Genomic DNA, 55481 nt, shown 5'->3' on the forward strand with positions numbered 1-55481 from the left:
GGTGCCACGCGAGCCACGGCAGCAGGTCGGACCGGATCGCGTCCGGATTCATCAGCGTCGCGAGCGGCGTCGGCACGTCGTCGATACGCGCGTTCGTCGCGGCGAGCCGGCGTTCGAGCCGCGTCGCGTTCGGCGGGAGGACGTCAGTCATTGCTGTACACCCCGCCGTCGATCAGCTCGATCCCGGTGCAGTAGGGCGCCTGCTGCTTGGTCGCCGGCAGGCCGGCGAGCGGACTCTCAAGGATCACCTTCTGCACGCCGGCCGCGCGGGCGGCCGCGTAGATCCCGTCGAGCGTGACTTCCATCCCGAGGCGGTGCATGGATTCGGTGTATTTCTTCATCGCGCGGTTGGCTTCCGCGAGCGCCACCGCGCGATCCGGGCCGGCAAAGAACACGAGCCGCGCGCGCACCTGGTAGCGCAGGATTTCCGCGCCGCGCACCGTGACCTGGTCGGTCAGTGGCCGCACGTCGTCGGCCTGCAGCGCGGCCGCCACCGCGGCGATCAGCGCCGGGTCCGCCGTGCCGTCACCATCGCGCGCCAGCACCGAGACGAGGACTTCGCACGGGGCCGGGCTGACCGCCGACGCGTCAAGCACACGGCCGTCCGCGTTGCGTGCGTGCGAAACGTACGCGCCTTCGGGGCCGGCGACGGACAGGCTCTGCGGCGCGAGCTGCGTGCGGGCACGCAGGTCGGTATCGCTTTCCATGACCGCCGCGATGTTGTGTTCCGGATCGGCGGGCGTGATCGTCAGGCGCCGGATGCCGAACAGCGCGGCGAGATGGTCGAGATCCGTGCCGACCGCGTAGGCGAGCATCACGGCGCGCGCGGCGTCGTTCACGCGCTGCCGCAGTACGATCTCGCGATACGCGCTTTCCTGCAGCAGCTTCACGACTGGCTCCGATTCGAGCGCGAGCGTCGCGGCGATCTCGGCCTGTTCGCCGGCCGGGTAGAGCGACACGAACCGTGCCTTGCGCGCGGCAAGCAGGGCTTCGTAGTCGATCGTTTCGACGATGTCGGGCGACGGCAGCTGCGAGAGGTCGATCGGCGTCACGCTCATGCGGGGCTCCCGTTCGTCATCGGCACGCGGGTCGACACGGCCGTGCCGTTCTCGCCGGTCCAGCCCTCTATGTCGAGATAGACCGACCCGGCTGCCGCATTCGCGTCGTCCGCCGCGAGCACGACGCGGGTGAGCGTCAGGCGCGGCTCCCAGCGCATGAGCGCCGTCGCGACGGCCGCGTACAGCCGTGTGCGCACGGTGCCGTTGCCGGGTGCGTCGATCAGGTCGGGCAGCTCGGAGCCGAACGTGCGGCGTTTCACGCACGTCGCGAGCGGCGTCGTCACGATCCTGCCGATCGACTGGTAGAAGTGGTCCAGGCCCGAGATCGAGCGGCCGGTGTTCGCGTTCATGCCTTTCATTGCGGTGCGCTCACGAGTTGTCCATCGCCTTGTTCGCGATGCGTGTGATGCGGGAGGCTGATGCCCTGGGATTTCACTTCGCGGGTGAAGGTGGCCGCGCCGTCGATCTGCATCGTGGCGCCGCCGCCGGCACCGCCGCTGCCGGTCATGCCGGATTCGAAGGCGAACGGACCCTTGACCGTCATCGCGCCGGTGCAGGTCGTCTGCGGCGCGTCGAACGTGATGCGCCCGGCCTTCACGGTGGCGTCGCGGGTTTGCACGACGACCGATCCCGGCGCGACGACGCGCACGGTCGCGCCGGCGGGCAGCTCGGCCGTGAGCGCATGCGCGGCGTGGTCGTACGTGATGCTCGCGCCGTCGGGGTAGACGCGTGCGTGGGTGTCCGGGCTCGACGCCGGGGCCGGCGCGGCATTCGAATAGACGCCGCGCAGCGCGATGCCCTGCGCCGGATCGCCCATCGGGCAGAGCAGCACGACCTGTTCGCCCGGCGTCGGCGGCAGCCAGTCGCGCGTGCCGCCGGCGGTACCGGCGACCCACGGAATCCAGTTGGTCTGCAGGCCGCTGCCGTCGGAGTCGGCGTCGCCGACCGAGACGCGGCACAACGCGGCTGCATGGTCGACCGCGAGGATCGTTCCCTTGCGCACCGCGTTGCGTGCCTGCCGTTGAATTTCATTTGCGTCCATGCAGCCATGGTGACGGCCGGGCAGCCAGGGCGCGAGCGATGGCCTGTGTCGTCGCAGCGAGGACAGCGCGCGCCGGATGCCGGCGCGAAGGCGCGCGTCGAGAATCGCAACACCGGTCGGCGCGAGGATGGCGTCGTGCGCCTGGGCGATGTTGTCGCGAGGCTGGAATGCGTGAGCGGATCGACGCCGGAAGGGACGGCGACAGGGGCGGAGTGCAGCGGATCGCGTGGCGGTGAAAGGCAGACGGGTGTGTGGCGGCGGGAAGCCGCATGGACAGAGCACCGGTGCAGCGGCGCACGGAGGTGCCGCCACGGACGACGCCGTCGACGCTGGCTGATTCGACGGCAATGCGCGAGCGGGCGATTAGCGTTGCGATCGCGGCATGCGGATTCGCCACGGCGGGCGAAACGAGGTGGGTGAAACGAGGTGGCCGGCTACGACGCGCAGCCGTTGCAGGGACGATTGAATGCTGCAGAAAACCGCGCACGCGCGGCGCATGGCGATCGCTCGACCGCACGCGGCTCCGATGCCGTGTGCGGGAAGGCGGGCTTACCTCATCTGCGGCAGCGCGACCCAGGTCAGCGTGTTGGCCGGATCGACCTGCGTGTCGTCGACATGGGAGATCACGTGCCGGCCATCGGGCCCGGTCGTGACGGCGACGCTTTCCGTCAGCGCCAGCCGGATCGAAAGGTCGACTGCCGCCTGTTCGCGAATGCCGACCTCGAAGGTGATGCCGCTCGCGCGCGCGGCAGGGTTCGTCACGAGATCCGGCTGGTTCGCGCGCGCCCATTCGACCAGCGCGACGAACACGGGATCCGTGTCGCCGGAGAAATTCGTCGCGAGCACGTGGGCCGTGTACCGGTATTCGAACGACGGCGTCAGCGAGCCGGTCGTCGCAATCGACCCTTGCTCGACGAGCACGGTCAGCGCGCCCGGTTCGGTCCCGAGCGACGGGATCGCGGCGACGAGCGCCCGCCGCAGGCTGTCCGGCTTAATCATGTGGATGCGCTTCGTGGTTGGTTGCGGGCGAGCCGGCCTGGCACGCCGCGATCATGTCGACTTGCGCTGCGCAGGTCGCCCAGGCAGCCTTCGCGAGCGTGAGCGCGGCATCGAGCTCACCGTTGGTGCGGGGCGCGAGCATCGGCAGCGTGCACGGGCTCACCGTCTGGCACGTATTTGACGTAAGCGTCGGCGCCGGTGAGAGCGGGATTGGCTTGCAGGCGGACAACGTCGTCAGGCAGACGAGTGCCAGCCCAGGCGCGAAGCGTGGCGTTTTCATCGGTCAATCTCCGGTTTTCAAGTCGAGTGGCGTCGAGCTTCGATGCGATCGCGACCTGCGAACGGTCGAGCCGGGCCTGCTGTCGTGCGCGTTCGGCGGCGTCCTGCCGCATGCGCGAAATGATGTCGTCGCGCCCGGCAAGCGCTTGTCGTGTATCGACGAGTTGCTGCCGCGTGGAGCCGAGGTCGGCGCGCAGCGCATGCAGGTACAGCGCCGCGGCGGCGCACGCGGCAAGCGCGGCGACGCAGACGGCGAATTTCGCGGCGAGCCCGTTCATGCGGCGTTCGTGGCGCCGGGCGTTGCGGATCCGCTCGGCGTCGACGCGGCCGGTTGCGACGCATAGCGGTCGTAGGCGCGCGCGAGCTTGACGTCGTAGAGGTTTGCCGCGTAGTCGGGGCCGTTGTACGCGCGTGCGAATGCGGCCCACTGGCGGGCGCCGAGCGCGCGGCGCAGCGCGTTGTCGGCCGCGATATAACGGACGAATGCGTCGAGGTGCTGGGCTTCGCCGCTTTCCATGCACGCGACGAATTCGTCGATGCCGGCATAGCCGAGGCGTTCCCAGTGATAGCCCATCACCTGGAACGCGCCCCAGCTCGCGGATTCCCATGCGGCCCCTGCATCGATCGACTCGGCCATCGCGAGGCGCGTGTATTCCGCGGTGCTGCCGCGATAGCCGCCGCGTGTGCGCGACACGATGTCCGGCTGCCGCGCCGCGAACGGCTCGGGATCGATGCCGCGTGCCTGCAGCCGCTTCCAGAACACGTGGCGTTCGAACAGGATCACGGGCCGGCCGTCGGGCAGGAACCCGGCGCCGCGCGATTCGACTTCGTTGACCGCGCGAATGCACGCGAGCGGCACGTCGAGCGTGCATGCAGCGCGTTCGAGATCGGCGAGCGCGAGGTGTTTCGGGTCGCGCTGGCCGGTGGCCAGCGCGGCACAGGTCTTCGGGCCGGCAATGCCGTCGTCGACGAGGCCGGTGTTCCGTTGCAGCGCGACGACGGCGGCTTCGGTCGCCGCGTCATAGAGGTGCGTGACCTGCACCGGATAGCCGGCGCGGATCAGCCGGCGTTGCAGCAGGCCGACGTCGTCGCCGTGGTCGCCGAGGCGGCGGGTCTTCATGATTCATTCACTCCTGAGCAGGCGTGCGACGTTGCCGCGTGTGCCGCAGACGGACATCGCCAGCAGGACGGCGGTGGCCGCTTCGAAGAAGCCGATGGATCCGGCATGCAGCAGCAATTCGATCGATGCGCCGCCGGCGACTGCCACGACGACCCAGGCGAACCAGGACGCGCGATGCCGGTGCCGCGCGCCGTTACGCCGGTAGGTGAGCACGCGCACGAGCACGGCGACGTGCGCGCAGAGCGCGATCAGCACGAGCGGGAGTGGCATGTCATCCCCCCTTGCGGAACAGCGCGAGCAGGTCCAGCGTCTTGACCCGTTCGATGAGTTGCAGCGTGACGGCGATGACGAGCGCGGCCGCGAAGAACGCGGCGACGCCCGTCGAATGAATCGGGGTGGCGCCGACGATTTCCGGTGCGGCGAGATAGCCCATTACGAGCGAGATCAGCAGGTAGGCGGCGCGCCGTGCAATGCCGATCTCCTTCGAGGTGACGACCACGAGCGCGGCGCCCGTGAACGCGCCGATCAGCGCGTTGCCGTCGATGCCGGGCGCGAGCCCGGCGACGCCGATCGCGGCGGACAGCATCGCGGCGGTGGTGAGGTTCGGTTCGGCCATGCAGGCGATTCCAGGGTCAGTCAAACAGTTGCAGCAACGGCCGTGCGCGCGTGGCGGTGTCGAGCGGCGGCAAATGGACGGGCGTGTCGGCCGGCAGCACGACACCGAGGCTGGCGAGTCCGGTGTTGGCTTCGAGCACGGTTTCGACGGTGCCGTCCGTGCGGCCGTAATGGCGCCAGCACAGCGCGTCGACCGTGTCGCCCTGCAAGGTGCGCACGATCATGGCCGGCGCTCCCGATGCGGGAGAGCGACGCAGTCGCCGGCCGGCGGGTGGTGGAGGCATGTCGATGTCGTGCTGCTTGCCATGGCGAGGTCCCGGGCGGTGAGGCAGTGAAGATGGTTCCCATGGTCTAGCTTCGCCGGACGGGCTTCAACGACGCGCATGCGTGGCCTGCGTGGAGACGCAGCGCGGCGCGTGTCGCGACGCGCATCGCGCCTTACGCTTTCCGGGCTGGTGCTTGATGATGACGGGCGCGCACGGCGTGGGCCGTGCAGCCGGATTGCAGCCTGCGCGAGCCGGGGCGGCCTTGATCGATCTTGTGCAGCCTTGGTTTTGCGCTGTGCGAGGCGCGCTGGGCCTTGCCGGGCAAGGGCGGGGCGAACGTAGGTAAAACTCCGAAGGCAGGGGTTGCTGGTTCGATCCCAGCCTGAGCGGTCGCCGCCGCTTGGCGATTCGGAGCAGACGTGCCGGTGCCTTCGTCGTTGTGCGAGAATCGCCCGCAACGACAACTCCAAGCGTCGATCGCGGCGGCCGTCCGCGCATCGCGCCGACTCCCGATGGCTGCCATCCCGTCTACCTCGACCGCAGTCGATGCCCGTGCGCTGACCGATGCGCAGCAGGCGCTGCTCGCGCGTCTGCACGTGTATTCCCCTGACGATCCGAGCGCGCCGCTGCCGTACAGCCGGCGCCTTGCCGAAGCCGAAGGCTGGCCGCATGCGCATGCGCTGGCGGTGATCGACGAATACAAGCGCTTCGCGTTTCTCGCGCAGGCAGCCGGACACCCGGTCACGCCGTCGGTCGCGGTCGATGCCGCGTGGCATTTCCATCTGCAGTACACGCTCGAATACTGGGACGTCTTCTGCGCCGGCGTGCTGCGCGCGCGGCTGCATCACATGCCCGGCACGGGCGCGCCGGACGAGGCCGCCGTGTACGCGCAGCGTTACCGCGACACGCTGGACAGCTATCGCCGGCTGTTCGGCTGCGAGCCGCCCGAGTCGATCTGGCCGTCGCCCGCCGGCCTGCGTGACGCATCCGGATCGCCGCAGCCGGAACCTTCAGCCGCGAGCGCGGCAGGGAATGCGGATTCGCCGGCCGCCCCGCCCGCAGGCAGGACCTGGCGCGACCGGTTGCCGAAACTCGCGTGGCCGGCGGCCGCCGCAAGCGTCGCCGCGACCTGCGCATCGGCGCAGGACTTCAACGTGCTGAACTACACGGGGCCGCAATTTCTCGCGTTCTATGTGCCGGCATGCGTCGTCGCGTTGTTGCTGATCGTGGTGCTTCAGGGTATCGAGTTCCGGCGCCGCCGCTGGGGCGGGCGCACGCGCAAGGCATCGGCCGACCTGAGCACCGACGAAGTCGCCTATCTCACCGGCGGCGAAGCACGGGTCGCCCAGGTCGTGACGATGTCGCTTGCGCATGCGGGCGCGGTCGACCTGTGGACGGTCCCCGGACAGGGCGGCTACGTGCAGATCGCCGACCTGGATCGCGCGGGCCGCCATGACGACCACTGCGCGTGGCTCAAGGAGCGGCCGTCCGGCACCGTGCGTTACGACGTGTTTCGCGAGCGGCTCGCCGGGTATGCGCAGGAGGTCGTCGACGGGATGCGCGCGCAGGGCTGGCTCTGGGCGTCCGGCGAGATGCGCGCGTCGCGTCTGGCCGCGCGCGCGATCGTGCTGCTCGTGCTGGGCACGGGTGCCGCGAAACTCGCGGTCGGCCTGAGCCGCGGGCGGCCCGTGCTGCTGCTCGCCGTCTGCATGGCGGTGTTCGCGGTCGCGTACCGGCTCGTCGCGCGGCGGCTGACCGGCTTCGGGCGGGGCGGCGCGACGGCCGCCGGGCGGGCCGCGCTGCTCGCGCGCCGGATTGCGCACGATCCGCGGGCCGCGCGAAACCCGCAACCCACGCCCGATACGCAGGCAGCGCAACAGACGCAGGATCGCGAACGAGGCGATCCGGACCCGTTGCTGTGGACTGCGGCGCTGTTCGGCACGGCCGCGCTGGCCGGCACCGCATGGTCGGTGTATTCGCAAACCGTGCAGACCGCGTCGCGGATCTCGACGCTCGCCGCCGCGAAAGCGGGCAGCGGCAGTGCGTTCGATGCGTCGGACAGCAGTGACTCGTCGTCGAGCTGCAGTTCGTCGAGTTCGTGCAGTTCCAGCTCGTGCAGTTCGAGCAGCTGCGGCGGGTGTTCGTCGAGTAATTGAGCACGGGCGGCAGGGCGCAGGCGAGGGAGGGCGGCCGCGCGCCGCCAGTGGTGACTGGTAGCAACGCGCCGCCAGTGCGCTGCTGACGGAACGCATCGGCCGGACCGACGCGGCGACGCTGCCGATGCCTGAGCGTCGCGATGAAAAATCGGGCGCGACCACTCGGGTGCCGAATGATTCCTGCGCCAACCGTCGGCCCTGACGGCAAGTCCACATCGGCACCGGGCATATCCAGGCCGGCGGACGCGACACCGGCCCCCAACCCCGGCCCCCAACCCCATCACCGGAACAGAAGCCAGAACGCCGTTCTTCTCCGTGGCCGGTCGCCGTCGCGGGCTTTCTATACTGCATCGTCCATGCTCGCGGCCGATGTGCCGCGACGTTTTCCACCGCTGTACCGAGCGGCCCGGCATCGAGCCGCCGTACCGGCACACTTGCGACCGCGAATGAACGTTACGACCTCCGACGATTGTATTGGCGTGCTGTCCGACCATTTGTGGGCGAAGCATTTCATCGTGCTCGGCTACCGGGATGGGGCCTTTTCGGCGATTCCGAACAATTTTTTCCGCAACTGGGTCGATGAGGAAGCGCCGGTCGGTACGTTTCATATCGGCCGGTGCTCGTCGATCGGTGTGGGCTCGATCGCAAAGTACGACGTGGGCGATCAGAAGCTCGTGATCGGCAAGCACGTGGCCGGCGGACTGCGCCTGCGATTCCTGTTGAACGGTCAGCATGAGATGCGCACGATTTCGACGAGCATGTTCAGCCTCTACGGTAACGGCCTCGCCCATGCGCCGATGCCGCAATACTCGGACACCGTGATCCACAACGACGTCTGGATCGGCGATGAAGCCATGTTCCTTGGCGGCAGCCAGGTTGAGAGCGGCTGCGTGATCGGCGCGCGGGCCGTCATTCCGCCCAATTTCCGCACCGAGGCGTACGGCATTTATGCCGGCTCGCCGGCGCGTCTGGTGCGCTTCCGCTTCACGGAGAAGGTGCGCGAACGGCTGCTGCAGCTCGCGTGGTGGGACATGCCGCTCGACTGGATCAAGCAGAACAACGACGCTTTCCTGGTCGACCTCACCGCCGATGAAGGGCGTGCGCTCGACACGCTCGCGGCGCTCCAGGAAGCCAAGGATCGTGCCGTCGGTCAGTCCGGCCAACCGGCCGCCGCGTCGACGCCGACGCCCGCCTGACCGACCGTTCGCGCTGCGCGCCGCGCAGCGCCGCATGACATGACACCTGCTTTCGACGAATCCGCACCGGTTCAACACGCCGCGACGCTGTGCCAGAACGGACAGTTCGCCGATGCACTGTCGCTCGTCGCGCCGCTGTTCGACCGGCCGGCGCCGGCCATCGCTGCGTTGCACATCGCGGCCGTCTGCGCGCTCGGCCTGAACCGTCTGGTCGACGCGGAAGCCTGGTGGCGGCGCGCAATCGACACGATGCCGGCGTTCGAGCCGCCGTACGACGGCCTCGGCGCGCTGCTCGTGTCGCAAGGTCGCCTGTCCGACGCCGAGGCGCTTCTGCGCCGGCAGCTCGCGGCCGTCACGCCGTTGCGGGCGTCGCACCATCACCGGTTCGGCAAGGTGCTCGAAGCGCTCGGCCGACTCGATGAGGCCGAACAAGCGCTCGGGCAGGCGCTGCTGATCGAGCCGCAGGCGGCCGACGTGCTGACCGATCTCGGCAACCTGCTGCGCGTCCTCGGCCGGCAGGCCGAAGCGGAACTCGCGTACCGGCTCGCGATTGCCGTGCGCGCCGACTACGTGCTCGCGCACGCCAATCTCGGTGCGATCCTCGTCGACATGCAGCGGCTGCCGGAAGCGGAAGCGGCGAGCCGCCAGGCGCTCGCGCTGTGCCCGGATCATCTGGAGGCGCACTACAACCTCGGCGTCGCGCTGCAGAATCTCGATCGCCTGCCGGAAGCGGAAACGGCCTATCGCGACGCGATCCGTTGCCGCCCCGGCCAGCCGCAGCCGCACAACAACCTGGGCTGCGTGCTGCGCGCGCAGGGCCGCCACGACGAAGCGATGGCCGTCTTCGCCGATGCGCTGTCGCTCGCACCGGACATGGCCGAAGTGCACTACAACCTCGGCACCACATTTGCGTACGCCGGCCGCCATGACGATGCCGAACGGGCGTACCGCCGCGCGCTCGAGCTGCGCGAGGATTATGGCGATGCGCGTTTCGGCCTGGCGACGCTGCTGCTCGCGCTTGGCCGGTTCGACGAAGGCTGGCGGCGCTACGAATCGCGCTACGAGCAATCGGCGTTCGTGCATCGCCGGACCCGCGAGGTGTTGGCGTGTGCGCAGTGGCAAGGAGAGTCGCTCGCCGGCAAGACGCTGCTCGTCTGGCAGGAGGACGGCCTGGGCGACATGCTGCAGTTCGGCCGCTACTTTGCGGAATTTCGTGCGCGGCATGCGGCGCGCGTGGTGTTCGCATGCCAGCCCGCGCTGCATCGGCTGATGGAAACGGTCGACGGCGTCGACGCGGTGCTCGATCACGAGACCGCGACCGCACAGGCGGCGCAGTTCGATTACTGGACGAGCCTGCTGAGCGCGCCGATGCACGCGGGCACGACGCTCGACACGATTCCGCCGCCGGTGCGTCTCGCGCCCGATCCGGCCCGCGTCGCACACTGGCGTGCACGTCTCGACGCGCTGCCGGCCGGCCCGCGCGTCGGCCTCGTGTGGAAGGGCAACCCGAAGCATCACAACGATGCGCACCGCTCGCTGCCGTCGCTCGCGTTGCTGACACCGCTGTGGAGCGTGCCGGGCGTGAGTTTCGTGAGCCTGCAGAAGGGGCAGGGCGAGGACGAGGCGCGTCAGCCGCCGGGTGGCCTGCCGTTGCTGCACCTGGGCTCGGAGATCGACGATTTCGCGGATACGGCCGCGATCGTCGCGCAACTCGATCTCGTGGTGTGCGTCGATACGTCCACCGCGCATCTGGCCGCATCGCTCGGCAAGCCTTGCTGGGTGCTGCTGCCGAATCAGGATGTAGACTGGCGCTGGATGCACGACCGCGACGATTCGCCGTGGTATCCGGGCACGGTGCGGTTGTTCCGCAGAGGACGCGGCGACACCTGGATCCAGCTGGCCGAGCGCTTGCGCGAGGCGTTCGCCGCGCATTTCGCGGCCGGCCGCATGACGCCGGACGAGGCGGTGCGTACCGCCTGAAGTGACGCCGCGTGCCGCGCGCGCAGGGCGGCACGTCATACTGCGTGCGGGAAACGCGGCAATGACAACGCCGCTTCTGCTTTTCAGATCAATCGAGGCCCTCGTGGAAAACATCGTCATCGTCGGCTCGTCCGGTCACGCCAAGGTCGTGATCGACATCGTCGAACAGGCCGGCCGGTACCGGATCGCCGGGCTGATCGATTCGTTCCGGCCGCGCGGCGAGGAGACGCTCGGCTACCCGGTGCTGGGCACCGAGCAGGACCTGCCGCATCTGATCGACGCGCACGGAGTCGCCGGGCTGCTGGTTGCGATCGGCGACAACCACGCGCGCGAGCAAGTGACGGCCGATCTCGCTGCCCTCGTGCCCGGCTTGCCGTGCGTGTCGGCGGTGCATCCGGCCGCGTGCGTCGGCAACGCGTCGACGATCGGTGCGGGCACGGTCGTGATGGCCGGCGCGGTGATCAATCCGTGCTGCACGATCGGCAGCGGGTGCATCGTCAACACGAATGCCTCGCTCGACCACGACGGCGTGATGGCGGATTTCTCGAGTCTCGCGCCGGGTGTCGTCACCGGCGGCAACTGCCGGATCGGCCATGGCGCTGCGATCGGCCTCGGCGCGATGCTGCGGCATCGGATCGCGGTGGGCGAGCACAGCGTGGTCGGCGCGGGCTCGGTCGTATTGCACGACGTCGAGCCGTACACGGTCGCGTACGGCAATCCGGCCCGCCGGGTTCGCGCCCGCGCGCCCGGCGACCGTTACCTGTAGACGTCGCGGGTCAGCGCGCGATCAGCTCGACGATGCGGCGGACCATGTCGTCGGTGAGCGCCGGGTAGATCGGCAGGCACAGCACCTTGCGCGCGGCCTCGGTGGCGACGGGCAGGTTGTCGCGGTTGGCGGACGGCAGCCCGCGGTACATCGGGAATTCCGAAATCAACGGATGGAAGTAGCGGCGCGCATACACGTCGTAGTCGCGCAGCTTCTGGTACAGCCCATCGCGGTCGAGCGGATAGTCTTCGTCGACGAGGATCGCGAAATACGCGTGGTTCGCGACGGTCTGGCCGCCGAGCGGCACGCAGCGGATGCCGCGCACGTCGCTCAGCAGCGAGCGGTACAGCGTGTCGATTTCGCGGCGGCGCGCGAGTGCGCCGTCGATGTGCTGCAATTGCAGCATCCCGAAGGCGGCGTTGATCTCGCTCATTTTGCCGTTGATGCCGGGCGCGACGACCGTGACTTCGTCGACGAAACCGAAGTTCTTCAGGTGATCGATCCGTTGCTTGGTCTTCGCGTCGGGGCAGATGATCGCTCCGCCTTCGAACGTGTTGAACACCTTCGTCGCGTGGAAGCTCAGCACCGACAGATCGCCGTGGGTGAGCACGCTGCCGGTGGCGTTCTGCACGCCGAACGCATGCGCGGCGTCATAGATCACGCGCAGGTTGTAGTTGTCGGCGATCTTCTGGATGGCGTCGACGTCGCACGGATTGCCGTAGCAGTGCACGGGCATGATCGCGGTGGTCTGCGGCGTGATCGCCGCCTCGATGCGCGCGGGGTCCAGGTTGAGCGTGCCGGGCGTGACGTCGACGAATACCGGCTTGATGCCGTTCCACAGCAGCGAATGCGCGGTGGCGACGAACGAATACGGCGTCGTGATCACTTCGCCATTGATGCGCAGCGCCTGCAGCGCGGTGAGGAGCGCGAGGGTGCCGTTCGCGAACAGCGACAGGTGCGGCACGCCGAGATACTCGCACAGCGCGCGCTCGAACTGCTGGTGGAACGGTCCGCCGTTGGTCAGCGTGCGGCTCTCCCAGATCTTCTCGAGGTACGGCAGGAATTCATCGAGCGGCGGCAGGTGCGGCTGCGTGACGTAGATGCGTTCGTGCGGCAGTTGCGCGACGGACGACGCGGGCAGGCTGGCGGTCATGATGGTCTCTCTCGATCTGACGTGAGGTTCAGGCCTCTGCCGCGGCCTGTGCGGTAGCCGTGTCGTCGAACAGCGGCGTGTCGAATGCGATGGCAGGCTCACCTGCGCACCAGCGGGTCCACATCGTGCGCAGCGCCGACGACAGCCCGGCTGCGACGATAGCCGGCCGGAACGCGGCGGATTCCGCGCAGCGTGCTCGCAGGCCGGCGCGAAGCGCCCGCAGCGCGGCGGTATCGCGGCTGAGCGCGAGCGCCCTCGCGACGAAATCGTCCTCGTCCGTCGCGATGTACGCGTCGAGCCCGACGTGCTGCAGCCAGCCCGCGCTCCCGCGCCCGGCCATCGTCGCGCCGGGGATCGTCACGGTCGGCACGCCCATCCACAGCGCATTCAGCGTAGTCGTCGAACCGGTGTACGGGAACGCGTCGAGACAGAGGTCGACGCCGTGATGCTGCTGCATGTAGACGGGGATGTTCGAGCGCCGGTGGAACGTCAGGCGGCCGGCATCGATGCCGGAGTCTGCGAACCATTCGGTCAGCGTCTGCTGGTCACCGTTGCTGCCGATCGCGCCGAGCGCCATGCGCGCGGTCGGATCCGCGTGCAGCACGCGCGCCCAGACCTCGATCACGTGCGGGCTCAGCTTGTTCAGGCGGTTGAAGCTGGCGTACGTCGTATAACCGTTGTGCAGCGCCGGCAGCACGTTGACGGGCGGGCAGTTCGGCGGCGGCATGAACGGTGCGATCGCGGGCAGCCGCACGATCTGCTCGACGAACTGGTCGTCGAACGCGCCGTGCGGCGCGACGAAGCGGTCCGTCAGGTAGTAGTCCATCTGGCTGAGTCCGGTCGTGGCCGGATAGCCGATCCACGACGCTTGAACCGGCGCCGCGCGCTGCGCCAGCGCGACGAGCCGGTTGCGGCCGGTGTGGCCCGACAGGTCGATCACGATGTCGATGCCGTCGTTGCGCACGCGTTCGAGGAAGGCCTGGTCGCTCATGCTGGCGACGTTGCGCCAGGTCGTCGCATGGGCCTTGAAGCGTTCGGACGTCTGATCTTCCTCGAGATAATTGTGATAGAAGTGCATCGCAATGCCGGGATCGGCCGCGAGATGCTCGATCACGGGCACGGCGTACGAGGCGACCGCGTGGCTGAACAGGTCGCCCGACACGAAGCCGACCTGCAGCTTGCGCGCAGGGTCGCGCGGGTTCGAGAACACCGCCGCGCGCTTGCGCTTGAGGTTGTCGTAGCGTTGCCCGAACTTGCGGTGTTCCGCAACGAGCGCCTGCGGACTGAAGTCGGTGCTGTGCGCGATACAGAACAGCATGCTGCTGTGGGTGACGCTGTCGGTCGGGTTGATGTCGATCGCGCGCCTCAGCCAGCCTATTGCTTCCTGCGTTGCACCCAGTTCAAGCAGCACGAAGCCGAGCGTGCCGCATGGCGCGGCGACGCCCGGCGCGAGCTCGACCGCGCGCCGGCAGGCCGCGATCGCTTCATCCGAGCGGCGCAGCGCGAACAGCACGAGACCGCGAATCCGCATGGCCTCCGGGTGATCGGGCTGAAGCTGGAGCAGGCGATTGCACTGTTCGTCGGCTTCCGCGAGACGGTTCATCACCCGCAGCGTATCGGCGAGCAGGATGCGCACGAGCACTTCATCCGGCAGCAATTCGACCGTGCGAAAGCCGGCCTCGATCATCTCCGCGAAGCGGCCTTCCCGGTGATGCGATGCGGACAGCGCGCGCCAGCATGGGCCGTCCTCCGGGTAGTCGGCGACCAGTTGCCGCGCAAGCGCGGTGGCTTCCGCGTGCTTGTTCTTGTCGAACAGCGCCGCGTGCTTTTGCAGCAGCGTCTGATTGGGGCGACGGACAGGCTTGCCGGAGTCGCTCCGCCCGGCCGGGCCGGCCGCGGTTTCCAGGACGATCGCCGTGCCGACGCCGCTCGGGGCGACCGCTGCAGTCGCGAGCACGATGTCGGGCGACGCCAGTTGCGCGATCAGCCCGTTGAGCGCCGGGCCGTGCACGCCGCGTTGCTGCGCGATTTCGACCGCGATCCACGCGGCGGCCGTTTGCCCGCTGCGATGCAGTGCGTGAATGTAGCTGACCCAGTAGAAGCCGTTATCCGGGCTCGCGCCGATGGCGGCTTCGAAATGCGGCACCGCGTCAGCCGATTGGTCCGTATCGACCATCAGCACCGCGAGGTTGTAATGCGCATCCCCGTGCGTGGGCACCGCGTCGAGGATGGCCTCGTACAGCGCCCGGGCGTCGTCGAATGCGCCGCTGCGCTGGCGCTCGAGCGCGTTGTCCATGACGAGCGCAATGTCCTGCGCAAGCTGCTGTTCAGGCGTGAGCGCGGCGGAGGCGGGCAGTTCGGTCGAGAACATGATGAGATCTGCGGAAAGTCGGTCGATACCATTATGGGTAGCGTGCCGTCGCGCCGATGCCGCGAGATGACGGGAAAAGCCGGGTTAGTTTGGCCGATTGAACGGTCGGCCGAGGCAGGGGGGGCGGCGCGGTCGGCGGCCCCAAAAAAAACGCCCGCACGAGGCGGGCGGAGGCGAACGAGCACGCCCTCACATCAGCGTGTAGTTCTTGTTGTCAGGTTGGTGCGCGGGTGATGGCGCGGTGCCGGTCTCGCGTCAGCGGCTTGCGATGTTCTGGTACTGGCCGACGGCCTGTACACGGCCCATCGCCGCCTGGTATTCGTCGGTCAGTTCCTGCTGCGCGCGTTGCGCGTTGGCGAAGATGCGGTCGTTGCTGGTCTGCATACGGCGGATTGCGGCGATGCCGGCGGGTGGTTGAACGGCCGCGAGCATCGCGACGAGCGTCCAGCGCGCGTCGACGAGGCGCACCGCTTCGGCCCAGTCGGCCATCGCGGCCGCGTGTTCGATCGCGTCGGTGAGCGCGTCGAGCTGGGCAATCAGTTCGGTCTGTTCCATCCTGGCTCTCCTGTCCGGCTAGCGGTCAGCCCTTGTTGTTCGACATCGCGCCGGCGCTGTTCGTGCCGCCGAACAACTGCGTCAGGTACTGCGAGTTGCTGTTCATCGTCGCCATCAGCGTGTTGAGCGCGGTGAACTGCGCCTGGTACTGGCTGGTCAGTTGCGCCGCGTAGTTCGACAGGGTCGTCTGCTGCGTGGTGACGCTCTTCAGGTCGTTGTTGAGCGCCGTCGTGCGTGCGGCGATCAGCCCGTTCGTCTGCGTGTAGTTCGTGATGTCGGCCGTCAGCTGCTGGCCGATCCCGTTCGTCGAATTGAACAGCGACGCGACGCCCGTCGGGTTGCTCTGCAGCGCGGTGTTGAGCGCCGTGCTGTCGACCTGCAGCGTGCCGTCGGCCTGCAGCGTGACGCCGATCGACGCGAGGTTGACCGTCGAGCCGCTGCCTTTCACGCCGCTCGCGACGACCGATGCGAGCGCGTTGCGGATCGTGTTCAGCGTCGAGTCGCCGAGCAGCGGCCCTTGCGACGACGCGCCGGACGTGAAGCTCGACAGCGAGCCCATCGTCGTGACGAGCGTGTTGTAGAGCGTCACGAAGTTGTTGATCGTCGAAGCCTGGCTCTTCGTATCGGTGGCGACCGTCAGCGTCTGCGTCGAGCCGACCGCGGCCGAGGTCAGGTTCAGCGTGACGCCGGTGATCGCGCTCGACACGGTGTTGCTCGCGCTCGTCGCGGCGATGCCGTTGATCGTGAACGTGGCGTCCTGCGCGGCCGTGCTTTGCTTCCAGGCGGCGCCGCTGTTCGCGGACGTAAAGGTCGACTGGCCACCCGTCGTGCTGGCCGTCGACGTGACGCCGAGGCTGGACAGGCCGTTGTCGCCGGACACGTTGCTGACCGCGACGCTGATCGCGTTCGCGGCGCCGGTCGGCGTCGAGCTGAGCACGAGGTGCGCGCCGTCGCTGCCGTTGACGACCGACGCGACGATGCCCGGGTTGCCGGTCGTGTTGTTGATCGCGGCGGCGATGCCGGACAGCGTGTTGTTGGCGCTGTTCACGTCGACGGTGAACGACTTGCTGCCGAGCGACAGCGTCATCGTGCCGGTGCCGAGCGCCGTCGACGCACCGAATGCGGCCGACGACAGCGACTGCGACGTCGCGATCTGCGTGACGCCGACCGAATAGCTGCCGGCGACGGCGCCGGCACCCGCCGTCGCAGTCAGGCCGGTGCCGCTCGCGGTGGCGGTGAAGGTGTTCTGTAGCGAGCCGTTCGACAGCGTCGTGAGGCCGGCCTGGAGTGCGCTCAGCGCTGCCGAAAGGGCGCCGTACGCGGAAATCTGGGTGTTGTCGCTGGCCTGCTGCGCGGTGAGCGCTGCAGCCTGACCGGCGGTCTTCGCATTGACGAGCGCCGTCACGAGCGAGTTGACGTCCATCGACGAGTTGCCGGTCGAGCCGCTGATGATCGATTGGGCGGCCTGTTGCAGCGCGCTGTTGGCCGAGCTGTTGGCGGCGGTGACGGCGGGATTGATCGTCGACATCGTAGTACTCCGTGCGGCGGGTGATCCGTGAACTTCGGGGTGAAGACCTGGTCGCGGGGCGCGGCCCCGCGTACCAAGCGCTTGCGGCCGGGCCGCGCGTTACGCGGGGCCCGGCCGTGGGTTGCTACTCGATTACTGCAGGAGCTTCAGGACCTGCTGCGGCAGCGAGTTTGCCTGTGCGAGCACCGAGATGCCAGCTTGCTGCAGCACCTGGTTCTTCGACATGTTCGCCGTTTCCTGCGCGAAGTTCGCGTCGGTGATCTGCGACTGTGCCGACGACAGGTCGGTCGATTCTGCCTGCTGCGCCGTTGCGATTGCCGTGAAACGGTTTTGTGCCGCGCCCAGTTGTGCCTGAACGTTGTTCACCGTTTGCAGCGCGTTGTCGATCGACACCATCGCGACGTTTGCACCGCTGACCGTGCTGATGTCGAGGCCCGACACGGTTGCCGGCTTGTTGACGGCGTTGATCTGCGCGACGGCGTTCGTGATCGCGGTGAGCGACGCTGCCGACATGCTCGAGCTGGTTGCGCCCGTTTGGATCGACAGCGCGCCGACTGCCGCGCCCGTGCCGGTCGTTGCGCTTGCGCCGAACACCGACTGTGCAACGGTTTGCGCGATGGCGCCGCCGTTCTGGTCGGTGAACGTGTAGCCGCCTTGACCGTCCGACAGCACGTTGATCGCGGTGATCGCTGCGCCCGACGACGTGTACGCGCCGGCGTTGTCGAGGGTCAGGCCCGTCACCGTGCCGACCGTCTGGCCCTTCTGCACCAGGCCGCCGCCGATCTTCGCAGCCGACATGCTTTGGCTCAGGTCCAGCGAAATCGTCTGGCCGACGTTAGCGCCGACCTGGAACGACACGATGCCTGCGTTGCCGTTCAGGATGTTCGTGCCGTTGTACGTCGTTTGCGACGCGATACGGTTCACTTCCTGGATCTGCTGCGAGACTTCCTGTTGCAGTGCTGCCTGGTCGGTCGAGGACATCGTGCCCGTCGACGCCTGGACGGCCAGCTGGCGGATACGTTGCAGGCTGTTCGTCAGCGACGACAGTGCGCTCGATGCCGTTTGAATCATCGACACGCCGTCGTTCGCGTTCGACACGCCCTGGTTCAGACCGTTGATCTGGGTCTGCATCCGGGTCGAGATCGCGAGGCCTGCTGCGTCGTCTGCCGCGCTGTTGATACGCTTGCCCGACGACAGGCGGGTGATTGCCTGCGACAGCGCGTTTTGCGAGCCGTTGAGGTTCTGCTGTGCAACCAGCGAGTTGATGTTGCTGTTAATTCCGAGCATGGAAAATTCTCCTGTTTAAGCCGAAAGCCCTGGAAAGCCGTTTTGGCGTCGGCGGAAGCACTCGTTCATTGCTGGCCGCCTCAGAGCAGGATTTCGGCGCACCAAAACAAAACTTGAGGGGCACAGTGAGATTCGTCCCGATTTTTTATCCTTCTTTGTCATTTCGGACGGGCCCGGCGTGACGCCGGACGGGTAGGGCCAGAAAGTGGCTCAGCCACGCAGTCGTTCGCCTGTGAAGAGGCGCCCGACAAAAGGGTGGTTTTGTCTGTGATTCCCTGCTATGATGGCGGGCTGAATTGAGATTTCTGTCAAGCCTCTGCCGTTTTCGGCATGTCTGCTGGCAGTCAAACGCGGCGCTGCACGCGGCTTGTGAAGCGTACTCGCGGTGCTTTCCGCCTCTCTTTTCCGGCCTCCGAGGCCGTATTTCCGCTCGTTTCGCCTGTTTGTGGGGACGCTCGGATGGCCGGTGCGTGGCGCTTGGCCGCTACGTTTTTGACCGTTTAAGCAATTTAGGAACGACATGACGACGATTCTTCTGAAAGAAAACGAGCCGTTCGAAGTGGCGATTCGCCGCTTTCGCCGTGCTATCGAAAAAAATGGCCTGATCGCTGAACTGCGCGAACGCCAGTCCTACGAAAAGCCGACCGCAGTCCGCAAGCGCAAGAAGGCAGCAGCCGTCAAGCGCCTGCACAAGCGCCTGCGCAGCCAGATGCTGCCGAAGAAGCTCCACTAAGAGCGTCTTACGGTTCGCCGCGAAACGGCGGAGCGTGCTTCGAAAGAAGCCGCTCCGCCGTTTTGCTTTTGGGCTCCGGGAAAATCCCGAGGCCGCTGCGTGGCGGCCGTCCCGGCCGATGGCCAGCGGTGTGCGGCCGCCGGCCTATTGTTCAGAAGTCGATCTTCGCGCTCAGGCTCACCGTGCGCGGGTCGCCCGGCTTCACGTAGTCCGCGTACTGGTATTCCCAGTAGCGGCGGTTCAGCACGTTGTCGATCGACGCGCGCAGCGTCACGTCGTGGCGGCCGACCCGCGTCAGGTAGCGCGCGCCCGCATTGACGACGAGAAAGCCCGGCGCGTCGAGGCCGCCGGCCGCACGCAGCGGCGTCGCGCCGGTGAATTTCGCATCGACGCCGAGCGTCAGCCCCGGCACGCCGTGCACCGCATAGCCGATGTCGGCGGCGAGCACGAAACGTGGCGCGCCCGCGACACGGTTGCCGTTGTTGCCGATCCCGTTCGCATACCACGCGTCGAGCAGCATCGCGTCGACGCCCGCGTTCCAGCGCGCGCCGAATTTCGCGCGCGCACCGAACTCGATCCCCTGGATGATCGATTCGCCGTCCTGCACGTAGACGTTCGCGGCATTCGCATACTCGGCGCTGCGCTCGATCCGGAACAGCGCGGCCGTCGCGCTCCAGCGCGCGTGCTCGCTCTTGATCCCCAGCTCGTATTGCTTGCTGCGCAGCGGCTTGAGCACCTGGCCGGCGTTCGCGTAGACATCGTTCACGCGGCTGCCGGGCTCGAGCGATTCGGCGTAGCTTGCGTACGCGGTGGTGGTCGGCGCAAGCTTGAACATCACCGCGAACGTCGGCGTCACGACGCCGTTCTGGCGGTAGCCGGGATCCTCGGCGCCGCTCGCCTGGAACGAGCGCTGCTCGTAGTTCATGTAGCGCACGCCGGCGAGCACCGACCAGCGCTCGGTGAGCTGCACGGTGTCGCTCGCGAACAGCGATTTCTGCACGATCTCGCTCGTGCGGTACTGGACAAAGCCGTGCGGGCTCTCGTAGCGATACGGGTTTGGCGCATACAGGTTGCCGGCGCCGAGCGGCACGAACACGCTGTTCGCCGAATAGTCGTTCGCCTGCTTCTGCCACGACGCGCCGACCACGATCTGGTGGCTGAACGGGCCCGTGCGCACCTTGCCCTCGACCATCGCGCGCCACTGGCTGAAGCGGTGATCCTCCATCCCGACGTAGCGGCTGTCGGTGTAGTTGCCGGCCATGTCCTGCAGGTACAGCGTGCTTTCGTTGCGGCGGCGCGTCGCCTTGCTGTAGCTGTACGCGACGTCGAGCTGCCAGTCGGGCGCGAGCTGATATTGCAACCCGGCCGTGTAGAGCTGCAGGTTCGTGTTCAGGTACTGGTCCTTGCCGCCGAGGTTCGTCGTGCCGCCGCTGATCGTCGCGGGCAGTGCGCCGCCCGGATAGCTGCCGGTGAAGATCGACGGCGTCTGGCCCGTCGTGCGGCGGTCCTGGTACAACGCGCCGAACGTCACCGACAGGTCGCGCGTCAGGTTCGCCTGCAGCGCGAGCGATACGCTGTCGCGGCGGATGTTGCCGTCGTTGTACGTCTTGCCTTCCTCGTGCGTCGCGTTCAGCCGTGCACCGAACATGCCGTTCGGCCCGAAGCGCTGGCCGAGATCGACGTGCTCGGGCCACACGTTGGTGCTCCGGTAGCCGACGTCGACGCTGCGCACGGGCTCGGCGCCGGGCTGCTTCGTCACGTAGTTGACGACGCCGCCGGGCGTCACGAAGCCGTACAGGAAACCGCCGAGCCCCTTCAGCAGCTCGACGCGATCGAGCTGTTCGTACGGCATCGTGATCCCGTACGTGACGAACGGCAGCCCGTCGATCTTGTAGCCGTTCTGCCAGTCGAGCTGCATGCCGCGCACGGTCATGTAGCTGGCCCACGCGCTGTACGCGCCGCTGTTGTCGGACACCGATGCGTCGTTCGCGAACACGTCGCCGAGCTTGTACGGCTGGCGTGCCTCGAGCTCCTCCGACGTGACGATCGTCGTCGAGAACGGCGTGTCGAGCTGGCGGCGCGTGCCGAGCGCGCCGGTGGAGATCGTGTCGGTCAGGTGCTGCGGCGAATCATGCGCGGCCGTGACGTTGACGGCCGGCAGCACCGAAGCGCCGCCGGGCGAATCGTCCGCGTGCGCGAGCGATGCGGCAAGGCAGGCGAGGGCGGCGGCCACGCGACGTGGACGGACGGGAGGGCGGGTGAGGCTGACGGTCATGGCGGATAAGTAAAAATGCAAGTAAGAATCATTCGCATTGCGATAAAATGTCGCGCATCGTATCAAAACCCGTCGAACGCGCAACAATTCCATGCCGCGTGCAAGGGCATCCGGCCTCGCCAGTGGGGGCCGGCCGGCTCGTGCGCGGCGCCTGACCTCAAATGACCTGCATTCCGTTGAACCGGGGCCGCTCGTGCCGGCCCGCTATCCCTTCGCAGTGCACGCGATGAATGCGTTCCTGCGACCGTTTCTCGTCCGCCTGCATCGCTGGTTCGGCCTTGCGATCGCAATGTTCCTGTTCGTCGCGGGGCTTACCGGCGCGCTGATCGCGTGGGATCACGAGCTCGACGCGGCACTGAACCCGGACTTCTACATCGCTCGCAGCGATGCGGCGCCGCTTGATCCGCTCGCGCTCGCGGCGCGCATCGAGGCCGCCGACCCGCGCGTGCAAGTGACCTATCTGCCGCTCGCGATCGAACCGGGGCATACGCTGCAGGCGGGCGTGATGCCGCGCACCGATCCGGCAACCGGCCAGCCGTACGCGCTCGACTTCAGCCAGATATCCGTCGATCCCGCGACCGGTGCGGTGCAGGGCCGCCGCGAATGGGGCGCGCTGTCGCTCGCGCGGCTCGACCTGATGCCGTTCATCTACCGGCTGCACTACTCGCTGTTCCTGCCCATGTATGGCGGGATCAACTTCGGGTTCTGGGTGATGGGCGTCGTCGGCATCGTGTGGGCGATCGACTGCCTGATCGCGCTAGTGCTCGCGTTTCCGAACCTGAAGAGCTGGCGCAAGTCGTTCGCGTTCCGCGTGCGGCGCGGCGGCTACCCGCTGGTATTCGACCTGCACCGCTCGGGCGGCGTGTGGGTGTGGGGGCTGCTGCTGGTCGTCGCGATCACGTCGATCTCGATGAATCTCGCCGTTCCCGTCGTGCGGCCGCTGGTATCGCTGGTGTCGCCGCTCGCCGAGACGCCGTACACGAATCCCGAGCACTTCCCGCCCGCCCCGCCGGGCAGCAAGATGCTGTCGCGCGAGCGGATCGTCGAGATCGCGCGCTCGGCCGGGCGCGACGCGGGGATCGCCGCGCCGCCCGGCGCGCTGTTGTTCGCGCCGGCGATGAATGCCTATGCGGTCGGGTTCTTCACGCCCGGCAACGATCACGGCGACGTCGGGCTCGGCAACGCGTGGCTTTACTGGAATGCGGTGACCGGCAAGCCCGTCGCCACCCAGGTGCCGGGCCGCGGCTCGGCCGGCGACCTTTTCATGCAGGCGCAGTTTCCGCTGCACTCGGGGCGGATCGCCGGCGTTGCGGGCCGCGCCGCGGTGAGCGTGCTCGGTATCGTCATTGCGATGCTGAGCGTGACGGGCGTCTGTATCTGGGTGAAGAAGCGCAGCGCCCGCGTGCGGGCCGCGCGCAGCGCGCGGGCGGTTGCGCCGGTGTCGTCGCGCGCCGCGAGGTGAGTGGTTGCGCGTCGCGCCACGCTTCGTGAGCGGTGCGCAGGCGTCGCAACCGGCACAGGGCCGCGGCGAACGATGGGTGGTAGGCGGATGCCCGCGCCGTCAGCCCGCCTTGCGCCGGCGTGCCGGCTGCTTGCCGCCGAGCGCCGCGCATTGCGCGTGGCACGGGCAGCCGACCTCGTGATCGTTGACCATGCCGGTGGCCTGCATCAGCGCATAGCAGATCGTCGAACCGACGAACTTGCAGCCGTACGCCTTCAGCGCCTTGCTGAGCGCGTCGGACTGTTCGGTCGACGCGGGCGCGTCGCGGTACGACTGCCACGCGTTCTGGATCGGCGTGTCGCCGACGAACGACCACAGGAACGCGGCGAGCGACCCGTGCTCTTCGCGGATGCGCTGCACGGCGCGCGCGTTGGTGACCGCCGATTCGACCTTCGCGCGGTTGCGCACGATGCCGGGGTTCTCCAGCAGCTTCTCGATGCGCTTCGGCGTGAAGCGCGCGACGGCGTCGACGTCGAAATCCGCAAAGGCTTCGCGATAGCCCGCGCGCTTGTTCAGGATCGTCGACCACGACAGCCCGGCCTGCGCCCCTTCCAGGATCAGCATTTCGAACAGGTGGCGATCGTCGTGCGACGGCACGCCCCACTCGGTATCGTGATAGTGAGCATCCGCTTCCGTCTTCACCCAGTTGCACCGCTGCGACATCGTCTGCCTCGTTTTCAGTGTCGATTCGATCGCGTCAGCATAGCGGAAGCCCTTTTCACGGAACAGCAGGCCGAACGGCAGATGGGCGCGCGGCGCCGATCCGGTTAAGCTTGGCGCCTGTTCGAATCAGCGGGATGAAGGCATGGCGGCATTACTTTTTGCGATCGGCATCGACGGCGGCGGCACGGGCACACGCGCGGTGCTGGCCGACCGGCACGGGCGCGAGCTCGCGCAGGGGCGTGGCGGCCCGTCGGGGCTCGGGCTCGGCATCGAGCGCGCGTGGGAGTCGATCGGCGCGGCCTGCGCGGACGCGTTCACGCAGGCCGGTCTCGCATTCGACTGGTCGCAATGCGCGCTCGGCTGCGGGCTCGCGGGCGTCAACAATGCGGCGTGGCTGGCTGCATTCCGCGCGCAGGCGCCGCTCGGCGCACTCGCGGTCGAGAGCGATGCGTATACGACCGTCGTCGGCGCGCACGGCGGCGCGCCGGGGCTCATCGTCGCGCTCGGCACCGGCAGCATCGCGGCGGCGCTCGATGCGGCGGGCGCCTGCCGGATCGCGGGCGGCTTCGGCTTTCCGTCCGGCGACGAGGCGAGCGGCGCATGGCTCGGCGTGCGTGCGCTCGCGTATGCACAGCAGGCGCTCGACGGCCGCGTGCCGCGCGATGCGTTCGCGAACGCGCTGCTCGCGGAAACGGGCGCGCAGGATCGCGACGCACTTGTCCAGTGGTCGTGCGATGCGAACCAGACGATCTACGCGCGGCTTGCGCCGATCGTGCTCGCGCACCGTTCGCATCCGGTCGCGGGCGCGCTGATCGCGCAGGCGGGCGACGAGATCGGCAAGATGATCGACGCGCTCGATCCGCAGCAGGCGCTGCCGGTCGCGCTGTGCGGCGGCTTGGCTGACGCGCTCGCACCGGCCGTGCCGGCGCGCCATGCCGCCCGGCTGCGCGCGCCGCTCGACGATTCGGCGCACGGCGCGCTGCGGCTCGCGCTGCAGGCACTGCGGGTGGCCGAAGGAAACTGAACGCAGCTGAACGCAACCGAAGGCGTTCCAGGGTGGTTGAAAGCACACCGAAACCGCGCCGTTGGCTGCGATCGACCGGGAACCGTCCGGCGGGCAGCCTGGCACGACGTTAGAATGGCCGTTCCGCAGAGCCCTGAGCGCCATTCTTCCGTCCCATGTACAAAGTCATCGCCACCGATCTCGACGGTACCCTGCTGAACAGCGACCACCAGCTCGATCCGTACACGATCGACACCGTCCGTCGGCTCGACCGCGACGGCCTGCAGTTCGTGATCGCCACCGGGCGCCATTACGCGGACGTCGCCGGCATTCGCGACGTGCTCGGCATCCGGCCGTACCTGATCACGTCGAACGGCGCGCGCGTGCATGCGCCGGACGACACGACGATCCACGCGCAGGACATCGATCCGGCGATCGTTCGCGGCCTCTTGCAGCCGGATGTCGTCGGCGCGCACGGCCGCGTGATCGTCAACCTGTTTACCGACCAGGGCTGGCTGATCGACCGCGATGCGCCGCACCTGCTCGAATTCCACCAGGATTCGGGCTTCCGCTACGACGTGATCGACATGGCCGCGCACGACGGCACGGATATCGCGAAGGTGCTGTACATCGGCGATCCGGCCGACCTGGCGGTCGTCGCCGAGCAGATGCGCGTGCGCTTCGGCGATGCGCTGTACGTCACGTACTCGCTGCCCGACTGCCTCGAAGTGATGACCGCGAACGTGTCGAAGGGCCGCGCGCTGCGCTCGGTACTCGCGCGGCTCGGCGTCGACACCGGCCACTGCATCGCGTTCGGCGACAACATGAACGATATCGACCTGCTCGAAACCGCCGGCCACGCGTTCATGATGAACAACGCGAACCCCGACCTGATCGCGCGGCTGCCGCACATTCCGCGGATCGGCAACAACTTCGATGCGGGCGTCGCTCGCCACCTGCGCACGCTGTTCTCGCTCGAAGGCAACACCGCCGCATCCTGAGCGTCCTGCCGGGGCGGAAATGAAAAACGGGCGCCAGTGGCGCCCGTCGAAATTGCCTGCCTCGATGTTCTTGGACAGCGTGAGGCTCGCTGCTCTGCTCGCTTGACCCCGTAGTGTTTTATTCGCTTGTGCGAGCTGATGTCGGCAGCTGGTCGACGGCGTTGTCACGCCCCGCGACCAGCGGGTAGATGATCCCTGCGAGTACCGCGCCGATGATCGGCGCCACCCAGAACAGCCAGAGCTGGCCGATCGCTTCGCCACCCACGAACAGGGCGGGGCCGGTCGAGCGGGCCGGGTTCACCGACGTGTTGGTGACCGGAATCGAGATCAGGTGAATCAGCGTCAGGCAGAGGCCGATCGCGATCGGCGCGAAGCCGGCCGGTGCGCGCTTGTCGGTGGCGCCCAGGATCACGAACAGGAAGAAGGCCGTCATCACGACTTCGCAAATGAACGCCGCACCGAGTGCGTAGTGGCCGGGCGAGCGCTCGCCGAAGCCGTTCGTCGCAAAGCCGCTGCCGACGACGTCGAAGCCCGGTTTGCCGGTCGCGATCAGGTACAGCACGAATGCGCCGAGCGTCGCGCCGACAACCTGCGCGACGATGTACGGCACGAGATCGCGTGCGGGGAAGCGGCCGGCGACCGTCAGGCCGACGCTCACCGCCGGATTCAGGTGGCAGCCCGAAATGTGGCCAATTGCGAATGCCATCGTCAGCACAGTCAGGCCGAAGGCAAGTGCGACACCGGCAAAGCCGATGCCGAGGCCCGGAAAGGCGGCGGCCAGCACGGCGCTTCCGCACCCGCCGAGCACCAGCCAGAACGTGCCGAATACCTCTGCAGCCAGACGCTGAGAAAGACTCATGTAAGGACCTTGTTCAAGTGGATTGAAGGCAACCGGACGACACGACGGTTTTAAACCATCACCGGGAATTGGTCTGGATTATAGGAAATGAATCGGGTGGGGGAGGGTCAACGATTGTTAAATTTGAATAGCTGACGAATGCCTTTTATTAGAATAAGTCCGCATTCTCGATATAGCCGAATCGGTTAAAGATGACAGCATTAATTTCGAAGGGTAGGGCGGCAGTGCTGATGACGTAACGGATGTTGGTGTTCCGGCCGTATTCGCCGGGGCCGCATCATCAAAAGGGGAGTCAAAAAATGTCTCAATACGCGAAACTCAAGGCGCAGATCGCCGATCTGCAAGCCCAGGCGGATGATGTGCGCCGCCAGGAAGTGGCGGCGGTGATTGCGGAAGTCCAGCAAAAGATTGCCGAATATGGGCTGACTGCCCAGGATCTGGGCTTCGCGGAGCGAGCGAAGCGCGGACGCCCGCCGAAGAAGGCGCCGCTGCCGCCCAAATACCGCGATCCGAAGTCGGGCGCGACCTGGAGCGGGCGCGGCAAGCCGCCGAATTGGATCGTCGGTAAAAACCGCGATCGTTTCGTCATCGAATGACCGAAAACCCAAACAAAAAAGCCGCATCGAGATGCGGCTTTTTTGTTTGACGCGCCGATTTCGGCGCGGATTTGATTACGGAATATTTCCTCGCGGATTTCCGTGTCAGGCGCCGGCGACCCGGCGCAATGCCGGTTGCCGGGTTCCCGTGCCAAGCGATTCGTAAGTTTCGACGTAACGCTGCGCCATTGCCTTTGAGCTGAAGCGCGTGTCGAAACGTTCGCGGATGGCGGTGCGCGACAGGCTGTCGATCCGGTGCAGCGCGCCGACTGCGCCCTGCACGTCCTCGACGATGAAGCCCGTGACGCCGTCCTCGATCACTTCCGGCACCGAGCCGCGGTTGAACGCGACGACCGGCGTGCCGCAGGCCATTGCCTCGATCATTACCAGGCCGAACGGCTCCGGCCAGTCGATCGGGAACAGCAGCGCCTTCGCGCCGGAGAGGAACGCGGGCTTCTGCGCCTCGTTGATCTCGCCGATGAATTCGACGTGCGCCTGGCCGAGCAGCGGCTCGATCACTTCCTTGAAGTAGTCGGCGTCGGCCTTGTCGACCTTCGCGGCGATCTTCAGCGGCAGCCCGCTTTGCGCGGCGATCCGGATCGCGGTGTCGACGCGCTTTTCCGGGCAGATCCGGCCGAGGAACGCGAGGTATTCGGGCTTCACGCCCGGCTGCGGCGTGAGCAGCGTGTCGGGCAGCCCGTGATACACGGTGCCGGCCCACGCGGCCTGCGGCAGCGGCTTGCGCTGGTTGTTCGAGATCGACACGACCGGTGCGTCCGGGAATGCGTCGAACACCGGCTGCAGTTCCGGCAGGTCGAGGCGGCCGTGCAGCGTCGTCACGTACGGCGTGTCGAGGCGCGACATCAGCGGGAACGGCAGATAGTCGAGGTGGAAGTGCAGCACGTCGAATTCGTGCGCGACCCGGGCGACCTGTTCGAGGAGCCGCATATGGGGCGCCATCGAATCGCGGATCGACGGGTCGAGCCGCAGCGCGCGCGGCCACGCCGCCTCGAGACGGGCCGACGTGACCGAGTCGCCGCTGGCGAACAGGGTCACGTCATGGCCGAGTTCGACGAGCGCCTCGGTGAGGTAGGACACGACACGCTCGGTGCCGCCGTAGAGTTTCGGCGGAACGGCTTCGTAAAGCGGCGCGATCTGGGCAATTCGCATGGGTGTTCTCCTGTTTCGATCCGGGGGCACGGTGGCGCCGGTGCGGATCCCGTGCAAGGTTGCGGAACTCGCCGGCGTACGCGGTTGGCGGTACGTGGCCGTGCCCTGGGCGGGGTGCGCGGGGCGCCGGACGGCAAGCTGCGGGGCGGGCCGGCACGGCTCGCGCCGCAGCCCATTGGAGTCCATTATCGATATCGCCCAGCGGGGTTCGAGTGTTTTTTCAAACACTTAAGGCTTGTTACACGATGAAATACGCGAAAACCCCGAGAAAAAGGGTACGGAAACAAGAATGGAGATAGACGCAACTATTGTTGCGCTGTCGTGAAAAAGTAATATAATTTTTACCGATTCGATTGTCGGCAGCCTTGCCGGCAAGCCTTCCGTTACCGCACGGAGGCCATCGGACACATCGCAGCCGAAGCCGCGCTGTCACTCGCTTCCCCGATTGCAGCTTTCAATTCGCCTTGTCGGAAAAATTCCTACACGGTTTACAGACAAATCCTGCATGGCATACGCCACTTCGCTGATACCGGCATAAATGCCGTTTGGCCAAAATTCGCCCTGTAAGACTATAAACGAGCCGACTGAGCGCCAAGAGCGCCCTGATCGAGCAAACGTTTTCATAACATGAATGGCCAAAGCAAAGCTCTTTAACGGGGGAATCATGAGCGCTACCAGCGAAATGCTCAGTGAGATCAAAGAGGTCAACCTGTCCTACCTCCTCCTCGCGCAACGCCTGCTGCGGGAAGACAAGGCGATGGGTATGTTCCGCATGGGCATTTCCCAGGAACTCGCCGACCTGCTCGCCAACCTCACGCTCGCACAGACCGTGAAGCTGGCTGCGTCGAACCAGATGCTGTGCCGCTTCCGCTTCGATGATCACGCGCTGCTGTCGTCGCTCGCCGACAAGGGCCGCAGCGATGTCGTCGCGCACGCCCACTCGGCCATCCTGATGGCCGGGCAGCAGGTCGAAGGCGTCCGCTGATCCATCCCGCCTTGCGTGTGTCCCGGCGTGCCGCGCCGGTGGGCAGCGTATTGGCCATCCATCCGAACAACGTCAAGCGGACGGTTATCACCATGGCAAGCAAAAGCGTCGTGATCGAGGTGAAGGAAATCACCCTCGCCATCGAACTGATCGAACTGGGCGCCCGGCTGCAGCTGCTGGAAGCGGAGACGAGCCTGTCGCGGGACCGTCTGATCAAGCTGTACAAGGAACTGAAGGGCGTGTCGCCGCCGAAGGGGATGCTGCCGTTCTCGACCGACTGGTTCATGACGTGGCAGCCGAACATCCACTCGTCGCTGTTCTACAACATCTACCGGTTCATGCAGGACCACGGCCGCTGCGAGCCGATCCAGTCGATCGTGAAGGCGTACCGGCTCTATCAGGAGCACGTGAACCTGTCCGGCGACGAGGCCGCGCTGAGCCTCACGCGCGCATGGACGCTCGTGCGCTTCTTCGATTCGGGGATGCTGCAGATGACCCCGTGCACGCGCTGCGGCGGCCATTTCGTCGCGCATGCGCATGATCCGCATCAAGGTTTCGTCTGCGGCCTCTGCCAGCCGCCGTCGCGCGCGGGCAAGACCCGCAAGGCCGCCGCCGCGCGCGCCGAACTGGCCGCCGCCGCGGCCTGAGCGCCGGGCCGGGCAGGGCCGGGCGGGGCGTTCAGGCCGCGCCGGGTGACGCGAATCGTCTGCAAATTGCTGGTAAACACCGTCGGGCCGCCGCCTGGCCGCCCGCGAAAGTTTTCCTGCCGACTGCCGTAAACCTGTTTAACGGCGGTCTCCCCGCCGGTCATTCGTGAGGGACAGGCAGTGCTGATTATCGTGGGAACACTCGTGACGCTGTTGTCCGTCTTCGGCGGTTATGCGCTGGCAGGCGGGCATCTGGGCGCCTTGATCCAGCCGGTCGAGATCCTGATGATCGTGGGTGCCGGTGTCGGCGCGTTCATCCTCGGCAACGGCGGCAAGACCATCAAGGCCACGCTGCGCGTGCTGCCGACCCTCTTCAAGGGCTCGAAATACACGAAGGACGTCTACATGGAGCTGATGGCGCTTCTTTATGTGCTGCTCGCGAAGGCACGCAAGGAAGGCACGCTCACGCTCGAGGCCGACATCGACGATCCGGAAAAGAGCCCGATCTTCACGCAATACCCGAAGATCCTCGCCGATCACCACATCGTCGAATTCCTGACCGACTACCTGCGCCTGATGGTGGGCGGCAACATGAACGCGTTCGAGATCGAAAGCCTGATGGACGAGGAGATCGAGACGCACCACGCGGAAGGCGAAGGCCCCGCGCACGCATTGATGCGCGTCGGCGACGCGATGCCGGCGTTCGGTATCGTCGCGGCCGTGATGGGCGTCGTGCACACGATGGCGTCCGCCGACAAGCCGCCCGCGGTGCTCGGCGCGATGATCGCGCAGGCACTGGTCGGCACGTTCCTCGGGATCCTGCTGTCGTACGGGCTGATCGGGCCGCTCGCGAGCCTCGCGGAGCAGCGCGTCGCCGAGTCGACCAAGATGTTCCAGTGCATCAAGGTGACGATCCTCGCGACGCTGAACGGCTATGCGCCGGCGATTGCGGTCGAGTTCGGCCGCAAGGTGCTGTTCTCGACCGAGCGGCCGTCGTTTTCCGAGCTCGAAGAGCATGTGCGCCGCGTGAAGGCGAAGTGACGCGGAGCGCCCAATGAGCAAGAGCAAGGATCGCGCAATCGTCGTCAAGCGGGTGGCCCCGGCGAAGAAGGGCCACCACGGCGGCGCATGGAAGCTCGCGTACGCGGACTTCATGACCGCGATGATGGCGTTCTTCCTGCTGATGTGGCTGCTGAGTTCGGTCACGCCGGTGCAGCTGAAGGGGATCGCCGAATACTTCAACACGCCGCTGAAGGCTGCGCTGTTCGGCAGCGGCGACCGTAGCTCGCAGGATTCCAGCATCATCAACGGCGGCGGCCGCGACCTGTCGAGCGTCGACGCCGGCACGCTGCGCCGCACCGACGGCACGACGCAGCTCGCCGAACGCCTCGCGAAGATGGGCGACGACCATTCCCGGTCGCAGGCGCAGACCGCGCAGGCCGCGCAGGACCGGCTCGAGCAGGCACGCCTGCACGACCTGCAGATCAAGCTGATGGCCGCGATCGAGGCCAACCCGACGTTGCGCCAGTTCAAGCAGCAGATCCGCATCGATTCCACGCTGATGGGGCTGCGCATCGAGATCGTCGATTCGCAGAAGCGGCCGATGTTCGCGATGTCGAGCGACCACGTCGAGCCGTACATGCGCGACATCCTGCGCGAGATCGGCAAGACGCTGAACGACGTGCCGAACCGGATCATCGTCCAGGGCCACACCGACGCCGTGCCTTACGCGGGCGGCGAGGGCGGCTACAGCAACTGGGAGCTGTCGGCCGACCGCGCGAACGCGTCGCGCCGCGAACTGATCACCGGCGGCATGGGCGAGGCGAAAGTGCTGCGCGTGCTCGGCCTCGCGTCGACCCAGAACCTGAACAAGGCCGACCCGCTCGATCCGGAAAACCGCCGGATCAGCGTGATCGTGCTGAACCGCAAATCCGAAGAGGCGCTGATGCGCGACGATGCGACGACCACGACGCTGTCGGCCGATGCGGCCGGCTCGCAGCAGCTCGCGCAGCAGCTGGCCCCGGCGCCGGCCGTGCGCCCGGCGCTCGCGGCGTCCGCCGTCGCCGTGCCGAAACCCTGACGTTTACGAGATTCCGAGACAGACATGATCCGAACCATTCTCGCCATCGACGACTCCGCGACCATGCGTGCGCTGCTGCAGGCGACGCTGATGCAGGCCGGATACGACGTGACGGTGGCGCCGGACGGCGAGGCCGGCTTCGACCTGGCGGCCACCGTGCCGTACGACCTGGTGCTGACCGACCAGAACATGCCGCGCAAGAGCGGGCTCGAAGTGATCGCCGCGCTGCGCAAGCTGACCGCCTATACGGAAACGCCGATCCTCGTGCTGACGACGGAAGGCAGCGACGCGTTCAAGGACGCCGCACGCGACGCGGGCGCGACCGGCTGGATCGAGAAGCCGATCGATCCCGCCGTGCTGGTCGACCTGGTCGCGACGCTGTCCGAGCCGGCCGCTTCCTGACATTCACGCGACGCATTCAACCCGGGACCGGGCATGACTCTCGACATCACTCAGTTCTACCAGACATTTTTCGACGAAGCGGACGAGCTGCTCGCGCAGATGGAGCAGTTGCTGCTGAACCTCGACGTCGGCTCGCCCGACCCCGAGGATCTGGCCGCGATCTTCCGCGCCGCGCATTCGATCAAGGGCGGCGCGGCGACGTTCGGCTTTTCCGCGCTGACCGATACGACGCACATCCTCGAATCGCTGCTCGACCGCGCGCGCAACCATGAGCTGACGCTGACCAAGGAAATGGTCGACGCGTTCCTCGAGACCAAGGACGTGCTGTCCGACCAGCTCGTCGACTACCGCGCAAGCGCCGAACCGGACGCGGCCGCCGCCGCGACGATCTGCGCGAAGCTCGAACGGCTGAAGGCCGAGAGCAGCGCGGGTGCGCCGGCTGCGCCTGCACCCGCGGCGCCGGTCGCTGCTGCCGTCGCGCCGGTCGCGGAACCGGCCGCCAGCGACGATCGCGCGCCCGACCACGTGATCGAGCAGGCCGTCGCGGCTGCGCATCCGGCGGGCGACGCCGGCGCGGACGAAGGCGGCCCGCACCTGAAGATCACGCTCGTGGGTGTCGATGCGAAGGATCGCGAACTGCTCACCGAAGAGCTCGGCAACCTCGGCCGGATCGTCGGCCGCGAGGAAGCGGGCGGCGACCTGACGTTGTGGGTCGAATCGGACGTGCCGTCCGACGACATCGTGGCCGTGTGCTGCTTCGTGATCGACGAAAGCCAGATCCGCGTGGGGCACGGCACCGCGCCGGCCGCACCGGCTGCCGCGCAGGAAGCCGCGGCACCGGCGGCAGAACCGGCCGCCGCCGCGCAACCGGTGCGCGCCGAGGTATTCGCGCCGCAGGCCGCGGCACCGCAACCGGCCGCACCGGCACCGGTGGCAGCGCCCGCCGAGCCGGCCGCCGCCGCACAACCGCAGCAGCCGGCCCAGCAAGCGCACGCCGACCACGCGCCGCAGGCCGCCGCGCATCACGACGACAAGCGCGCGCGCCCGGCCGCCGCGGCTGCATCGGGCGCCGAAGGCAGCTCGATTCGCGTCGGCGTCGAGAAGGTCGACCAGCTGATCAACCTGGTCGGCGAGCTCGTGATCACGCAGGCGATGCTCGCGGAAACGGCGAGCGCGTTCGATCCGGCGCTGCACGACCGCCTGTTCAACGGGATGGCGCAGCTCGAGCGCAACGCGCGCGACCTGCAGGAAGCCGTGATGTCGATCCGCATGATGCCGATGGACTACGTGTTCAGCCGCTTCCCGCGGCTCGTGCGCGACCTCGCCGGCAAGCTCGGCAAGCAGGTCGAGCTCGTCACGTTCGGCCAGGCGACCGAGCTCGACAAGAGCCTGATCGAACGGATCATCGATCCGCTGACCCACCTCGTGCGCAACAGCCTCGACCACGGGATCGAGACGGTCGACAAGCGCGTCGCCGCCGGCAAGGACGCGGTCGGCCAGCTCGTGCTGTCGGCCGCGCATCACGGCGGCAACATCGTGATCGAGGTGAGCGACGACGGCGCGGGCCTGAACCGCGAGCGGATCCTCGCGAAGGCAGCGAAGCAGGGCATGCAGATCTCGGACAACATCAGCGACGACGAAGTCTGGCAGCTGATCTTCGCGCCGGGCTTCTCGACCGCCGAGACGGTGACCGACGTGTCGGGCCGCGGCGTCGGGATGGACGTCGTGAAACGCAACATCCAGTCGATGGGCGGCCACGTCGAGATCACGTCGCTGGCCGGCCGCGGCACGACCACGCGGATCGTGCTGCCGCTCACGCTCGCGATCCTCGACGGGATGTCGGTGAAGGTCGGCAACGAGATCTTCATCCTGCCGCTGAACTTCGTGATGGAGTCGCTGCAGCCGTCGAACGACGACATCTACACGGTCGGCAACGGCGAGCGCGTGGTGCGCGTGCGCGGCGAATACCTGCCGCTGGTCGCGCTGCACGAGGTGTTCTCGGTCGACGAAGCGCGCACCGACCCGACGCAAGGGATCGTCACGATCATGGAAACCGAGGGGCGCCGCTTCGCGATGCTGATCGACGAGCTGGTCGGCCAGCAGCAGGTGGTCGTGAAGAACCTCGAAACCAATTACCGCAAGGTACACGGCATCTCGGCAGCAACGATCCTCGGCGACGGCAGCGTCGCGCTGATCGTCGACGTCGCGGCGCTGAACCGCGAAACCCGTGCGACGCACGGCGCCCGTGCCGGCGCCGAGCTCGCGATGTTCTGATGTCTCTCGCCATTCAACCGATTGGGGGCAAACGTGTCTGCTGAAGTCCAAATGATCAATCCGGCCGCGGCGAACGCGGCAACGAGCCGCCGCGACGCGGCGCAAGGCGACGCGGCGGGACAGGAATTCCTCGTGTTCACGCTCGGCGACGAGGAATACGGGATCGACATCCTGAAGGTGCAGGAAATCCGCGGCTACGACAGCGTCACGCGCATCGCGAACGCGCCGGAGTTCATCAAGGGCGTGATCAACCTGCGCGGGATCATCGTGCCGATCGTCGACATGCGGATCAAGTTCCATCTCGGCCGCGTCGAGTACGACCACCAGACCGTCGTGATCATCCTGAACGTGTCGAACCGCGTGGTCGGGATGGTGGTCGACGGCGTGTCGGACGTGCTGACGCTGCAGACCGACCAGATCATGCCGGCGCCGGAATTCGGCGCGACGCTGACGACCGAGTACCTGACGGGCCTCGGCACGGTCGACGGCCGGATGCTGATCCTGATGGACATCGAGAAGCTGATGTCGAGCCGTGAAATGGCGCTGATCGAGACGCTCGGCGGGTAAGCGCGCCGCGCGCGCAGGAATTTCGGGAGAATCTGCAATGTTGCATAACTGGTCGATCCGCACGACGCTCACGGCGGTCGGACTCATCCTCGTGGCGCTGGCCGCAGCAGTCGGCGGGCTCGGCCTGTACGCGCTGAATCACGCGAGCCGCTCGCTCGACGAGATCGCGCACGTCGACCTGCCGGCGATCCATACGCTCGACGACACGTCGTCGTACCTGCTGCGCGCACGCGTGTCGCTCGACCGCTTCCGTTCGCTGACGGAAGCCGGCAACACGGCCGACGCGGCCAAGGTGCTCGACCGCGCGCAGGAGCTGTACGCGAAGTCGAACCAGAACTGGCAGGCATTCCTGTCGACGCCGAAGCTCGGCGTCGAGCAGGCGCTCGTCGACGACCTGACCGCGCGCTACACGACGATCGTGAAGGAAGGCGTCGAGCCCGAGTTCGCGGCCGCGCGCGCGGGCGACATGGCCGCGTACCACGCGGTCGCCGATACCAAGATCAGCCCGCTGTTCGTCGCGTACGACCAGGCCGCGTCGGCCGTGGTCGCATCGCTGCAGAAGCGCGCGGAAGATCGCCAGGCCGCGACGCAGTCGCAGATCTCGCTGATGATCGGGCTGATCGCGGCCGGCATCGCGATCGCGTTCGTCGTCGTGATCGCGATCCGCTTCGCGCTGCGCGGGCTGATCGTGCAGCCGCTGGAAGACGCGATCGCGCACTTCGAGCGCATCGCCGGCGGCGACCTCACGCAGCCGGTGAACGTGTTCAGCACGAACGAGATCGGCCGCCTGTTCGGCGGCGTCAAGCGGATGCAGGACGCCGTCACGACGATGGTGCAGGCTGTGCATCGCGGTACCGAATCGATCGACGTCGGCGCGCGCGAGATCGCGACCGGCAACATCGACCTGTCGCAGCGTACCGAGGAGCAGGCCGCATCGCTGCAGGAAACCGCGTCGAGCATGGAGCAGCTGACGGGCACCGTGCGGCAGAACGCGGAGAACGCGCGGCAGGCCAGCCAGCTCGCGGTGAATGCATCGGACATCGCGACGCAAGGCGGCGACGTGGTTGGCCAGGTCGTTTCGACGATGCAGGACATCGCGGCGAGCTCGGGCAAGGTCGTCGACATCATCGGCACGATCGAAGGCATCGCGTTCCAGACCAACATCCTCGCGCTGAACGCGGCGGTCGAAGCCGCCCGCGCGGGCGAACAGGGCCGCGGCTTCGCGGTGGTCGCGGGCGAGGTGCGCTCGCTCGCGCAGCGCAGCGCGAGCGCGGCGAAGGAAATCAAGCAGCTGATCGGCGATTCGGCCGAGAAGGTCGAAAGCGGGTCGGCGCTCGTGTCGCGCGCCGGCTCGACGATGGACGAGATCGTGCAGGCCGTGCGCCGCGTGACCGACATCATGGGCGAGATCAGCGCCGCGTCGGACGAGCAGTCGACCGGCATCGAGCAGGTCAACCGCGCGGTCGGCCAGATGGATTCGGTCACGCAGCAGAACGCGGCGCTCGTCGAGCAGGCGGCAGCCGCGGCCGCGTCGCTCGAGGAGCAGACGCGCCAGATGAAGGCGATCGTGTCGGGCTGGCGCGTGATGGGCGGCATCGTGCTCGCGCCGTCGCGCGGCGTCGCGCGGCCGGTCGCGCATGAACCGGCGGCGGCGCCGGCGCTGACGTCCGAGCCGCGTTTCGACGCGGCACCGGTCGCCGCGCTGCCGTCTCCGCGGACCGCCGCACAACCGGCACGGCGCGCTGCGCCGGCGACGCGTGCCGCCGCTGCGGCTGCGTCGGGCGCGGGTCACGAACCGAAGCGCGCGGCCGATGCCGGCGCGCACGCGCAGAAGGATGCGCCGGCTTCCCGCGGCACGGCCGCGGGCGGCTACGGGCCGCGTCTCGCGAAAACCGCCGCACCGGCCGACAAGCCGGCCGCGAAGCCCGCGCTCGTGCGCCCGGCGCTGAACGGCGAGAAGCCGGCGCCGGCCACGGCCGGCACGTCCGATGACGACTGGGAGACCTTCTAAACCATGCCGCACGCGCGCGCGCCGTTTCGACCTGATGCACCGGATGCCTCGCCTCGCGCGGGCGAGCCGGGGCGCGACTTCGCGTTCACGGGCGCGGATTTCGCACGCATTCGCGCGCTGATCCACCAACGCGCGGGAATCTCGCTGTCCGAGCACAAGCGCGACATGGCCTACAGCCGTCTCGCGCGGCGCTTGCGGGCACGCGGCCTCGACACGTTCCGCGACTACCTCGACCTGCTCGAGCAGGAAGACGATCCGCTCGAGTGGGAAGCGTTCACCAATGCGCTGACGACCAACCTGACCGCGTTCTTCCGCGAGTCGCACCATTTCCCGATCCTGTCGGATTTCGTGAAGGGGCGGCCGGCGCCGGTATCGGTCTGGTGCTCGGCGGCGTCGACCGGCGAGGAGCCTTACTCGATCGCGATCACGCTGATCGAGGCGCTCGGCGAATCGGCCGCGCGCGGCGCGTCGATCCTCGCGACCGACCTCGACACGCAGGTGCTCGCGAAGGCAGAGGCCGGCATCTACACGTATGACCAGGTCAAGCACCTGCCGCCGGAGCGGCTGAAGCGCTTCTTCCTGAAGGGCACGGGCGCGCAGGCCGGCCGCGTGAAGGTGCGCCCCGAGCTGCGCGCGATGATCCGCTTCGAGCAGTTGAACCTGACCGATGCGGATTACGGGATCGCGAAGCCGTTCGACGCGATCTTCTGCCGCAACGTGATGATCTATTTCGACAAGCCGACGCAGGGGCAGGTGCTGTCGCGTTTCGAGCCGCTCGTGAAGCCGGGCGGGCTGCTGTTCGCCGGCCATTCGGAAAACTTCACGTATGTCACGCAGGCGTTCCGGCTGCGCGGGCAGACGGTGTACGAACTGACCCGCGACGCCGCACAGGGCGCGCGGCCACGTGGTGCGCAGGCGCCCGCGATGCCGTCTCCCGCGCGTGCGCAAGCCGCGGGCGTCGCATCGGCTCTTGGAGAGCGTGGATGAGCGCCCTGCCGATCGCAACCAATCGCTACTTCGACAACCACTTCGGCCGTCCCGGCGTGAAGCTGCTGCCGAACGAGTTCTACACGACGTCCGAGGACATGGTGCTGATGACCGTGCTCGGCTCGTGCGTCGCCGCGTGCCTGCACGACCCGTACGCGGGCATCGGCGGGATGAACCACTTCATGCTGCCGGACGACGGCGCCGATGCGGGCGCGGCTGCTTCGGAATCGATGCGCTACGGCGCGTATGCGATGGAAGTGCTGATCAACGAGATGATCAAGGCCGGCGGGCGCCGCGAACGCTTCGAGGCGAAGGTGTTCGGCGGCGCTGCCGTGCTGGCCGGGATGACGACGATCAACATCGGCGATCGCAACGCGGATTTCGTGCGCCGCTACCTGGCGCTCGAACGCATCCGCATCACGGCCGAAGACCTGCAGGGCGTGCACCCGCGCAAGGTCGCGTTCATGGCGGCCACGGGGCGCGCGGCGGTGAAGAAGCTGCGGCTGCAGGTGCCGGGCGTCACCGAGCGCGAAGCCGCGCTCGCCAGCGACGCCGATCGCGCCCGCGCCGCACGGCCGCGTCCGCATGTCGAGTTGTTCGCGGCGAAGCGTCCGGCCCCGCCGCAGCCGGCGCGCCCGCGCATCGAGCTGTTCGGCGCGCGCAGCGCGGCGCCGGCCGACGGCGTGCGGGCGGCGAACCTATCAAGAAAGCAGGAGGCATGACCGCAGTGCAGAAGATCAAAGTATTGTGCGTCGACGATTCGGCGCTGATCCGCAGCCTGATGACCGAGATCATCAACAGCCAGCCCGACATGACGGTGTGCGCAACCGCGCCCGATCCGCTCGTCGCGCGCGAGCTCATCAAGCAGCACAACCCCGACGTGCTCACGCTCGACGTCGAAATGCCGCGCATGGACGGGCTCGACTTCCTCGAGAAGCTGATGCGCCTGCGGCCGATGCCGGTCGTGATGGTGTCGTCGCTGACCGAGCGCGGCTCGGAAATCACGCTGCGCGCGCTCGAACTCGGCGCGGTCGATTTCGTCACGAAGCCGCGCGTCGGGATTCGCGACGGGATGCTCGACTACTCGGAAAAGCTCGCCGACAAGATTCGCGCGGCGTCGCGTGCGCGCGTGCGCCAGGCGCCGCAGCCGCAGGCCGTCGCGCGCGCGGCGGACAGCCACCCGGCCGCGCCGATGATCAACAACCCGCTCGTCAGTACCGAGAAGCTGATCATCATCGGCGCGTCGACGGGCGGCACCGAGGCGATCCGCGAAGTGCTGACGCCGCTGCCGCCGGATGCACCGGCCGTGCTGATCGCGCAGCACATGCCGCCGGGCTTCACGAAGTCGTTCGCACAGCGGCTGAACGGCCTGTGCCGGATCGCGGTGAAGGAAGCGGAGCACGGCGAGCGCGTGCTGCCGGGTCATGCGTATATCGCGCCGGGCCACGCGCACCTGTTGCTTGCAAGGAGCGGGGCGAACTATATTGCGCAACTGTCGGACGAGCCGCCGGTCAACCGGCATCGCCCGTCGGTCGACGTGCTGTTCCGCTCGGCGGCGACGCACGCGGGCAAGAACGCGATCGGGGTGATCCTGACCGGGATGGGCCGCGACGGCGCGGCCGGCCTGCTGGAAATGAAACGCGCGGGCGCTCACACGTTCGCGCAGGATGAAGCAAGCTGCATCGTGTTCGGGATGCCGCGCGAGGCGATCGCGCTCGGCGGCGCGGACGAGATCGTGCCGCTCGCCGAGATGAGCCGTCGTGTGATGGCGCGCCTGGCGACAATGGGCGACCGCGTGCAGCGGGTTTGAATGGAATGTCACGGGGCGCGTGCCACGATACGCGTCCCGATGGAAACGAATCTGGAAAGGAACGACGATGGACAAGAGCATGAAAATCCTGGTGGTGGACGATTTCCCGACGATGCGCCGGATCGTCCGCAACCTGCTCAAGGAACTGGGTTACTCGAACGTCGACGAGGCCGAGGACGGCGCGGCCGGCCTGGCACGGCTGCGCGGCGGCGGTTTCGACTTCGTGATCTCGGACTGGAACATGCCGAACCTCGACGGCCTTGCGATGCTGAAGGAAATCCGCGCGGACGCGACGCTCACGCACCTGCCGGTGCTGATGGTCACGGCCGAGTCGAAGAAGGAGAACATCATCGCGGCCGCGCAGGCCGGCGCGAGCGGCTACGTCGTGAAACCGTTCACGGCCGCGACGCTTGACGAGAAGCTGAACAAGATCATCGACAAGATGGCGAAGACCGGGAGCTGACGTGAACGAGCCGATCCATGCAGCGCTGACGGGCGCCGGGTTCAGCGCCGACGGCCAGGCCGAAGGCGCCGGTTTCGCGGGCGACCGCATCCTCGCGCGTATCGGCCATGTCACGCGCACGCTGCGCGATTCGATGCGCGAGCTCGGGCTCGACAAGCACGTCGAGCGGGCGGCGGAAGCCGTGCCCGATGCGCGCGACCGGCTGCGCTACGTCGCGACGATGACCGAGCAGGCAGCCGTGCGCGTGCTGAATGCGATCGAGGTCGCGAAGCCGATGCAGGAGCGCATCCAGAACGAGGCCGAGGCGCTCGACGCGCGCTGGGCGCAGTGGTACGCGGCGCCGATCGAGCACGCGGAAGTGCGCGAGCTGATGGACGATACGCGCACGTTCCTGCGCACGCTGCCCGAGTCGGCTTCGGCAACCAGCGCGCAACTGCTCGAGATCATGCTCGCGCAGGATTTCCAGGACCTGACCGGGCAGGTGATCAAGAAGATCATGGACATGGTCTACCTGATCGAGCAGCAGCTCCTCACGGTGCTCGTCGAGAACATCGCGCCCGAGCGGCGCGAGCAGTTCGCGGCCACCGCGGCTGCGCTCGCGGCCGAGCAGATAAGCTCGACCGGCAGCCCCGAGTCGCTGCTGAACGGCCCGCAGATCGCGCCGGAAGGCAAAACCGACGTGGTCCAGGACCAGGGGCAGGTGGACGACCTGCTCGCCAGCCTGGGCTTCTGACCCTGCCGCATGCATCGGCGCGCCGCGTGTTGCGGCGCCGCCCGATGCACGCGTCACGCGTTCCCATGCGTTCCCCGCACCGCCTCCCCGCGCGCGTGCCACCTGCATGGCTCAGGGTGGTCGGTCCTGCGTCAAATTGACACTTCGACACACGCAGCAGGCATACTACGCGTCAGCAGCAACGTAGCGTCATTCGTACGATTTCATATGTTGCCAGGTGGCGCGGGCCCGATGGCCGCACCGCCGGCAACGAAGCCAGTCCCTTGGGGGGGAACGTGAAGCTGAAACGCTTGGGCTGGGCCGTCGCGCACGCGACGGCTGCAATGGGTGTGCTGTGGAGCGTCCACGCATACGCGGAACTGGGCGGCGCACCGATGTCGCCGCCGGCGGACGATCAGGCCGCAACCGTACGCGCGTTGCAGCGCGCGATGCGTTCGGCAGACGGCGTGCAGACGAGCACGGCCGCCTATACCGTCCGCGAGATCTCGCTCGGATCGGGCACCGTCATCCACGAATACACGTCGGCCGCCGGCAGCGTGTTCGGCCTCGCGTGGCAAGGGCCGACGATGCCGGATCTCGCGTCGCTGCTCGGCAGCTATTTCCCGCAATACACCGCTGGCGTCCAGGCGGCGCACAAGGCGCGCGGCTGGCGCGCGCCCGTGTCCGTCGATACGAGCGGGCTCGTGATCCGGACAGGCGGCCACATGGGCGCCTTCTCGGGCCAGGCATGGCTGCCGGCGGCGCTGCCTGCCGGCCTGGCCGGCACCGACATCCAGTGACAGCGGGAGAGCGATCTTGAGAATTCCTCGTACATTCAAGCGCTGGCTCGGCGTGCTGGGCCTTGCGGCGGCGACGGCCGTCCTCGTGACGGCATGCGGCGGCGGTGGCGACGGCGGTGGCGGCAGCAGCTCGGGCAACAACGGCAACGGCGGTTCGGGCGGCTCGGACGGTAACTCCGGGAACAATGCTGTCATCACAGTCAGCTCTGGCGTCGCGAACGTGATCAACATCCCGACCGTCAGCGTGAAGGTCTGCGCGCCGGGCACGTCGAACTGCCAGGTGGTCAACAACGTGCTCGTCGATACCGCGTCCTACGGGCTGCGGCTCGTCGGCAGCGCGGTGTCGGGCGTGCTCGGCAGCCTCCCGCAGGTGACGAGCGGCGGCGCGCCGGTCGCCGAATGCGGCAAGTTCGTGTCGAGCTACACGTGGGGCTCGGTGCGCACGATCGACCTGTCGATCGGCTCCGAGCAGGCGAGCTCGCTGCCCGTGCAGATCATCGGTGACCTCGGTACGACGAACGTGCCGAGTTCGTGCACGAACGGCGGCGCGTCGGCCAACTCGGCGAGCGCGCTCGGGGCGAACGGGATCCTCGGTATCGGGCCGGCGCCGGTCGATTGCGGCACGACCTGCGCGACGTCGACTTCGTCGAACAACAACTACTACGCATGCCCGAACGGCGACAACGCGAACTGCGCGGTCGCGCTCGTGCCGGTGGCGCAGCAGGTGGCCAACCCGGTGCATCGCTTCGCCGACAGCAGCGGGGTGAGCGTGACGATGCCGAGCATCTCGAACAGCGGACAGGCCAGCGCAACCGGGACGCTGACGTTCGGTCTGCCCGACATGACCGGGAAGACCGTGATGACGTCGACCACGACGGGCGACGTCAGCGCGACGTTCCAGGGGCGCAACGTGACGGCGTTCTTCGATACGGGCTCGAACGCGTATTTCTTCAACGATTCGACGACCACGTCGACGACCTGCCCGAAGAACACGCAGTTCTACTGCCCGGGATCGTCGCCGGCCAGCTACTCTGCGACGCTGACCGGCCAGAACGGCGTGGCCGCCACCGTGTCGATGTCCGTCGCGAACGCGGATGCGCTGTTCGCGAACCCGTCGACGTTCGCGTTCAACGACATCGCGGGCCCGTTCGGTTCGTCCAGCTGGCTCGACCTCGGCATGCCGCACTTCTACAACCGGACGATCTACTTCGGGATGGACAAGACCGCGAGCGGCGGCGCGCAGCCTTTCGTCGCGTTCTGACGCGCACGGCCGTACGCTGAAGAGAGGGGGCGAGCGATCGCCCCCTTTTTTTATTTGACGGCTGCGCGCGGCCCGACGGGTCGGACCGGCGCGCCGCCGTGCGCGGGCGCAACGCCTACGATGTAATACCGGCACTCGTGCCGGCACGATATCGAGGAGGCAGCGCCATGAGCTCGCGCATACAACGCATCACGCCGTTCCTGTGGTTCGACAGCGACGCCGAGGCAGCTGCCGGTTTCTACGTGTCGGTGTTCGACAACGCGCGCATCGTGCACGTCGCGCGCTACGGCAAGGCCGGCGCGCACGCATCCGGCGGCGCGGAGGGCGCGGTGATGACCGTCGCGTTCGAGCTCGACGGGCAGGCGTTCGTCGCGCTGAACGGCGGCCCCGTGTTCCAGATCACGCCGGCCGTGTCGTTCGTCGTCAACTGCCGGGACCAGGACGAAATCGATCGCTACTGGGCGCGCCTGTCGGAAGGCGGCGACGAGCGCGCGCAGCAGTGCGGCTGGCTGCGCGACCGCTTCGGCGTGTCGTGGCAGGTCGTGCCGGTGCAGTTGCCGGAGCTGATGGCGGGCGACCCGGCGCGCGCGGAGCGCGTGATGGCGCAGGTGATGACGATGAAGAAGCTCGATCTCGACGCGCTGCAGCGGGCGGCGGCGGGCTAGGGGCAGGGTAGCCCGTTGCCGGCGTGAACCGGGTTCCAGGGGCCGCGCAAGCCCGTGAGTGGCCGGCACAGGCGCTAGGCCGGCGGCCGGCCGTCGCGCATCAGGCGCGTATGGTCGAGGAAGCGATGGCCGGGCCCGTACGTGCTGCTTTCGATCCGTACGGCGTCGGCCGGCGCGACCGGGCGCCCGGTGCCATCGACCGATACCGATTCGATTTCGACGACCGGCACGCACCACGCCGCGCGGGCACGTTCAGCCGGTTCGCCGCGCGCGTCGACGCAGCGGAAGATGAAGCTTTCCGGGAAATCCTGCGCGCGCAGGGATTGCGTCGATCCGTTCCACGCATGGTGCAGCGCGATCGTGCCGGGGTGCGGCGCATCAGGCGCCTGTGCGCCGGGCGGCGGGCCCGGCGTGTACGCGCAGCCGGCGGCCAGCGCGCAGGCGAGCGACAGTGACGGAACGAGCGGATGACGGAGCATGGTGCGGTTCGACCGGAATCGGGAATGGCAAAGCGTAGCGCGCTTTGCACACCAGCGTAATGCGGGCCGGTTAATCGAATTCGGCATACTCGCACCGATTATCGATCGCACCCGATTTCATTCTCTTGTAATCAAATGCTGGATTATATGGGGCTGTAGTTTCTGTCAGGTCTTCAAGATTATTAAAATGACGCGGCATGCAAGTCTGCGGCGCTGCATTCCGCTGCTGCAGCCGTTCCTGCGCCGTGCCGGCAGGCAAGGCGGGCCGGTGTGAGCATCGCCCGGCACGTGAAAATAGATGGAACCCGTCGAAATTCAAACATATAATTCCGGCGTTGTTTCCGGGGTCGTCAATATAAAACAGGAGGGTAATAAAATGAATTTTTCTGAAGCCGTTCGTTCCGCACTCAATAAATACGCGACATTCGAAGGCCGTGCGCGCCGTGCCGAATACTGGTACTTCGCGCTGCTGACCTGCGCGCTGTCGATCGCCGCGCAGATCATCGGCGCGGCAGGCCACGACGCGGGCCTGATCACGCTGCTGCTGCTCGTCGTGATCGGCCTGGTTTCGCTGGCGCTGATCATTCCGAGCATCGCGGTCAGCGTGCGCCGGCTGCACGATACGGGCCGCTCGGGCTGGTTCCTGCTGCTCGCGCTGATTCCGATCGTCGGCGGCATCCTGCTGCTCGTGTGGATGTGCTCGCGCGGCACCGAAGGCCCGAACCGCTTCGGCGCGGATCCGATCCCGGCGGCCTGACCGGCACCCGCCCCGGCGCGCGACGCCGTCGCGTCGGGGCCTGATTTCGCGTCACACCTGCTGCGCCGTTTCACTGCTTCACCCTTTCCGCGCTTTTTCCTCGCTTCACGCCGTCGCCGTTCCGTCCGGAACCGACACCCGCCATCGCATCCGCCGGCCCGTTTTTTCGCCGCGCCGCAGGGCGTTCCGTCCCCCGTCCGGCCCCGTTTGCGCCGGCTCGCCCGATTCCCCGAAATACCCCCCTTTCCCGGCTTTGCTCGACCGATCGGTGTTTGACGCCTCCATGAATAATCGGTGTCACTGGAAAGCGGCATTCCGCCGTACCCGACTGGAGGCCCCGTGGCAGACGAGAGCGATCTCGACAAGACCGAAGCCGCCACTCCCAGGCGCCGCGAGAAGGCGCGCGAGGAGGGGCAGGTCGCGCGTTCGCGCGAACTGGCTTCGTTCGCGCTGCTCGCGGCCGGGTTCTACGGCGCCTGGCTGCTCGCGGGCCCGTCGGGCGGGCATCTGCAGGCGATGCTGCGCGGCGCGTTCACGTTCGATCGCGCGACCGCGTTCGACACGAACCGGATGCTGTCGGCGGCCGGCAGCGCGAGCCTCGAAGGCTTCGCCGCGCTGCTGCCGCTCCTCGCACTCACCGGCGTCGCCGCGTTGCTCGCGCCGATGGCACTCGGCGGCTGGCTGATCTCGCAGAAGACGTTCGAGCTGAAGTTCGACCGCCTGAATCCGATCTCGGGCCTCGGCCGGATCTTCTCGATCCAGGGGCCGATCCAGCTCGGGATGTCGGTCGCGAAGACGCTGGTCGTCGGCGGGGTCGGCGGCATCGCGATCTGGCGCGCCAAGGACGAACTGCTCGGCCTCGCGACGCAGCCGCTCGGCGTGGCGCTGCCCGATGCGCTGCATCTGGTCGCCGTGTGCTGCGGCACGACGGTCGCCGGGATGCTGGTGGTCGCCGCGCTCGATGTGCCTTACCAAATCTGGCAGTACAACAAGAAGTTGCGCATGACGAAGGAAGAAGTGAAGCGCGAGCATCGCGAGAACGAAGGCGATCCGCACGTGAAGGGCCGGATCCGCCAGCAGCAGCGTGCGATCGCGCGCCGCCGGATGATGGCGGCCGTGCCGAAGGCCGACGTGGTCGTCACGAACCCGACGCACTTCGCCGTCGCACTGCAGTACACGGACGGCGAGATGCGCGCGCCGAAGGTCGTCGCGAAGGGCGTGAACCTCGTCGCCGCGCGCATCCGCGAACTCGCGGCCGAACACAACGTGCCGCTGCTCGAAGCGCCGCCGCTCGCGCGTGCGCTGTATCACAACGTCGAACTCGAACGCGAGATTCCCGGCTCGCTGTACTCGGCCGTCGCCGAAGTGCTCGCGTGGGTCTACCAGCTCAAGCGCTTCCGCTCGGAAGGCGGTGCGTTCCCGGCGGTGCCGGTCGACCTGGAGGTGCCGGCCGACCTCGACAAGGGCGCGTCGGTCTCCGCCGACGACGAACGCGAGGAGCAGGAAGACACGCTCGGTAAGGGAGGCGTGGCATGAGCACCCCGACCGGCCTGTTCGCGAAGCGCCCGAACATGCTCGCGGGTACCAACCTGCGCGCGCTCGCGGGCCCGATCCTCATCTGCATGATTTTGGGGATGATGATCCTGCCGCTGCCGCCGATGCTGCTGGATCTGCTGTTCACGTTCAACATCGCGCTGTCGGTGATGGTGCTGCTCGTCAGCATGTACACGATGAAGCCGCTCGACTTCGCGGCGTTCCCGAGCGTGCTGCTGTTCTCGACGCTGTTGCGCCTGTCGCTGAACGTCGCGTCGACGCGCGTCGTGCTGCTCGAAGGCCACACGGGCCCCGATGCGGCCGGCCAGGTGATCGAGGCGTTCGGCCACTTCCTCGTCGGCGGCAACTTCGCGGTCGGTATCGTCGTGTTCGTGATCCTGATGATCATCAACTTCATGGTGATCACGAAGGGCGCGGGGCGGATCGCCGAAGTGTCCGCGCGCTTCACGCTCGACGCGATGCCCGGCAAGCAGATGGCGATCGACGCCGACCTGAACGCGGGCCTCATCAACGAGGAACAGGCACGCAAGCGCCGCCTCGCCGTGTCGCAGGAAGCCGAGTTCTACGGGTCGATGGACGGCGCGTCGAAGTTCGTGCGCGGCGACGCGATCGCCGGCCTGATCATCATGGCGATCAACGTGATCGGCGGGCTGATCGTCGGGATGGTTCAGCACGACATGACGTTCGCCGCGGCCGGCACGAACTACACGCTGCTGACGATCGGCGACGGCCTCGTCGCGCAGATCCCGTCGCTCGTGATCTCGACCGCGGCCGGCGTGATCGTGTCGCGCGTCGCGACCGACGAGGACATCGGCACGCAGATCACCGGCCAGCTGTTCACGAACCCGCGCGTGCTGAACATCACCGGCGCGATCATCGTGCTGATGGGGCTGATCCCCGGAATGCCGCACTTCGCGTTCCTCGCACTCGGCGGCGGCGCGATCTGGCTGGCCCGCACGCAGACCAAGCGTGCGGCGGCCCGCAAGGCGGCCGGCGACCTGACCGACATCGCGCCGCCTGCCGTGCTGCCGTCGGACAGCCACGAGGCGACCTGGGACGACGTGCAGCTGATCGACCCGCTCGGGCTGGAAGTCGGCTACCGGCTGATTCCGCTCGTCGACAAGAACAGCGACGGCGAACTGCTCAAGCGCATCAAGAGCATCCGCAAGAAATTCGCGCAGGAAATCGGCTTCCTGCCGCCGGTGATCCATATCCGCGACAACCTCGAACTGCGGCCGAACGCGTACCGGATCGCGTTGAAGGGCGTCGAGATCGGCGTCGGCGAAGTGTTCCCGGGCCAGTGGCTCGCGATCAACCCCGGCCAGGTGACGGCCGCGCTGCCGGGCGCCGTCACGCAGGATCCCGCGTTCGGGCTGCCGGCCGTGTGGATCGACGTCGCGATGCGCGAACAGGCGCAGGTGTACGGCTACACGGTGGTCGACGCGAGCACGGTCGTCGCGACGCACCTGAACCATCTGGTCGTCCAGCACGCGGCCGAGCTGCTCGGCCGCCAGGAAGTGCAGGCGCTCGTCGAGCGCACCGGCAAGGATGCGCCGTCGCTCGTCGAGGACCTCGTGCCGAAGACGATCTCGCTGACGACGCTGCAGAAGGTGCTGCAGAACCTGCTCGAGGAAGGCGTGCCGATCCGCGACATGCGCACGATCCTCGAGGCCGTGTCCGAACACGCGGGCCGTGGCGATGCGTTCGAGATCACGGCCGCGGTGCGGCTCTCGCTCGGCCGCGCGATCACGCAGCAGTGGTATCCGGGCGCCGGCGAAATGCAGGTGATGGGCCTCGACTCGAATCTGGAGCGCGTGCTGTCGCAGGCGCTCGCCACCGGCGCGAACCCGGGCCTCGAACCCGGCCTCGCGCACAACCTTCTGGCCGGCACGCAACAGGCGATGCTGCGTCAACAGAATCTCGGGCTGCCGCCCGTGCTGCTCGTGCAGCACGCGCTGCGCGCGATGCTCGCGCGTTTCCTGCGCCGCAGCCTGCCGCAATTGAAAGTGCTGTCGTATGCCGAAGTGCCGGACACACGCACGATCAAAGTCGTTAACGTCATCGGGGGTTCCGCTTGAACATTCGCAAATTCACCGGCGCAACGAGCCGCGACGCACTTCGTCTCGTGCGCGAGGCACTCGGCGCCGACGCGGTCGTGCTGTCGAACCGCACGCTCGATGACGGCAGCGTGGAAATCGTCGCACTCGCCGATTCGGACCTGGCCGCCGTGACGCCGCCGGCCGCGGCACGCCCGCGCATCGCCGCGCCGCGTACGCTGGAATCCGTGCCGGCTGCTGCGGTGCCGGGCATCGTGTCGCGCCCGGGCGCGGCGCTGGCCCGCCCGGCCGCCAATCCGTATGCAGCAGGCGAAGGCGGGCTGCCGGACGTGTTCTCGTCGGTGTTCGGCGCAAGCGCCGACGCGGACGCGGATGAGACGGCGGCGCAACCGTCCACGATCGATGCGGACGCGCCGGCTGCGGCAGCGCCGTCGGTCGCTGCCCCCGCAACCGCCGCGCCGGCCGCGGCCTCCGAACCCGCACCTTGGCTGGTCGAGCACGCGAAGCGCCTGACGCAGCAGCGCGATGCGCTGATGGCGCGCGCGCAGGCGCCTGCCGCGCCGCAGCCGAGCGCACCCGCGCCGCAGGCGGCAGCCGGTGCGACGCCGCCCGCCTGGGCACGCGACATCGTGCGCGACGCCGAACGCCGGATGCCGGCCGCCGCCACCCGCGCACCCGACACGAACACGAGCGCGGCGCATGCCGCGAAGGCGGCCGAGCGCACGCGTCTGTCCCCTGACGCGGCCGCCGCGGTGGCCGATGCGGTGAAGTCGCGCATCGAGCGGATCGTCAACGATACGGTGATGCAGGAGCTCGGCGAACTGCGCGGGATGATGGAAGAGCAGTTCGACAGCCTGATGTGGCATGACCGCCAGCGTCGCAGCGCCGTGCATGGCGCGCTGACGAAGCACCTGTTCGCGGCCGGTTTCTCCGCGCAGCTCGTGCGGATGCTGGTCGACAACATGCCGGCCGGCGACGGCGCGCAGACCTTCGAGCAGGCCGTCGAATGGGCGCAGTCGGTGCTCGGGTCGAACCTGCCGGTGCTGGAAAGCGAGGACGCGCTGATGGAGCGCGGCGGCGTGTTCGCGCTGATGGGGCCGACGGGCGTCGGCAAGACGACCACCACCGCGAAGCTGGCCGCGCGCTGCGTGATGCGCTTCGGCGCGAGCAAGGTCGCGCTGCTGACCACCGACAGCTACCGGATCGGCGGCCACGAGCAGCTGCGCATCTTCGGCAAGATCCTCGGCGTGCCCGTGCACGCGGTGAAGGATGCGGGCGACCTCGCGCTTGCGCTGTCCGAGCTGCGCAACAAGCACATCGTGCTGATCGACACGATCGGCATGAGCCAGCGCGACCGCGCGGTATCCGACCAGATCGCGATGCTGCACGGTGCGAACGCGCCGGTGCAGCGCCTGCTGCTGCTCAACGCGACGAGCCACGGCGACACGCTCAACGAAGTCGTGCAGGCGTACCGCAGCGCGGGCGAGCATCCGGACCTGGCCGGCTGCATCCTCACGAAGCTCGACGAGGCGACCCACCTCGGCGGCGTGCTCGACACGGTGATCCGCTACAAGCTGCCGATCCATTACGTGTCGACCGGCCAGAAGGTGCCGGAGAACCTGTACGTCGCGTCGACCAAATTCCTGCTGAAGAGCGCGTTCTGTGTACCGCGCGACGGCTCGCCCTTCGTGCCGCAAGACGAGGACATGCCGACGCTGCTCTCCGCACTGACCGCACGTTCCACCGCCGAGCTGCACGAGGTGCGATTTGGATAAACGGATCATCGATCAGGCGGAAGGGCTGCGGCGCCTGCTGGCCGGGCGCGCGTCGCGCATCGTCGCGGTGACGGGCGGGCCGGCGGGTGTCGGCTGCACGTCCACCGTCGTGAACCTGGCGGCGGCGCTCGCGTCGCTCGGCAAGGATGTGCTCGTCGTCGACGAGCGTGCCGACGTGCATTCGGCCAGCGCGACGCTGGCGGGCGCGTGGCTGCGCGATGGCGAGCGCACGCGGGTCGCGGCCGGCTTCGGCCTGTGCGCCGCCGCGCGGCTCGCGCGCACCGGCTACACCGACGCGCAACTGAGCGATTTCATCGACGGCCCCGCCGACATCGTCCTCGTCGACGCGCAGCTTGGCGCCGACGGTTCGTTCTCGGCGCTCGCACGCGAAGCGCATGACGTGCTGATCGTCACGCGGGTTGCCGCGCAGGCGATCACCGAGGCGTACGCGTGCATGAAGCGGCTGCATTTCGCGCATGCGTTCGCGCAGTTCCGCGTGTTGACCAATCACGTCGGCAGCCACGCGGACGCGAAGGTCGCGTTCGACAACCTCGCGGGCGTCGCGAGCCGCTACCTGACGGTGTCGATCGCCGATGCCGGCTGCGTGAGCGCCGATCCGCTCGTCGAGCATGCGCGCGAGCTGATGCGTGCCGTGGTCGACGCGTTCCCGTCGTCGGCCGCCGCGCGCGACTGCCGGCAGATTGCCGCGGACCTGCTGTACTGGCCGATGCGTCCGCGTTCGGGTGCGGGCCGCGCCGTGCACGCGGGCAGCAAGCCGTCGTATGAGGCGGGCGCGGCACACGCCGCGTGAGCGCTACCGGAAGGAGAGAGCCATGATGTACAACGCTCAAGGAAAGATGTCCCAGGCCGACGTGCTCGCGCAATATGCGCCGCTCGTGCGACGCCTCGGGCTGCAGCTCGTCGCGAAGATGCCGGCGAGCGTCGATCTCGACGACCTGATCCAGGCCGGCATGATCGGCCTGATGGACGCGGCCGGGCGCTACAAGGAAGACCAGGGCGCGCAGTTCGAGACCTACGCGACGCAGCGTATCCGCGGCGCGATGCTCGACGAGCTGCGCAGCAACGACTGGCTGCCGCGCAGCCTGCGCAAGACATCGCGCGAGGTCGAGCACGCAGTGCACCAGGTCGAACAGCATCTCGGCCGCTCGGCGAGCGAGACCGAGATCGCGCTGCACCTGAACATGCCGCTCGACGAATACCAGGGGATGCTGCAGGACCTGCACGGCAGCCAGCTGATCTATTACGAGGATTTCGACCGCGCGGCCGACGACGAGCCGTTCCTCGACCGCTACCGCGTCGATCACGCCGATCCGCTGTCGGCGCTGCTCGACGAGCACCTGCGCGAAGCGCTCGTCGAGGCGATCGAGCGGCTGCCGGAGCGCGAGAAGCTGCTGATGTCGCTGTACTACGAACGGGGTCTGAATCTGCGCGAGATCGGCGCGGTGCTCGAAGTGAGCGAATCGCGCGTGTGCCAGCTGCACAGCCAGGCCGTCGCACGCCTGCGCGCGCGGCTGCGCGAACAGGCGTGGGTCGGCGCGGAGTCCTGACCCTTTCTTGACGGCCGCGCGCGTCGACGCCGCGCGCTGGTGCCGTGCGTGCGCCGTATGTGCGCCGTGCCTGCGCATTCTGCGCGCCGATTTGCTACAATCCTCTCCGCTTTCCGAGGAGCGTTGCGACGGACCACCCTGCGTCCGCCAGGCTCGGAAGGCTTCACCAAGCAGCCGTGCGGCAAAACCGCGTCGGCCCCGCTTCCTGAACGGCGCTCACGTCACCAATCTAGAAACTTTTTAGAAAGGAGGGCGTGATGAACGCCATTATCGATTCCAAAGCTTCCAACGATTACGTCGTCGCCGACATGGCGCTGGCCGGCTGGGGCCGCAAGGAACTGAACATCGCCGAGACCGAAATGCCGGGCCTCGTGCAGATCCGCGACGAATACAAGGCGCAGCAGCCGCTGAAGGGTGCGCGCATTGCCGGTTCGCTGCACATGACGATCCAGACGGGCGTGCTGATCGAGACGCTGAAGGCGCTCGGCGCGGATGTCCGCTGGGCGTCGTGCAACATCTTCTCGACGCAGGATCACGCGGCTGCCGCGATCGTCGAAGCCGGCACGCCGGTGTTCGCGTTCAAGGGCGAATCGCTCGACGAATACTGGGAATTCTCGCACCGCATCTTCGAATGGCCGAACGGCGAATTCGCGAACATGATCCTGGACGACGGCGGCGACGCAACGCTGCTGCTGATCCTCGGCTCGAAGGCCGAGAAGGACCGTTCGGTGATCGCGAAGCCGACCAACGAGGAAGAAGTCGCGCTGTACAAGTCGATCGCGCAGCACCTCGACGCGGACCCGACCTGGTACTCGACGCGCCTCGCGCACATCAAGGGCGTGACCGAAGAAACCACGACCGGCGTGCACCGCCTGTACCAGATGGAAAAGGACGGCCGCCTGCCGTTCCCGGCGTTCAACGTGAACGATTCGGTCACGAAGTCGAAGTTCGACAACCTGTACGGCTGCCGTGAATCGCTGGTCGACGGTATCAAGCGCGCGACCGACGTGATGATCGCGGGCAAGGTCGCGGTCGTCGCGGGCTACGGCGACGTGGGCAAGGGCTGCGCGCAATCGCTGCGCGGCCTCGGCGCGACCGTGTGGGTCACCGAAATCGACCCGATCTGCGCGCTGCAGGCGGCGATGGAAGGCTACCGCGTCGTGACGATGGAATACGCTGCCGACAAGGCCGACATCTTCGTGACGGCCACCGGCAACTTCCACGTGATCGGGCACGATCACATGAAGGCAATGCGCCACAACGCGATCGTCTGCAACATCGGTCACTTCGACTCGGAAATCGACGTCGCGTCGACCCGCCAGTACCAGTGGGAAAACATCAAGCCGCAGGTCGACCACATCATCTTCCCGGACGGCAAGCGCGTGATCCTGCTGGCGGAAGGCCGCCTCGTGAACCTCGGCTGCGCGACCGGCCACCCGTCGTTCGTGATGTCGAACTCGTTCGCGAACCAGACGCTCGCGCAAATCGAGCTGTTCGTGCGCGGCAACGAGTACGAGAACAAGGTGTACGTGCTGCCGAAGCACCTCGATGAAAAGGTTGCGCGCCTGCACCTCGCGCGCATCGGCGCGAACCTGTCCGTGCTGTCGGACGAGCAGGCTTCGTACATCGGCGTGCAGAAGGACGGCCCGTTCAAGCCGAACCACTACCGCTACTGATCCGATGCGCCGCCGCCGCGGTGCCGTGCGCGCGTCGCCGACGCGCCCGCGGGACGGCGGCACGGCGCGGGATCGCCGGCTGCCGCGGTGCGCCTTCGGGCACCCGCGGCAGCCGGCGGCGGCCACTGATCGTACCGATCGACAACCGAACCGGAGCACTCCATGAGCGTCATCCTCACCTGGGTCATCAACGCGCTCGCGCTGCTGATCATCACGTACCTCGTGCCGTCGATCCACATCAAGAGCTTCGGCACGGCGCTGATCATCGCGGTCGTGCTCGGCCTGATCAACACGGTGATTCGCCCGGTGCTGATCCTGCTGACGCTGCCCGTCACGATCGTCACGCTCGGGGTGTTCATCCTCGTCGTGAACGCGTTGTGCTTCTGGTTCGCGTCGTCGCTGTTGAAGGGCTTCGAGGTGTCGGGCTTCTGGTCCGCGTTCTTCGGTTCGATCCTGTACAGCATCGTGTCGTGGCTGCTGTCCGCACTGATCTTCGGTCAGCGCGACATCGGCTGACCTCTTCGAATCATGAAACCGATCGAACTCTCGTTTGAATTCTTCCCGCCGAAAACGGCGGAAGGCGTCGAGAAGCTGCGCGCCACGCGTGCGCAGCTGCTGCCGCTGAAGCCGAAATTCGTTTCCTGCACGTTCGGCGCCGGCGGTTCGACGCAGCAGGGCACGCTCGATACGGTGCTCGACATGCAGAAGGACGGCCTCGAGGCCGCACCGCACCTGTCGTGCATCGGTTCGTCGCGCGACAGCCTGCGCGCGATCCTCGACCAGTACCGCTCGTACGGCATCCGCCACATCGTCGCGCTGCGTGGCGACCTGCCGTCGGGGATGGGCGAAGTCGGCGAACTGCGCTATGCGTCGGAGCTCGTCAGCTTTATCCGTGCCGAGCACGGCGACTGGTTCCACATCGAGGTTGCGGGCTATCCGGAGTACCACCCGCAAGCGCGCTCGCCGAAGGCCGATCTCGAGAACTTCGCGCGCAAGGTGAAAGCCGGCGCGAATTCCGCGATCACGCAGTACTTCTTCAACGCCGACGCGTATTTCCGCTTCGTCGACGATGCGCGCAAGCTCGGCGTGGACGTGCCGATCGTGCCGGGCATCATGCCGATCACGAACTTCTCGCAGCTGATGCGCTTCTCCGAGATGTGCGGCGCCGAAGTGCCGCGCTGGGTCGCGCGCCGGCTCGAGAGCTTCGGCGACGATCGCGAGTCGATCCGCGCGTTCGGCGCGGACGTCGTCACGGGCCTGTGCCAGCGTCTGATCGACGCGGGCGTGCCGGGTCTGCACTTCTATACGCTGAACACGGCGGCCGCGACGCGGACGATCTGCGAACGGCTCGTCATGTAAGCGCGCTCACGCGATTGCATGCGTCAAAGCCCCGTCGGCAAAACCGGCGGGGCTTTTTTTTCGATGACTGCGGAGCGGAGCGGGGCGCGAGCGTCAGCGCTGCGCGTGCATCAGCGGCGGGCGGCGGTCGAACCACGGCCGCGCCTGCTCGAGCTGCCGCGCGAGCCGGAGCAGCAGCCCGTCGTCGGTGTGGCGGGCGACGAACTGCACGCCGATCGGCAGCCCGCGCGCGTTCCAGTAGAGCGGCACCGACATCGCCGGCTGGCCGGTCAGGTTGAACAGCTCGGTGCAGCCGGCCCACGTGAACGCCTTTTCCGACGATCTCGCGAGCATTTCCTTCAGCAGCGGCTTCACCGGCAGCGCGGCGAGCACCTTCATCTGCGTCGCTTCGAACGGCGTCGGCTGCAATTCGCCGATCTT

At 67.6% G+C, this 55481-nt stretch carries 57 protein-coding genes and 1 riboswitch (2 of these 58 only partly in view); of the genes, 35 read left to right on the forward strand and 22 right to left on the reverse strand.

The features are described 5' to 3' along the window. From BCO18175_RS27945 to BCO18175_RS27990, 11 genes are all read right to left on the reverse strand, one after another. On the reverse strand, positions 1-151 hold the beginning of the coding sequence (locus tag BCO18175_RS27945) for a phage tail protein I (protein ID WP_174916730.1). 392 nt of this gene lie to the left of the window's left edge; 151 of the gene's 543 nt are visible here — the first part of the coding sequence; the start codon lies at positions 149-151; its stop codon lies off the left edge, out of view. Further along, complete coding sequence (locus BCO18175_RS27950) at positions 144-1058, reverse strand: baseplate J/gp47 family protein (RefSeq protein WP_174985855.1); 915 nt, start codon at positions 1056-1058, stop codon at positions 144-146. The genes BCO18175_RS27945 and BCO18175_RS27950 overlap by 8 nt, the downstream gene beginning before the upstream one ends. Beyond that, entirely contained in the window at positions 1055-1417 is a 363-nt protein-coding gene (locus tag BCO18175_RS27955) for a GPW/gp25 family protein (RefSeq protein ID WP_174916728.1), read from the reverse strand. Before BCO18175_RS27955 ends, BCO18175_RS27950 begins: the two co-directional genes overlap by 4 nt. Continuing rightward, the gene (locus BCO18175_RS27960) at positions 1414-2100 is read right to left on the reverse strand and encodes a phage baseplate assembly protein V (RefSeq protein ID WP_174985857.1); all 687 of its coding nucleotides are present in this window, start codon (positions 2098-2100) and stop codon (positions 1414-1416) included. The genes BCO18175_RS27955 and BCO18175_RS27960 overlap by 4 nt, the downstream gene beginning before the upstream one ends. Before the next feature lie 549 nt (positions 2101-2649). Next, positions 2650-3099 (reverse strand): phage tail protein, encoded by a 450-nt coding sequence (locus tag BCO18175_RS27965; RefSeq protein ID WP_174985859.1) that lies wholly within the window; start codon positions 3097-3099, stop codon positions 2650-2652. Beyond that, complete coding sequence (lysC, locus tag BCO18175_RS27970) at positions 3092-3328, reverse strand: Rz1-like lysis system protein LysC (protein ID WP_254608183.1); 237 nt, start codon at positions 3326-3328, stop codon at positions 3092-3094. The genes BCO18175_RS27965 and lysC overlap by 8 nt, the downstream gene beginning before the upstream one ends. Next, positions 3216-3656 carry an Rz-like lysis system protein LysB gene (lysB, locus tag BCO18175_RS40680; protein ID WP_174985861.1) on the reverse strand — a complete coding sequence of 147 codons (441 nt, stop codon included), beginning with the start codon at positions 3654-3656 and terminating at the stop codon, positions 3216-3218. Before lysB ends, lysC begins: the two co-directional genes overlap by 113 nt. Next, a complete protein-coding gene (locus BCO18175_RS27975) occupies positions 3653-4498 on the reverse strand; it encodes an N-acetylmuramidase domain-containing protein (protein WP_174985863.1) in 846 nt (281 codons plus the stop codon). The genes lysB and BCO18175_RS27975 overlap by 4 nt, the downstream gene beginning before the upstream one ends. 3 nt (positions 4499-4501) lie before the next feature. Next, positions 4502-4768, reverse strand: a complete 267-nt coding sequence (locus BCO18175_RS27980; RefSeq protein WP_174985865.1) for a phage holin family protein — start codon at positions 4766-4768, stop codon at positions 4502-4504. Position 4769: 1 nt separating this feature from the next. Further along, positions 4770-5114 (reverse strand): putative holin, encoded by a 345-nt coding sequence (locus BCO18175_RS27985; protein WP_174985867.1) that lies wholly within the window; start codon positions 5112-5114, stop codon positions 4770-4772. Positions 5115-5130: 16 nt separating this feature from the next. Continuing rightward, positions 5131-5337, reverse strand: a complete 207-nt coding sequence (locus BCO18175_RS27990; protein ID WP_174916720.1) for a tail protein X — start codon at positions 5335-5337, stop codon at positions 5131-5133. A 554-nt stretch (positions 5338-5891) separates the two neighbouring features. Here BCO18175_RS27990 and BCO18175_RS27995 point away from each other — a divergent pair. The 4 genes from BCO18175_RS27995 (at position 5892) to BCO18175_RS28010 (ending at position 11477) form a co-directional block, all read left to right on the forward strand. Then, the gene (locus BCO18175_RS27995) at positions 5892-7535 is read left to right on the forward strand and encodes a TIGR04222 domain-containing membrane protein (protein ID WP_174985869.1); all 1644 of its coding nucleotides are present in this window, start codon (positions 5892-5894) and stop codon (positions 7533-7535) included. Positions 7536-7981: 446 nt separating this feature from the next. Continuing rightward, a complete protein-coding gene (locus tag BCO18175_RS28000; RefSeq protein ID WP_174985998.1) occupies positions 7982-8731 on the forward strand; it encodes an acetyltransferase in 750 nt (249 codons plus the stop codon). Between the two features lie 39 nt (positions 8732-8770). Then, the gene (locus tag BCO18175_RS28005) at positions 8771-10711 is read left to right on the forward strand and encodes a tetratricopeptide repeat protein (RefSeq protein ID WP_174985871.1); all 1941 of its coding nucleotides are present in this window, start codon (positions 8771-8773) and stop codon (positions 10709-10711) included. Between the two features lie 103 nt (positions 10712-10814). Then, positions 10815-11477, forward strand: coding sequence for an acetyltransferase (locus BCO18175_RS28010; RefSeq protein WP_174985873.1), 663 nt, complete (start codon positions 10815-10817; stop codon positions 11475-11477). Between the two features lie 10 nt (positions 11478-11487). Here the strand turns inward: BCO18175_RS28010 and vioA are convergent, their stop codons facing one another. From vioA to BCO18175_RS28035, 5 genes are all read right to left on the reverse strand, one after another. Then, entirely contained in the window at positions 11488-12630 is a 1143-nt protein-coding gene (gene vioA / locus BCO18175_RS28015; protein WP_174985875.1) for a dTDP-4-amino-4,6-dideoxy-D-glucose aminotransferase VioA, read from the reverse strand. Positions 12631-12658: 28 nt separating this feature from the next. Then, complete coding sequence (locus tag BCO18175_RS28020) at positions 12659-15001, reverse strand: tetratricopeptide repeat protein (RefSeq protein WP_174985877.1); 2343 nt, start codon at positions 14999-15001, stop codon at positions 12659-12661. A 255-nt stretch (positions 15002-15256) separates the two neighbouring features. Further along, positions 15257-15556, reverse strand: coding sequence for a flagellar protein FliT (locus tag BCO18175_RS28025; protein WP_174916708.1), 300 nt, complete (start codon positions 15554-15556; stop codon positions 15257-15259). A 25-nt stretch (positions 15557-15581) separates the two neighbouring features. Beyond that, complete coding sequence (fliD, locus tag BCO18175_RS28030; RefSeq protein WP_174985879.1) at positions 15582-17084, reverse strand: flagellar filament capping protein FliD; 1503 nt, start codon at positions 17082-17084, stop codon at positions 15582-15584. 132 nt (positions 17085-17216) lie between these two features. Further along, entirely contained in the window at positions 17217-18371 is a 1155-nt protein-coding gene (locus BCO18175_RS28035) for a flagellin (protein ID WP_174985881.1), read from the reverse strand. Between the two features lie 520 nt (positions 18372-18891). Here BCO18175_RS28035 and rpsU point away from each other — a divergent pair. After that, positions 18892-19104 carry a 30S ribosomal protein S21 gene (rpsU, locus tag BCO18175_RS28040; protein WP_006401410.1) on the forward strand — a complete coding sequence of 71 codons (213 nt, stop codon included), beginning with the start codon at positions 18892-18894 and terminating at the stop codon, positions 19102-19104. Between the two features lie 151 nt (positions 19105-19255). Here the strand turns inward: rpsU and BCO18175_RS28045 are convergent, their stop codons facing one another. Continuing rightward, positions 19256-21379, reverse strand: coding sequence for a TonB-dependent siderophore receptor (locus BCO18175_RS28045; RefSeq protein WP_174985883.1), 2124 nt, complete (start codon positions 21377-21379; stop codon positions 19256-19258). A 226-nt stretch (positions 21380-21605) separates the two neighbouring features. On the opposite strand from BCO18175_RS28045, the gene BCO18175_RS28050 reads away from it, so the two are divergent. Further along, positions 21606-22841, forward strand: coding sequence for a PepSY-associated TM helix domain-containing protein (locus BCO18175_RS28050; RefSeq protein ID WP_174985885.1), 1236 nt, complete (start codon positions 21606-21608; stop codon positions 22839-22841). 99 nt (positions 22842-22940) lie between these two features. On the opposite strand, the gene BCO18175_RS28055 is transcribed toward BCO18175_RS28050, so the two are convergent. After that, positions 22941-23543, reverse strand: coding sequence for a DNA-3-methyladenine glycosylase I (locus tag BCO18175_RS28055; RefSeq protein WP_031397029.1), 603 nt, complete (start codon positions 23541-23543; stop codon positions 22941-22943). Between the two features lie 142 nt (positions 23544-23685). Between BCO18175_RS28055 and BCO18175_RS28060 the strand changes: the two genes are divergently transcribed. Together BCO18175_RS28060 and BCO18175_RS28065 are read left to right on the forward strand one after the other, a co-directional pair. Next, positions 23686-24567 carry a BadF/BadG/BcrA/BcrD ATPase family protein gene (locus BCO18175_RS28060; protein ID WP_174974182.1) on the forward strand — a complete coding sequence of 294 codons (882 nt, stop codon included), beginning with the start codon at positions 23686-23688 and terminating at the stop codon, positions 24565-24567. 155 nt (positions 24568-24722) lie between these two features. Then, positions 24723-25547: a Cof-type HAD-IIB family hydrolase gene (locus tag BCO18175_RS28065; protein ID WP_174985887.1), complete on the forward strand. Its 825-nt coding sequence runs from the start codon at positions 24723-24725 to the stop codon at positions 25545-25547. A gap of 118 nt (positions 25548-25665) precedes the next feature. Here the strand turns inward: BCO18175_RS28065 and aqpZ are convergent, their stop codons facing one another. Beyond that, positions 25666-26406 carry an aquaporin Z gene (gene aqpZ / locus BCO18175_RS28070; protein WP_174985890.1) on the reverse strand — a complete coding sequence of 247 codons (741 nt, stop codon included), beginning with the start codon at positions 26404-26406 and terminating at the stop codon, positions 25666-25668. A gap of 299 nt (positions 26407-26705) precedes the next feature. Between aqpZ and BCO18175_RS28075 the strand changes: the two genes are divergently transcribed. Continuing rightward, complete coding sequence (locus tag BCO18175_RS28075) at positions 26706-27002, forward strand: H-NS histone family protein (protein ID WP_011350588.1); 297 nt, start codon at positions 26706-26708, stop codon at positions 27000-27002. A gap of 105 nt (positions 27003-27107) precedes the next feature. Here the strand turns inward: BCO18175_RS28075 and BCO18175_RS28080 are convergent, their stop codons facing one another. Next, the gene (locus BCO18175_RS28080; RefSeq protein WP_174985892.1) at positions 27108-28172 is read right to left on the reverse strand and encodes a glycosyltransferase family 4 protein; all 1065 of its coding nucleotides are present in this window, start codon (positions 28170-28172) and stop codon (positions 27108-27110) included. A 664-nt stretch (positions 28173-28836) separates the two neighbouring features. On the opposite strand from BCO18175_RS28080, the gene flhD reads away from it, so the two are divergent. From flhD to BCO18175_RS28160, 16 genes are all read left to right on the forward strand, one after another. Then, positions 28837-29157 (forward strand): flagellar transcriptional regulator FlhD, encoded by a 321-nt coding sequence (flhD, locus tag BCO18175_RS28085; RefSeq protein ID WP_039346834.1) that lies wholly within the window; start codon positions 28837-28839, stop codon positions 29155-29157. Between the two features lie 92 nt (positions 29158-29249). Beyond that, positions 29250-29804, forward strand: coding sequence for a flagellar transcriptional regulator FlhC (flhC, locus tag BCO18175_RS28090; RefSeq protein ID WP_011350591.1), 555 nt, complete (start codon positions 29250-29252; stop codon positions 29802-29804). A gap of 180 nt (positions 29805-29984) precedes the next feature. Continuing rightward, positions 29985-30845: a flagellar motor stator protein MotA gene (motA, locus tag BCO18175_RS28095; RefSeq protein ID WP_011350592.1), complete on the forward strand. Its 861-nt coding sequence runs from the start codon at positions 29985-29987 to the stop codon at positions 30843-30845. Between the two features lie 13 nt (positions 30846-30858). Next, on the forward strand, positions 30859-31884 hold the full coding sequence (gene motB / locus BCO18175_RS28100) for a flagellar motor protein MotB (RefSeq protein ID WP_174916699.1): 1026 nt from the start codon (positions 30859-30861) through the stop codon (positions 31882-31884). 24 nt (positions 31885-31908) lie between these two features. Next, on the forward strand, positions 31909-32286 hold the full coding sequence (locus BCO18175_RS28105; protein WP_011350594.1) for a response regulator: 378 nt from the start codon (positions 31909-31911) through the stop codon (positions 32284-32286). Between the two features lie 33 nt (positions 32287-32319). Further along, positions 32320-34560: a chemotaxis protein CheA gene (cheA, locus tag BCO18175_RS28110; RefSeq protein ID WP_174985894.1), complete on the forward strand. Its 2241-nt coding sequence runs from the start codon at positions 32320-32322 to the stop codon at positions 34558-34560. 51 nt (positions 34561-34611) lie between these two features. Beyond that, positions 34612-35127, forward strand: a complete 516-nt coding sequence (cheW, locus tag BCO18175_RS28115; RefSeq protein WP_174919032.1) for a chemotaxis protein CheW — start codon at positions 34612-34614, stop codon at positions 35125-35127. Positions 35128-35164: 37 nt separating this feature from the next. Then, positions 35165-37138, forward strand: coding sequence for a methyl-accepting chemotaxis protein (locus BCO18175_RS28120; RefSeq protein WP_174985896.1), 1974 nt, complete (start codon positions 35165-35167; stop codon positions 37136-37138). A gap of 3 nt (positions 37139-37141) precedes the next feature. Further along, entirely contained in the window at positions 37142-38125 is a 984-nt protein-coding gene (locus BCO18175_RS28125) for a CheR family methyltransferase (protein ID WP_174985898.1), read from the forward strand. Beyond that, positions 38122-38847 carry a chemoreceptor glutamine deamidase CheD gene (gene cheD / locus BCO18175_RS28130; RefSeq protein ID WP_174985900.1) on the forward strand — a complete coding sequence of 242 codons (726 nt, stop codon included), beginning with the start codon at positions 38122-38124 and terminating at the stop codon, positions 38845-38847. Before BCO18175_RS28125 ends, cheD begins: the two co-directional genes overlap by 4 nt. After that, on the forward strand, positions 38844-39935 hold the full coding sequence (locus BCO18175_RS28135; RefSeq protein ID WP_174985902.1) for a protein-glutamate methylesterase/protein-glutamine glutaminase: 1092 nt from the start codon (positions 38844-38846) through the stop codon (positions 39933-39935). The genes cheD and BCO18175_RS28135 overlap by 4 nt, the downstream gene beginning before the upstream one ends. Positions 39936-40002: 67 nt before the next feature. Then, on the forward strand, positions 40003-40398 hold the full coding sequence (gene cheY / locus BCO18175_RS28140; protein ID WP_039346818.1) for a chemotaxis response regulator CheY: 396 nt from the start codon (positions 40003-40005) through the stop codon (positions 40396-40398). A 1-nt stretch (position 40399) separates the two neighbouring features. Next, on the forward strand, positions 40400-41131 hold the full coding sequence (cheZ, locus tag BCO18175_RS28145) for a protein phosphatase CheZ (RefSeq protein WP_174985904.1): 732 nt from the start codon (positions 40400-40402) through the stop codon (positions 41129-41131). A 275-nt stretch (positions 41132-41406) separates the two neighbouring features. Then, positions 41407-41910, forward strand: a complete 504-nt coding sequence (locus BCO18175_RS28150; protein ID WP_174985906.1) for a DUF2844 domain-containing protein — start codon at positions 41407-41409, stop codon at positions 41908-41910. A gap of 16 nt (positions 41911-41926) precedes the next feature. Continuing rightward, the gene (locus BCO18175_RS28155; RefSeq protein ID WP_174985908.1) at positions 41927-43171 is read left to right on the forward strand and encodes a DUF3443 family protein; all 1245 of its coding nucleotides are present in this window, start codon (positions 41927-41929) and stop codon (positions 43169-43171) included. Between the two features lie 167 nt (positions 43172-43338). Then, entirely contained in the window at positions 43339-43836 is a 498-nt protein-coding gene (locus tag BCO18175_RS28160) for a VOC family protein (protein ID WP_174985910.1), read from the forward strand. A 74-nt stretch (positions 43837-43910) separates the two neighbouring features. On the opposite strand, the gene BCO18175_RS28165 is transcribed toward BCO18175_RS28160, so the two are convergent. Beyond that, positions 43911-44315, reverse strand: a complete 405-nt coding sequence (locus BCO18175_RS28165; protein ID WP_174985912.1) for a hypothetical protein — start codon at positions 44313-44315, stop codon at positions 43911-43913. Between BCO18175_RS28165 and BCO18175_RS28170 the strand changes: the two genes are divergently transcribed. The 10 genes from BCO18175_RS28170 to metF all read left to right on the forward strand — a co-directional run bounded on the left by BCO18175_RS28170 (position 44314) and on the right by metF (position 55061). Continuing rightward, positions 44314-44589: a hypothetical protein gene (locus BCO18175_RS28170; RefSeq protein ID WP_174985914.1), complete on the forward strand. Its 276-nt coding sequence runs from the start codon at positions 44314-44316 to the stop codon at positions 44587-44589. The genes BCO18175_RS28165 and BCO18175_RS28170 overlap by 2 nt on opposite strands. A 102-nt stretch (positions 44590-44691) precedes the next feature. Next, positions 44692-45072, forward strand: coding sequence for a DUF805 domain-containing protein (locus BCO18175_RS28175; protein WP_174919042.1), 381 nt, complete (start codon positions 44692-44694; stop codon positions 45070-45072). 339 nt (positions 45073-45411) lie between these two features. Further along, positions 45412-46608, forward strand: coding sequence for a flagellar biosynthesis protein FlhB (gene flhB / locus BCO18175_RS28180; protein WP_174985916.1), 1197 nt, complete (start codon positions 45412-45414; stop codon positions 46606-46608). Next, positions 46605-48704, forward strand: coding sequence for a flagellar biosynthesis protein FlhA (gene flhA / locus BCO18175_RS28185; protein ID WP_174985918.1), 2100 nt, complete (start codon positions 46605-46607; stop codon positions 48702-48704). Before flhB ends, flhA begins: the two co-directional genes overlap by 4 nt. Continuing rightward, positions 48701-50458, forward strand: coding sequence for a flagellar biosynthesis protein FlhF (gene flhF / locus BCO18175_RS28190; RefSeq protein ID WP_174985920.1), 1758 nt, complete (start codon positions 48701-48703; stop codon positions 50456-50458). Before flhA ends, flhF begins: the two co-directional genes overlap by 4 nt. Next, positions 50451-51269 (forward strand): MinD/ParA family protein, encoded by an 819-nt coding sequence (locus tag BCO18175_RS28195; protein WP_174918394.1) that lies wholly within the window; start codon positions 50451-50453, stop codon positions 51267-51269. The genes flhF and BCO18175_RS28195 overlap by 8 nt, the downstream gene beginning before the upstream one ends. Positions 51270-51291: 22 nt before the next feature. Beyond that, positions 51292-52026: an RNA polymerase sigma factor FliA gene (locus BCO18175_RS28200; protein WP_034183990.1), complete on the forward strand. Its 735-nt coding sequence runs from the start codon at positions 51292-51294 to the stop codon at positions 52024-52026. Positions 52027-52135: 109 nt separating this feature from the next. Beyond that, positions 52136-52251, forward strand: a riboswitch (S-adenosyl-L-homocysteine riboswitch). 32 nt (positions 52252-52283) lie between these two features. Further along, positions 52284-53702 (forward strand): adenosylhomocysteinase, encoded by a 1419-nt coding sequence (gene ahcY / locus BCO18175_RS28205; protein ID WP_174918396.1) that lies wholly within the window; start codon positions 52284-52286, stop codon positions 53700-53702. Between the two features lie 162 nt (positions 53703-53864). Continuing rightward, positions 53865-54218, forward strand: a complete 354-nt coding sequence (locus BCO18175_RS28210; protein WP_006477367.1) for a phage holin family protein — start codon at positions 53865-53867, stop codon at positions 54216-54218. 12 nt (positions 54219-54230) lie between these two features. Continuing rightward, entirely contained in the window at positions 54231-55061 is an 831-nt protein-coding gene (gene metF, locus BCO18175_RS28215; RefSeq protein WP_174918397.1) for a methylenetetrahydrofolate reductase [NAD(P)H], read from the forward strand. A 93-nt stretch (positions 55062-55154) separates the two neighbouring features. Here metF and BCO18175_RS28220 read toward each other — a convergent pair whose 3' ends face one another. Next, on the reverse strand, positions 55155-55481 hold the final stretch of the coding sequence (locus BCO18175_RS28220; protein WP_174986000.1) for an amidase. The gene runs 1152 nt beyond the window's last position; 327 of the gene's 1479 nt are visible here — the last part of the coding sequence; the start codon falls outside the window, past its right edge; its stop codon occupies positions 55155-55157.

The sequence above is a fragment of the Burkholderia lata genome (genome assembly GCF_902499335.1).
GTDB lineage: Bacteria > Pseudomonadota > Gammaproteobacteria > Burkholderiales > Burkholderiaceae > Burkholderia > Burkholderia lata_B.

What these genes read in the sequence shown, in the direction of transcription:
- BCO18175_RS27950 (WP_174985855.1), bottom strand. Translation starts at nt 1,058, where the DNA reads ATGAGCGTGACGCCGATCGACCTCTCGCAGCTGCCGTCGCCCGACATC.
- BCO18175_RS27955 (WP_174916728.1), bottom strand. Translation starts at nt 1,417, where the DNA reads ATGAAAGGCATGAACGCGAACACCGGCCGCTCGATCTCGGGCCTGGAC.
- BCO18175_RS27960 (WP_174985857.1), bottom strand. Translation starts at nt 2,100, where the DNA reads ATGGACGCAAATGAAATTCAACGGCAGGCACGCAACGCGGTGCGCAAG.
- BCO18175_RS27965 (WP_174985859.1), bottom strand. Translation starts at nt 3,099, where the DNA reads ATGATTAAGCCGGACAGCCTGCGGCGGGCGCTCGTCGCCGCGATCCCG.
- lysB (WP_174985861.1), bottom strand. Translation starts at nt 3,656, where the DNA reads ATGAACGGGCTCGCCGCGAAATTCGCCGTCTGCGTCGCCGCGCTTGCC.
- BCO18175_RS27975 (WP_174985863.1), bottom strand. Translation starts at nt 4,498, where the DNA reads ATGAAGACCCGCCGCCTCGGCGACCACGGCGACGACGTCGGCCTGCTG.
- BCO18175_RS27980 (WP_174985865.1), bottom strand. Translation starts at nt 4,768, where the DNA reads ATGCCACTCCCGCTCGTGCTGATCGCGCTCTGCGCGCACGTCGCCGTG.
- BCO18175_RS27985 (WP_174985867.1), bottom strand. Translation starts at nt 5,114, where the DNA reads ATGGCCGAACCGAACCTCACCACCGCCGCGATGCTGTCCGCCGCGATC.
- BCO18175_RS27990 (WP_174916720.1), bottom strand. Translation starts at nt 5,337, where the DNA reads ATGATCGTGCGCACCTTGCAGGGCGACACGGTCGACGCGCTGTGCTGG.
- BCO18175_RS27995 (WP_174985869.1), top strand. Translation starts at nt 5,892, where the DNA reads ATGGCTGCCATCCCGTCTACCTCGACCGCAGTCGATGCCCGTGCGCTG.
- BCO18175_RS28000 (WP_174985998.1), top strand. Translation starts at nt 7,982, where the DNA reads ATGAACGTTACGACCTCCGACGATTGTATTGGCGTGCTGTCCGACCAT.
- BCO18175_RS28005 (WP_174985871.1), top strand. Translation starts at nt 8,771, where the DNA reads ATGACACCTGCTTTCGACGAATCCGCACCGGTTCAACACGCCGCGACG.
- vioA (WP_174985875.1), bottom strand. Translation starts at nt 12,630, where the DNA reads ATGACCGCCAGCCTGCCCGCGTCGTCCGTCGCGCAACTGCCGCACGAA.
- BCO18175_RS28020 (WP_174985877.1), bottom strand. Translation starts at nt 15,001, where the DNA reads ATGTTCTCGACCGAACTGCCCGCCTCCGCCGCGCTCACGCCTGAACAG.
- BCO18175_RS28025 (WP_174916708.1), bottom strand. Translation starts at nt 15,556, where the DNA reads ATGGAACAGACCGAACTGATTGCCCAGCTCGACGCGCTCACCGACGCG.
- fliD (WP_174985879.1), bottom strand. Translation starts at nt 17,084, where the DNA reads ATGTCGACGATCAATCCCGCCGTCACCGCCGCCAACAGCTCGGCCAAC.
- BCO18175_RS28035 (WP_174985881.1), bottom strand. Translation starts at nt 18,371, where the DNA reads ATGCTCGGAATTAACAGCAACATCAACTCGCTGGTTGCACAGCAGAAC.
- rpsU (WP_006401410.1), top strand. Translation starts at nt 18,892, where the DNA reads ATGACGACGATTCTTCTGAAAGAAAACGAGCCGTTCGAAGTGGCGATT.
- BCO18175_RS28045 (WP_174985883.1), bottom strand. Translation starts at nt 21,379, where the DNA reads ATGACCGTCAGCCTCACCCGCCCTCCCGTCCGTCCACGTCGCGTGGCC.
- BCO18175_RS28050 (WP_174985885.1), top strand. Translation starts at nt 21,606, where the DNA reads ATGAATGCGTTCCTGCGACCGTTTCTCGTCCGCCTGCATCGCTGGTTC.
- BCO18175_RS28055 (WP_031397029.1), bottom strand. Translation starts at nt 23,543, where the DNA reads ATGTCGCAGCGGTGCAACTGGGTGAAGACGGAAGCGGATGCTCACTAT.
- BCO18175_RS28060 (WP_174974182.1), top strand. Translation starts at nt 23,686, where the DNA reads ATGGCGGCATTACTTTTTGCGATCGGCATCGACGGCGGCGGCACGGGC.
- BCO18175_RS28065 (WP_174985887.1), top strand. Translation starts at nt 24,723, where the DNA reads ATGTACAAAGTCATCGCCACCGATCTCGACGGTACCCTGCTGAACAGC.
- aqpZ (WP_174985890.1), bottom strand. Translation starts at nt 26,406, where the DNA reads ATGAGTCTTTCTCAGCGTCTGGCTGCAGAGGTATTCGGCACGTTCTGG.
- BCO18175_RS28075 (WP_011350588.1), top strand. Translation starts at nt 26,706, where the DNA reads ATGTCTCAATACGCGAAACTCAAGGCGCAGATCGCCGATCTGCAAGCC.
- BCO18175_RS28080 (WP_174985892.1), bottom strand. Translation starts at nt 28,172, where the DNA reads ATGCGAATTGCCCAGATCGCGCCGCTTTACGAAGCCGTTCCGCCGAAA.
- flhD (WP_039346834.1), top strand. Translation starts at nt 28,837, where the DNA reads ATGAGCGCTACCAGCGAAATGCTCAGTGAGATCAAAGAGGTCAACCTG.
- flhC (WP_011350591.1), top strand. Translation starts at nt 29,250, where the DNA reads ATGGCAAGCAAAAGCGTCGTGATCGAGGTGAAGGAAATCACCCTCGCC.
- motB (WP_174916699.1), top strand. Translation starts at nt 30,859, where the DNA reads ATGAGCAAGAGCAAGGATCGCGCAATCGTCGTCAAGCGGGTGGCCCCG.
- BCO18175_RS28105 (WP_011350594.1), top strand. Translation starts at nt 31,909, where the DNA reads ATGATCCGAACCATTCTCGCCATCGACGACTCCGCGACCATGCGTGCG.
- cheA (WP_174985894.1), top strand. Translation starts at nt 32,320, where the DNA reads ATGACTCTCGACATCACTCAGTTCTACCAGACATTTTTCGACGAAGCG.
- cheW (WP_174919032.1), top strand. Translation starts at nt 34,612, where the DNA reads ATGATCAATCCGGCCGCGGCGAACGCGGCAACGAGCCGCCGCGACGCG.
- BCO18175_RS28120 (WP_174985896.1), top strand. Translation starts at nt 35,165, where the DNA reads ATGTTGCATAACTGGTCGATCCGCACGACGCTCACGGCGGTCGGACTC.
- BCO18175_RS28125 (WP_174985898.1), top strand. Translation starts at nt 37,142, where the DNA reads ATGCCGCACGCGCGCGCGCCGTTTCGACCTGATGCACCGGATGCCTCG.
- cheD (WP_174985900.1), top strand. Translation starts at nt 38,122, where the DNA reads ATGAGCGCCCTGCCGATCGCAACCAATCGCTACTTCGACAACCACTTC.
- BCO18175_RS28135 (WP_174985902.1), top strand. Translation starts at nt 38,844, where the DNA reads ATGACCGCAGTGCAGAAGATCAAAGTATTGTGCGTCGACGATTCGGCG.
- cheY (WP_039346818.1), top strand. Translation starts at nt 40,003, where the DNA reads ATGGACAAGAGCATGAAAATCCTGGTGGTGGACGATTTCCCGACGATG.
- BCO18175_RS28160 (WP_174985910.1), top strand. Translation starts at nt 43,339, where the DNA reads ATGAGCTCGCGCATACAACGCATCACGCCGTTCCTGTGGTTCGACAGC.
- BCO18175_RS28170 (WP_174985914.1), top strand. Translation starts at nt 44,314, where the DNA reads ATGGTGCGGTTCGACCGGAATCGGGAATGGCAAAGCGTAGCGCGCTTT.
- BCO18175_RS28165 (WP_174985912.1), bottom strand. Translation starts at nt 44,315, where the DNA reads ATGCTCCGTCATCCGCTCGTTCCGTCACTGTCGCTCGCCTGCGCGCTG.
- BCO18175_RS28175 (WP_174919042.1), top strand. Translation starts at nt 44,692, where the DNA reads ATGAATTTTTCTGAAGCCGTTCGTTCCGCACTCAATAAATACGCGACA.
- flhA (WP_174985918.1), top strand. Translation starts at nt 46,605, where the DNA reads ATGAGCACCCCGACCGGCCTGTTCGCGAAGCGCCCGAACATGCTCGCG.
- BCO18175_RS28200 (WP_034183990.1), top strand. Translation starts at nt 51,292, where the DNA reads ATGATGTACAACGCTCAAGGAAAGATGTCCCAGGCCGACGTGCTCGCG.
- ahcY (WP_174918396.1), top strand. Translation starts at nt 52,284, where the DNA reads ATGAACGCCATTATCGATTCCAAAGCTTCCAACGATTACGTCGTCGCC.
- BCO18175_RS28210 (WP_006477367.1), top strand. Translation starts at nt 53,865, where the DNA reads ATGAGCGTCATCCTCACCTGGGTCATCAACGCGCTCGCGCTGCTGATC.
- metF (WP_174918397.1), top strand. Translation starts at nt 54,231, where the DNA reads ATGAAACCGATCGAACTCTCGTTTGAATTCTTCCCGCCGAAAACGGCG.